The 56,041-nt window shown below is 71.4% G+C and carries 54 protein-coding genes; 24 read left to right on the top strand and 30 right to left on the bottom strand.

Going from position 1 to position 56,041, the window contains the following annotated elements:
- Positions 1-60: 60 nt before the first annotated feature.
- The 4 genes from ABD346_RS16455 to ABD346_RS16440 all read right to left on the bottom strand — a co-directional run bounded on the left by ABD346_RS16455 (position 61) and on the right by ABD346_RS16440 (position 4,342).
- Positions 61-1,221, bottom strand: a complete 1,161-nt coding sequence (locus ABD346_RS16455; protein ID WP_344375507.1) for a GGDEF domain-containing protein — start codon at positions 1,219-1,221, stop codon at positions 61-63.
- Between the two features lie 86 nt (positions 1,222-1,307).
- The gene (locus ABD346_RS16450) at positions 1,308-2,096 is read right to left on the bottom strand and encodes an enoyl-CoA hydratase/isomerase family protein (RefSeq protein WP_344375506.1); all 789 of its coding nucleotides are present in this window, start codon (positions 2,094-2,096) and stop codon (positions 1,308-1,310) included.
- 40 nt (positions 2,097-2,136) lie between these two features.
- Positions 2,137-3,327 carry an adenylate/guanylate cyclase domain-containing protein gene (locus ABD346_RS16445; protein WP_344375504.1) on the bottom strand — a complete coding sequence of 397 codons (1,191 nt, stop codon included), beginning with the start codon at positions 3,325-3,327 and terminating at the stop codon, positions 2,137-2,139.
- A 115-nt stretch (positions 3,328-3,442) separates the two neighbouring features.
- Entirely contained in the window at positions 3,443-4,342 is a 900-nt protein-coding gene (locus ABD346_RS16440; protein WP_344375503.1) for a biotin--[acetyl-CoA-carboxylase] ligase, read from the bottom strand.
- A gap of 151 nt (positions 4,343-4,493) precedes the next feature.
- Here ABD346_RS16440 and ABD346_RS16435 point away from each other — a divergent pair, with 151 nt between their 5' ends.
- Complete coding sequence (locus tag ABD346_RS16435) at positions 4,494-6,095, top strand: acyl-CoA carboxylase subunit beta (protein ID WP_189962910.1); 1,602 nt, start codon at positions 4,494-4,496, stop codon at positions 6,093-6,095.
- Between the two features lie 19 nt (positions 6,096-6,114).
- Positions 6,115-6,321: an acyl-CoA carboxylase epsilon subunit gene (locus tag ABD346_RS16430; protein WP_344375501.1), complete on the top strand. Its 207-nt coding sequence runs from the start codon at positions 6,115-6,117 to the stop codon at positions 6,319-6,321.
- Positions 6,322-6,593: 272 nt separating this feature from the next.
- Here the strand turns inward: ABD346_RS16430 and ABD346_RS16425 are convergent, their stop codons facing one another.
- On the bottom strand, positions 6,594-7,898 hold the full coding sequence (locus ABD346_RS16425) for an SGNH/GDSL hydrolase family protein (protein ID WP_344375499.1): 1,305 nt from the start codon (positions 7,896-7,898) through the stop codon (positions 6,594-6,596).
- A gap of 252 nt (positions 7,899-8,150) precedes the next feature.
- Between ABD346_RS16425 and mmpB the strand changes: the two genes are divergently transcribed.
- Both mmpB and ABD346_RS16415 read left to right on the top strand, forming a co-directional pair.
- On the top strand, positions 8,151-8,279 hold the full coding sequence (mmpB, locus tag ABD346_RS16420) for a morphogenic membrane protein MmpB (RefSeq protein ID WP_344375498.1): 129 nt from the start codon (positions 8,151-8,153) through the stop codon (positions 8,277-8,279).
- 29 nt (positions 8,280-8,308) lie between these two features.
- Entirely contained in the window at positions 8,309-8,920 is a 612-nt protein-coding gene (locus tag ABD346_RS16415; RefSeq protein WP_344375497.1) for a Maf family protein, read from the top strand.
- A 9-nt stretch (positions 8,921-8,929) separates the two neighbouring features.
- Here ABD346_RS16415 and ABD346_RS16410 read toward each other — a convergent pair whose 3' ends face one another.
- Positions 8,930-9,379, bottom strand: a complete 450-nt coding sequence (locus tag ABD346_RS16410) for a hypothetical protein (protein WP_344375495.1) — start codon at positions 9,377-9,379, stop codon at positions 8,930-8,932.
- A 389-nt stretch (positions 9,380-9,768) separates the two neighbouring features.
- On the opposite strand from ABD346_RS16410, the gene ABD346_RS16405 reads away from it, so the two are divergent.
- Both ABD346_RS16405 and ABD346_RS16400 read left to right on the top strand, forming a co-directional pair.
- The gene (locus tag ABD346_RS16405) at positions 9,769-11,523 is read left to right on the top strand and encodes an acetyl/propionyl/methylcrotonyl-CoA carboxylase subunit alpha (protein WP_344375494.1); all 1,755 of its coding nucleotides are present in this window, start codon (positions 9,769-9,771) and stop codon (positions 11,521-11,523) included.
- 484 nt (positions 11,524-12,007) lie between these two features.
- Positions 12,008-12,586 carry a TetR/AcrR family transcriptional regulator gene (locus ABD346_RS16400; protein ID WP_344375492.1) on the top strand — a complete coding sequence of 193 codons (579 nt, stop codon included), beginning with the start codon at positions 12,008-12,010 and terminating at the stop codon, positions 12,584-12,586.
- Between the two features lie 17 nt (positions 12,587-12,603).
- Here the strand turns inward: ABD346_RS16400 and ABD346_RS16395 are convergent, their stop codons facing one another.
- Entirely contained in the window at positions 12,604-13,560 is a 957-nt protein-coding gene (locus ABD346_RS16395; RefSeq protein WP_344375491.1) for a DeoR/GlpR family DNA-binding transcription regulator, read from the bottom strand.
- A gap of 154 nt (positions 13,561-13,714) precedes the next feature.
- Positions 13,715-15,154 (bottom strand): NAD(P)H-quinone dehydrogenase, encoded by a 1,440-nt coding sequence (locus ABD346_RS16390; protein WP_344375489.1) that lies wholly within the window; start codon positions 15,152-15,154, stop codon positions 13,715-13,717.
- 224 nt (positions 15,155-15,378) lie between these two features.
- Here ABD346_RS16390 and ABD346_RS16385 point away from each other — a divergent pair, with 224 nt between their 5' ends.
- The 4 genes from ABD346_RS16385 to ABD346_RS16370 all read left to right on the top strand — a co-directional run bounded on the left by ABD346_RS16385 (position 15,379) and on the right by ABD346_RS16370 (position 19,943).
- Positions 15,379-15,816: a gamma-glutamylcyclotransferase family protein gene (locus ABD346_RS16385; RefSeq protein WP_100575073.1), complete on the top strand. Its 438-nt coding sequence runs from the start codon at positions 15,379-15,381 to the stop codon at positions 15,814-15,816.
- A gap of 257 nt (positions 15,817-16,073) precedes the next feature.
- Positions 16,074-16,895 carry a purine-nucleoside phosphorylase gene (locus ABD346_RS16380; RefSeq protein ID WP_344375487.1) on the top strand — a complete coding sequence of 274 codons (822 nt, stop codon included), beginning with the start codon at positions 16,074-16,076 and terminating at the stop codon, positions 16,893-16,895.
- A gap of 26 nt (positions 16,896-16,921) precedes the next feature.
- Positions 16,922-18,556 carry a phospho-sugar mutase gene (locus ABD346_RS16375; RefSeq protein WP_344375486.1) on the top strand — a complete coding sequence of 545 codons (1,635 nt, stop codon included), beginning with the start codon at positions 16,922-16,924 and terminating at the stop codon, positions 18,554-18,556.
- A 166-nt stretch (positions 18,557-18,722) separates the two neighbouring features.
- The gene (locus ABD346_RS16370) at positions 18,723-19,943 is read left to right on the top strand and encodes a hypothetical protein (protein ID WP_344375484.1); all 1,221 of its coding nucleotides are present in this window, start codon (positions 18,723-18,725) and stop codon (positions 19,941-19,943) included.
- A gap of 6 nt (positions 19,944-19,949) precedes the next feature.
- On the opposite strand, the gene ABD346_RS16365 is transcribed toward ABD346_RS16370, so the two are convergent.
- The 3 genes from ABD346_RS16365 to ABD346_RS16355 all read right to left on the bottom strand — a co-directional run bounded on the left by ABD346_RS16365 (position 19,950) and on the right by ABD346_RS16355 (position 22,484).
- Positions 19,950-20,585, bottom strand: a complete 636-nt coding sequence (locus ABD346_RS16365) for a PH domain-containing protein (RefSeq protein WP_344375482.1) — start codon at positions 20,583-20,585, stop codon at positions 19,950-19,952.
- A 37-nt stretch (positions 20,586-20,622) separates the two neighbouring features.
- Positions 20,623-21,051, bottom strand: a complete 429-nt coding sequence (locus tag ABD346_RS16360; protein WP_344375481.1) for a class F sortase — start codon at positions 21,049-21,051, stop codon at positions 20,623-20,625.
- A gap of 224 nt (positions 21,052-21,275) precedes the next feature.
- Complete coding sequence (locus ABD346_RS16355; protein ID WP_344375479.1) at positions 21,276-22,484, bottom strand: RNA-guided endonuclease InsQ/TnpB family protein; 1,209 nt, start codon at positions 22,482-22,484, stop codon at positions 21,276-21,278.
- A gap of 265 nt (positions 22,485-22,749) precedes the next feature.
- Between ABD346_RS16355 and deoC the strand changes: the two genes are divergently transcribed.
- From deoC to ABD346_RS16340, 3 genes are read left to right on the top strand one after another with little or no spacing between them, the layout of a single operon-like run.
- On the top strand, positions 22,750-23,706 hold the full coding sequence (gene deoC, locus ABD346_RS16350) for a deoxyribose-phosphate aldolase (RefSeq protein ID WP_344375620.1): 957 nt from the start codon (positions 22,750-22,752) through the stop codon (positions 23,704-23,706).
- A gap of 5 nt (positions 23,707-23,711) precedes the next feature.
- The gene (locus ABD346_RS16345; protein WP_344375478.1) at positions 23,712-25,148 is read left to right on the top strand and encodes an aldehyde dehydrogenase family protein; all 1,437 of its coding nucleotides are present in this window, start codon (positions 23,712-23,714) and stop codon (positions 25,146-25,148) included.
- Positions 25,141-26,034, top strand: a complete 894-nt coding sequence (locus ABD346_RS16340; RefSeq protein ID WP_344375477.1) for an aldehyde dehydrogenase family protein — start codon at positions 25,141-25,143, stop codon at positions 26,032-26,034. Before ABD346_RS16345 ends, ABD346_RS16340 begins: the two co-directional genes overlap by 8 nt.
- A gap of 81 nt (positions 26,035-26,115) precedes the next feature.
- Here ABD346_RS16340 and ABD346_RS16335 read toward each other — a convergent pair whose 3' ends face one another.
- Positions 26,116-26,529 (bottom strand): hypothetical protein, encoded by a 414-nt coding sequence (locus ABD346_RS16335; RefSeq protein ID WP_344375476.1) that lies wholly within the window; start codon positions 26,527-26,529, stop codon positions 26,116-26,118.
- A gap of 66 nt (positions 26,530-26,595) precedes the next feature.
- Here ABD346_RS16335 and ABD346_RS16330 point away from each other — a divergent pair, with 66 nt between their 5' ends.
- Positions 26,596-27,291 (top strand): uridine kinase, encoded by a 696-nt coding sequence (locus tag ABD346_RS16330; protein WP_344375475.1) that lies wholly within the window; start codon positions 26,596-26,598, stop codon positions 27,289-27,291.
- A gap of 121 nt (positions 27,292-27,412) precedes the next feature.
- Here ABD346_RS16330 and ABD346_RS16325 read toward each other — a convergent pair whose 3' ends face one another.
- On the bottom strand, positions 27,413-28,171 hold the full coding sequence (locus ABD346_RS16325) for a SigE family RNA polymerase sigma factor (protein ID WP_344375474.1): 759 nt from the start codon (positions 28,169-28,171) through the stop codon (positions 27,413-27,415).
- Positions 28,172-28,361: 190 nt separating this feature from the next.
- On the opposite strand from ABD346_RS16325, the gene afsQ1 reads away from it, so the two are divergent.
- From afsQ1 to ABD346_RS16300, 5 genes are all read left to right on the top strand, one after another.
- Positions 28,362-29,039, top strand: coding sequence for a two-component system response regulator AfsQ1 (gene afsQ1 / locus ABD346_RS16320; protein WP_174248559.1), 678 nt, complete (start codon positions 28,362-28,364; stop codon positions 29,037-29,039).
- 40 nt (positions 29,040-29,079) lie between these two features.
- Complete coding sequence (locus ABD346_RS16315) at positions 29,080-30,585, top strand: sensor histidine kinase (protein WP_344375472.1); 1,506 nt, start codon at positions 29,080-29,082, stop codon at positions 30,583-30,585.
- Positions 30,582-31,205 carry a hypothetical protein gene (locus ABD346_RS16310; protein ID WP_344375471.1) on the top strand — a complete coding sequence of 208 codons (624 nt, stop codon included), beginning with the start codon at positions 30,582-30,584 and terminating at the stop codon, positions 31,203-31,205. Before ABD346_RS16315 ends, ABD346_RS16310 begins: the two co-directional genes overlap by 4 nt.
- Positions 31,206-31,296: 91 nt before the next feature.
- Positions 31,297-31,848: a VanZ family protein gene (locus tag ABD346_RS16305; RefSeq protein ID WP_344375469.1), complete on the top strand. Its 552-nt coding sequence runs from the start codon at positions 31,297-31,299 to the stop codon at positions 31,846-31,848.
- A gap of 97 nt (positions 31,849-31,945) precedes the next feature.
- The gene (locus tag ABD346_RS16300) at positions 31,946-32,149 is read left to right on the top strand and encodes a PspC domain-containing protein (RefSeq protein WP_189962932.1); all 204 of its coding nucleotides are present in this window, start codon (positions 31,946-31,948) and stop codon (positions 32,147-32,149) included.
- A 21-nt stretch (positions 32,150-32,170) separates the two neighbouring features.
- On the opposite strand, the gene ABD346_RS16295 is transcribed toward ABD346_RS16300, so the two are convergent.
- From ABD346_RS16295 to ABD346_RS16285, 3 genes are all read right to left on the bottom strand, one after another.
- Positions 32,171-32,863, bottom strand: coding sequence for a hypothetical protein (locus ABD346_RS16295; RefSeq protein WP_344375467.1), 693 nt, complete (start codon positions 32,861-32,863; stop codon positions 32,171-32,173).
- Between the two features lie 78 nt (positions 32,864-32,941).
- Entirely contained in the window at positions 32,942-33,250 is a 309-nt protein-coding gene (locus tag ABD346_RS16290) for an ATP-binding protein (RefSeq protein ID WP_344375466.1), read from the bottom strand.
- A 125-nt stretch (positions 33,251-33,375) separates the two neighbouring features.
- Positions 33,376-34,530, bottom strand: a complete 1,155-nt coding sequence (locus ABD346_RS16285; protein ID WP_344375465.1) for an adenosine deaminase — start codon at positions 34,528-34,530, stop codon at positions 33,376-33,378.
- A 114-nt stretch (positions 34,531-34,644) separates the two neighbouring features.
- Between ABD346_RS16285 and ABD346_RS16280 the strand changes: the two genes are divergently transcribed.
- Positions 34,645-35,421, top strand: coding sequence for an alpha/beta hydrolase (locus tag ABD346_RS16280; protein WP_344375463.1), 777 nt, complete (start codon positions 34,645-34,647; stop codon positions 35,419-35,421).
- Between the two features lie 24 nt (positions 35,422-35,445).
- Here ABD346_RS16280 and ABD346_RS16275 read toward each other — a convergent pair whose 3' ends face one another.
- Positions 35,446-36,351, bottom strand: a complete 906-nt coding sequence (locus ABD346_RS16275; RefSeq protein ID WP_344375617.1) for a LysR family transcriptional regulator — start codon at positions 36,349-36,351, stop codon at positions 35,446-35,448.
- Positions 36,352-36,471: 120 nt separating this feature from the next.
- On the opposite strand from ABD346_RS16275, the gene ABD346_RS16270 reads away from it, so the two are divergent.
- Positions 36,472-37,755 (top strand): MFS transporter, encoded by a 1,284-nt coding sequence (locus ABD346_RS16270; protein ID WP_344375462.1) that lies wholly within the window; start codon positions 36,472-36,474, stop codon positions 37,753-37,755.
- A gap of 92 nt (positions 37,756-37,847) precedes the next feature.
- On the top strand, positions 37,848-38,849 hold the full coding sequence (locus ABD346_RS16265; protein WP_344375461.1) for a sigma-70 family RNA polymerase sigma factor: 1,002 nt from the start codon (positions 37,848-37,850) through the stop codon (positions 38,847-38,849).
- Between the two features lie 324 nt (positions 38,850-39,173).
- Here ABD346_RS16265 and ABD346_RS16260 read toward each other — a convergent pair whose 3' ends face one another.
- The 13 genes from ABD346_RS16260 to ABD346_RS16200 form a co-directional block, all read right to left on the bottom strand.
- Positions 39,174-39,461: an STAS domain-containing protein gene (locus tag ABD346_RS16260; protein ID WP_344375460.1), complete on the bottom strand. Its 288-nt coding sequence runs from the start codon at positions 39,459-39,461 to the stop codon at positions 39,174-39,176.
- Between the two features lie 53 nt (positions 39,462-39,514).
- On the bottom strand, positions 39,515-40,105 hold the full coding sequence (locus ABD346_RS16255; RefSeq protein ID WP_344375459.1) for a Uma2 family endonuclease: 591 nt from the start codon (positions 40,103-40,105) through the stop codon (positions 39,515-39,517).
- 97 nt (positions 40,106-40,202) lie between these two features.
- Positions 40,203-41,480: a thymidine phosphorylase gene (locus ABD346_RS16250; protein WP_344375458.1), complete on the bottom strand. Its 1,278-nt coding sequence runs from the start codon at positions 41,478-41,480 to the stop codon at positions 40,203-40,205.
- A gap of 101 nt (positions 41,481-41,581) precedes the next feature.
- Positions 41,582-41,974, bottom strand: a complete 393-nt coding sequence (locus ABD346_RS16245) for a cytidine deaminase (RefSeq protein ID WP_344375457.1) — start codon at positions 41,972-41,974, stop codon at positions 41,582-41,584.
- Positions 41,971-43,260, bottom strand: a complete 1,290-nt coding sequence (locus ABD346_RS16240) for an ABC transporter permease (RefSeq protein ID WP_344375456.1) — start codon at positions 43,258-43,260, stop codon at positions 41,971-41,973. Before ABD346_RS16240 ends, ABD346_RS16245 begins: the two co-directional genes overlap by 4 nt.
- Entirely contained in the window at positions 43,257-44,381 is a 1,125-nt protein-coding gene (locus tag ABD346_RS16235; RefSeq protein WP_344375455.1) for an ABC transporter permease, read from the bottom strand. The genes ABD346_RS16240 and ABD346_RS16235 overlap by 4 nt, the downstream gene beginning before the upstream one ends.
- The gene (locus ABD346_RS16230) at positions 44,378-45,913 is read right to left on the bottom strand and encodes an ABC transporter ATP-binding protein (RefSeq protein ID WP_344375616.1); all 1,536 of its coding nucleotides are present in this window, start codon (positions 45,911-45,913) and stop codon (positions 44,378-44,380) included. Before ABD346_RS16230 ends, ABD346_RS16235 begins: the two co-directional genes overlap by 4 nt.
- A gap of 258 nt (positions 45,914-46,171) precedes the next feature.
- Entirely contained in the window at positions 46,172-47,233 is a 1,062-nt protein-coding gene (locus ABD346_RS16225; RefSeq protein ID WP_344375454.1) for a BMP family lipoprotein, read from the bottom strand.
- Positions 47,234-47,373: 140 nt separating this feature from the next.
- Positions 47,374-48,600, bottom strand: coding sequence for an amidohydrolase (locus ABD346_RS16220; RefSeq protein WP_344375614.1), 1,227 nt, complete (start codon positions 48,598-48,600; stop codon positions 47,374-47,376).
- Between the two features lie 255 nt (positions 48,601-48,855).
- Entirely contained in the window at positions 48,856-49,947 is a 1,092-nt protein-coding gene (locus tag ABD346_RS16215; protein ID WP_344375453.1) for a hypothetical protein, read from the bottom strand.
- Between the two features lie 15 nt (positions 49,948-49,962).
- Entirely contained in the window at positions 49,963-50,910 is a 948-nt protein-coding gene (locus tag ABD346_RS16210) for an N-acetylneuraminate synthase family protein (RefSeq protein WP_344375452.1), read from the bottom strand.
- 15 nt (positions 50,911-50,925) lie between these two features.
- Positions 50,926-52,182, bottom strand: a complete 1,257-nt coding sequence (locus ABD346_RS16205) for a cytidylyltransferase domain-containing protein (RefSeq protein ID WP_344375451.1) — start codon at positions 52,180-52,182, stop codon at positions 50,926-50,928.
- Positions 52,182-53,543 carry a DUF6716 putative glycosyltransferase gene (locus ABD346_RS16200; RefSeq protein WP_344375450.1) on the bottom strand — a complete coding sequence of 454 codons (1,362 nt, stop codon included), beginning with the start codon at positions 53,541-53,543 and terminating at the stop codon, positions 52,182-52,184. The genes ABD346_RS16205 and ABD346_RS16200 overlap by 1 nt, the downstream gene beginning before the upstream one ends.
- A gap of 187 nt (positions 53,544-53,730) precedes the next feature.
- Here ABD346_RS16200 and ABD346_RS16195 point away from each other — a divergent pair, with 187 nt between their 5' ends.
- Both ABD346_RS16195 and ABD346_RS16190 read left to right on the top strand, forming a co-directional pair.
- Positions 53,731-54,714 carry a glycosyltransferase family 2 protein gene (locus ABD346_RS16195; RefSeq protein ID WP_344375448.1) on the top strand — a complete coding sequence of 328 codons (984 nt, stop codon included), beginning with the start codon at positions 53,731-53,733 and terminating at the stop codon, positions 54,712-54,714.
- Positions 54,714-56,036, top strand: coding sequence for an alpha-2,8-polysialyltransferase family protein (locus tag ABD346_RS16190; protein ID WP_344375447.1), 1,323 nt, complete (start codon positions 54,714-54,716; stop codon positions 56,034-56,036). Before ABD346_RS16195 ends, ABD346_RS16190 begins: the two co-directional genes overlap by 1 nt.
- Positions 56,037-56,041 lie beyond the last annotated feature (5 nt).

Raw genomic sequence — 56,041 nt, 5'->3', positions numbered from 1 at the left:
GCCGTGTGGGCGCGACCAGACACAGGCCACCCGCACCCGACCGACCGCACGCGGAAGCGCTCAGCCCCGCCCCCGGAACCGACGCCGGTCGTGCGGGGCGGACGGCGGGGCGTCCGCCAGGCGCAGGACCGCTCCGTCACGCCCCGCCACCACCGGCTTTGCCGAGCGCGCGGCCTTCGCGCGGTACTGGGCCGCGTCCGCGAGGCGGAACAGGCGGCGGGCCGAGCGCATCGGGCCGATGGGGTCACCCGTCGAGGCCACCCCGCATGCGACTCCCTCGCCCAGCTCCAACTCCCCTGCTCTCAGGCAGAGTTCATCGCTCACGGCCACGACCTCGTCGGCGGAGGGGCCCACCGCCAGCAGGCAGAACTCGTCGCCTCCCAGCCGCGCGGCCAGCGCACCGGGCAACATCGCCCCGCACAGCGACAGCACCGACCCGAAGCGTTCCAGGAGCCGGTCGCCCACCGCGTGGCCCAGCGTGTCGTTGACCCGCTTCAGCCCGTTCAGGTCGCAGACCACGAGGCTGACGACCGCGCCGTCGGCCCGGTGCCGCTCGACCGCCTCGTCGAGGCGCATGTCGACCGCGCGGCGGTTGGCGAGCCCGGTGAGCGGGTCGGTGAAGGCAAGGCGGCGTACCTCTTCGAGGCGCTCGGTCTGGACGAGTCCGGCCGCCACGACGGAGGCGAGCACCGTGGCGAAGTCCGCGTCGGCCGCGTCGAAGACGGGCGCCCCGACGGGCCGCGCCACATACAGCTCGCCCCACGCCCGCCCGTGCATCACGATCGGGGCGACCACGCAGCAGCCCCGGCCGCGCCGGCGCAGCGCCGCGACCCTCCCCCGGCTGCCGCCGGGAGGTGCCCCCGCACGATCGGACCCCGCCCCGCCCCCGGGAGGCTCGGCGGCCGTCTCGACCCAGGCGTTGGGCTCGCCTCCGCCCGCCCAGCGCTCGTGCAGGAACTCGGTGATCTCGGGGAACTGGTGCACCGGATACGTCTCGTCCTCGGGGAACTCCTCCTCCCCGTAGGCCCGTTCGCCCTCGTTCACCAGCACACGAAGGAGCCCCAGCTCGCGCTCCCACACCGAGAGCGCGGCGAAGTTCCCGCCGAGCGCGTCCCGCGCGCCGAGCGCCGCTGCGCGCCAGGACTCCCGCGGCGTGTGCGCCGCGGCCATGGCCTGCGCCAGCGAAACCACGGCCCGCAGCCGGGCATCCTGTCCACCCATTCCTCCAGCTTAGGGAGGTTTGGTATGTTTTGACCCTTGGAATGGTGTCGCGCATACGCCGTCGCACACACGCCGCCACCGGGGGATCACTCCCCGGGCCACACCGGCTTCCGCTTCTCGTTGAACGCGGCCACGCCCTCCGCGCGGTCCCCCGAGAACGCCACCGACCGCCACGCCGCGTCCTCGACCTCCAGGCCGGCCCGCAGGTCGAGGCCCTGGCCGAGCCGCATGGCCCGCTTCGCCGCGCGCAGCCCGACGGGCGAGTTGGCCGCCATCCGCCCGGCGAGCGCGAGCGCCTCCGTACGGGCGTCGTCGGCCAGGACGTCGACGAGCCCCAACTCCCTTGCCTCCGCGGCCTCGACGCGGCGCGCGGTGAAGACCAGCTCGGCGGCGCGGGCGGCGCCGACCCGGCGCGGCAGGAGCTGCGTACCGCCGCCGCCTGGGATGACGCCGACCGACACCTCGGGCAGCCCGACCACGGCGGTCGCGTCGGCCACGATCACGTCGCAGGCGAGCGCCAGCTCGAAGCCGCCGCCGAGCGCGAAGCCGTGCACCGCGGCGACGGTCGGCATGGGCAGTTCGAGCACGCCGGTGTAGGCGGCGCGGGCGGTGGGCCGCTGGCGTACGAGCTCGGCGTCGCTGAAGGAGTTGCGCTCCTTCAGGTCGGCGCCGACGCAGAACGCCCGCTCGTTCGTGGAGGTCACCACGGTGACCCGGGCGTCCGGGTCGGCGCCGAGCGCGTCGCAGGCGGCGGCGATGGAGCGGGCCATCTCCGTCGACACGGCGTTCATGGCCTTGGGCCGGTCGAGCACCAGCTCGGCGACGTACCCCTCGCGCCGTACGACGACGAACTCCCCGAACCGCTGCTCAGCCATGGAAACCCCTCCGTTAACGAACGTTACGTCGGGGGCGATCCTAGGCTTCGCGGCGGTGCAGGAGCCAGGGCTCCACGACTCCGAGGCCGCGCACTGGGCGCTGCCACATCGGCTGGAGCTGGAAGCGGTACTTCGCGGCGGGGCCCGGCTCCTCGCCCTCCTTCTCGGCGGCCAGCGCGTCCTGGGCGGCCTGCGCCTCGGAGACGGGCGCGTCCCCGGCGCGAGCCAGCTCCTCGGCGAACGCCCCGTCGACCAGGACGGCGTCCTTGGGGGCTATCGAGGTGAGCCGGCTCGCGAGGTTCACCGTCGTACCGAACACATCGCCCATGCGGGTCGTGACGGTGCCGAACGCGATGCCCACGCGCAGGGCGGGCATCGTCTCGTCGCCGGCCATGGTCTCGATGAGCCGCAGCGATATCTCGGCGGCCGTGCCCGCGTCGTCGGCGGCGAACAGGACCTCGTCGCCCAGCGTCTTGATGAGCCGCCCGCCGTGCGCAGCGACCAGGTCGGCGGCGGTCGTCTCGAAGGCCTCGACGAGCTCGCCGAGCTCCTCCTCCTCCAGACGCCGGGTGAGCCGGGTGAAGCCGACGAGGTCGGCGAAGCCCACCGCGAGGCGGCGGTCCACCATCTCCTCGTCGTCGGCGGCCTGCACGACACGCCCGGTCGCGGCGGCGAGCTGGCGCCGCCACACATACACGAGGAACTCTTCGAGCTCGGGCAGCAGCAGCTCGACCAGCGGGTACGTGACTTCCGTACGGGTCATGCCGGGCTCGGGGGGCTCGGTGAGACCCTCCAGAAAAGAATCGATCTGCCATTCGGCCAGCCGGGCGGTGGTCTGCCCCGTGGAGCGCGCGACCTGCACCGCCATGGGCTCGCTGAGCAGCCCCGCCTCGACGAGTCCGGCGAGCCGGCGCAGGGCCAGCACATCGGCCTCGGTGAGCGCCTTGGCCTGCCCGATGTCGGCGAACCCCATGGCCCGCCAGAACCGGGACGCCAGCTCCATGGAGACGCCCGCGGTACGGGCCGCCTGGAAGGGCGTGTAGCGCCGGTCGGCACCGAGGATGAGCTGTTCGAGCCGGATGGCGAGCGGGTCGTCGGTGGGCTCGGCGGTGTGGTCGACGGCGTGGTGCGGCGTCGGATACGCGGAGGACGGGGGGTCCGAAGCGGTGCCGGAGGCGCCGCCGGTACCGGTGCCGGCGCCCGCGCCGGACCGTGTCTCGTCGACGGTCACCGGCCGCCTCCTGCCCGTTGCCTGCGCACTGCCCTGCCGATCTGTCGCTGGATCGGGCTCAACGATACGGCAGGTGTGCCGTAGCTCACGTCCCGGGAGCGGCCACTCCACCCGCCTAGGGTGCGGCCGGCCGCAGGTGGACGATGTCTCCCGCCGCCACCGGGCGCTGCACGCCCTCCGCCGTGGCAAGCACCAGCCGTCCGTCGCCGTCCACCGCCACCGCCTCGCCCTGGACCGACTGTCCTCCGGGCAGCTCCGCCCGCACCGTGCGGCCCAGCGTTGCGCAGGCCTTCGCGTACGCCTCCTGGAGGCCGGACGCCGCCGGGTCGCCCGATGCCTCGCGCCAGGAGCCGTACCACTGCTCAAGCGAGCGGAGGACCGCGCGCAGCAGGGTGTCGCGGTCCGTGGAGACGGCTCCGGCGAGCGCGAGGGAGCCCGCGCCGGGGACGGGGAGTTCGTCGGCGCGCAGGGTCACGTTGAGGCCGATGCCGACGACGACGCCGTCCGCCCCGGCCCGCTCGGCCAGGATCCCGCCCGCCTTGCGCTCGTCGCCGATCGGGGCCTCCCCTGGACGGAGCTTGTCGGAGTCCTTGGGGATAGTGACGAGGAGGTCGTTGGGCCACTTCAGCGCGGTGTCGACGCCCGCCGCCCGCGCGAGCCCCGTCGACACGGCGACCCCGGTGAGCAGCGGCAGCCACCCCCACCGCTCGACCGGCACCGACGCGCCCGGCTTCAGGAGCACGGAGAAGAAGAGGCCGGAGCGGGCCGGCGCCGACCAGCGCCGGTCCAGGCGGCCGCGCCCCGCGGTCTGCTCCTCGGCGACCAGAACCGCGCCCTCGCCGAGCTCGTCCGCCTTCGCCGCGAGGTCGGAGTTGGTGGAGCCGGTCGCGGTGACCACGTCCAGGGAGGTCCACAGCGCGTCCGGCCGCAGCAGGGCGCGGCGCAGCGCGGTGGCGTTCAGGGGCGGCCGGTCGAGGTCGGACCAGCGGCTGTCGGAAGCGTCCGGGGGTGTCATGCAGCCAGGTTAGGCCGCAATTGCAAGGCGCCCCGGGTGTGGCAAACGCCGCACTGCCGAACCGTATCGGCGCCACTACCCTACGAGTCAGTAGCCAGCCTACGAGTCAGCAGCCAGCCACCCCCGTGACCAGGCAGGGAGCCGCATCCCGATGTCCGAGCCGGAAAACGCCCAGAGCGACGCCACCGTCGACATCCACACCACCGCCGGAAAGCTGGCGGATCTGCAGCGCCGCATCGACGAGGCGACCCACGCCGGCTCCGCGCGCGCGATCGAAAAGCAGCACGCCAAGGGCAAGTTGACGGCCCGTGAGCGGGTCGACCTGCTCATGGACGAGGGCTCGTTCGTCGAGCTGGACGAGTTCGCACGGCACCGCTCGACCAACTTCGGGATCGAGAAGAACCGCCCGTACGGGGACGGCGTGGTCACCGGGTACGGGACCGTCGACGGCCGCCCGGTGTGCGTCTACTCGCAGGACTTCACCATCTTCGGCGGTTCGCTGGGCGAGGTCTACGGCGAGAAGATCGTCAAGGTCATGGACTTCGCGCTCAAGACCGGCTGCCCGGTCATCGGCATCAACGACGGCGGCGGCGCGCGCATCCAGGAGGGCGTCGTCGCTCTCGGCCTCTTCGCCGAGATCTTCCGCCGAAACGTCCACGCCTCGGGCGTCGTTCCGCAGATCTCCCTTATCGTCGGCCCGTGCGCGGGCGGCGCGGTGTACTCCCCCGCGATCACCGACTTCACGGTGATGGTCGACCAGACCTCGCACATGTTCATCACCGGGCCCGACGTCATCAAGACCGTCACCGGCGAGGACGTCGGCTTCGAGGAGCTCGGCGGCGCGCGCACGCACAACACGACCTCGGGCGTGGCGCACCACATGGCGGGCGACGAGAAGGACGCGATCGAGTACGTCAAGTCCCTCCTGTCCTACCTGCCGTCCAACAACCTGAGCGAGCCCCCGGCCTTCCCCGAGGAGGCCGACCTGGAGACCACGGACGAGGACCGGGAGCTCGACACCCTCATCCCGGACTCCGCGAACCAGCCGTACGACATGCACACGGCCATCGAGCACGTCCTGGACGACGGCGAATTCCTGGAGACGCAGGCCCTGTTCGCGCCGAACATCGTCACCGGCTTCGGCCGTGTCGAGGGCTTCCCGGTCGGCATCGTCGCCAACCAGCCGATGCAGTTCGCGGGCTGCCTCGACATCAACGCGTCCGAGAAGGCCGCGCGCTTCGTGCGCACCTGCGACGCGTTCAACGTCCCGGTCCTGACCTTCGTCGACGTCCCCGGCTTCCTTCCCGGGGTCGACCAGGAGTACGGCGGCATCATCCGGCGCGGCGCCAAGCTGATCTACGCGTACGCCGAGGCCACGGTCCCGCTGATCACGGTCATCACCCGCAAGGCGTTCGGCGGCGCGTACGACGTCATGGGCTCCAAGCACCTGGGGGCCGACCTCAACCTGGCCTGGCCGACCGCACAGATCGCGGTCATGGGCGCGCAGGGAGCGGTGAACATCCTGCACCGCCGCACGATCGCGGCCGCCTCGGACCAGGAGTCGACCCGGGCCGAACTGATCGCGGACTACGAGGACACGCTCCTCAACCCGTACATCGCGGCCGAGCGGGGCTACGTCGACGCGGTGATCATGCCGTCGGAGACCCGCGCCCACATCGTGAAGGGCCTGCGTCAGCTGCGTACGAAGCGGGAATCCCTCCCTCCGAAGAAGCACGGCAACATCCCCCTCTAGGCCCTGGTAAGGAGCCGCTGTGATCAAGGTCGTACGGGGCAACCCGACCCCGGAGGAGCTGGCCGCCGCACTCGCGGTGGTCCAGGCGCGCGCCGCGGCGACGGCTTCGTCCGCGTCCACCGCGGCGCGGGCACCGGAGGGGTGGTCCGACCCCGCGCGGATCGCCCGGCGCGCCCTGCCCCGGCCGGGGGCCCGTACGTGGGCCAGGACGTACTGGCCGGCGTAACCCGCTCCGCGGGGGGGGTGCGGGGTTTGTGACAGCGGGCCGTCCATGACCGTTCGCGCAGTTCCCCGCGCCCCTAACAGGACTGGTGTCGGCCAGTACTGGCATCTTCAGCCCGTCCGGCATGTGAGGACGAGCGCCCTTCAGGTGCGAACGGGGTCTGGGGCGGAGCCCCGGGGCGACGACGGGCCGCAGCCGATCGACATCCCCCGGAGGGTCTCGGGAAGGGGTGGGGTGGGGCATCCCGGGGTCTGGGGCGGAGCCCCAGGGGTTGGTCAGAGGGCCTCGGCGAGTACGCCCGCCATGACCCGGTACCCCGCGTCGTTGGGGTGCAGCGCGTCCCCCGAGTCGTAGGCCGGGGCGAGCCGGTCCGGGTCGGCCTTCGAGGCCAGCGCCTTGTCGAAGTCCGCCACCGCGTCGAACGCACCGGACGTACGGATCCACTCGTTCACCTCGTCGCTGACCCGCGCCGAGTGCTCACCCCAGTGGTCGGACCCCTTCAGCGGCAGCAGCGTCGCGCCGACCGCCTTCAGCCCCCTGCTGTGCGCCTGGCGTATCAACTCCCGGTACCCGTCGATGAGCCGGGCGCTGGAGACGACCGGCGCCGGCTTGTACGTGGGCTGCGGCTTCGACCCCTTCTGGGCCTCGCTGAACCCGATGTCATTGACGCCTTCGAGGACGACGACCGTAGAGACGCCGGGCTGGTCGAGCGCGTCCCGCCCGAAGCGCGCGGCGGACCGCTCGCCGTACCAGGCCGAGTCGTTGAGTACGAGGTTGCCGCCGATGCCCGCGTTGACGACGGGCCGGCCGGCGCGTTCGGCCAGCGCGTCCGAGTAGCGGCGGTTGGCGCCCGGCGTCGAGCCGAAGCCGTCCGTGATGGAGTCCCCGAACAGGGCGACGCCGTCACGCCTCGCCCCGCCGCCGACCTCGACACCGGAGAGGTAGTACCAGGACTGGCTGGTCGCCGTGAAGGCGCGGCCCGACGGGTCCGCCCGGTGGTCGCCGTCGGCCCGGTAGGTGTCGGCGAAGCCCTGGGCGTGGAAGGTGGCCGGCCCGGTCGTCCCGGCGAAGTAGAGCGTGACGGTCACCGAATCGAGCCGCTCCAGGCCGAGTCGAGCCGCGTCGCTGCGCAGCTCGCCGTGCGCCGGGATGCTCACGGACTTCCCGCCGCCGAAGGTCAACTCCCTCACGGAGCCCGGCTGTACGTCCGCTCCCGTCCCGGCCTTGGCGACGGTGGCGCCGGTGAGGGTGAGCGGCGAGGTGCCGTACGCGTTGGACAGCCGGATGCGGAGCCGGTCGCCGCCCTCGGTGACCCGCACGATCTGGCGGACGCTCTGGTGCGAGAAGCCCTCCTGCGACCAGTTGGGGGTGAACCCGGTCGAGGGGAGCTGGGGCGACGCGGCCCACGCCGCACCCCACGCGACGGGCCGGGCGGAGGACGGCTGCGCCCCGGCGAGCAGTGCGAGCGCGGCAGCGCCGGCGGCCAGTGGAACACCACCCCGGCGAAGGGCCCCACCGATCCCGGCCCTGTTGATCCTGGTCCTGTTGATCCTGGTCCTGTTGATCCTGGTCCTGTTCATGGCGATCTCCCCTGTTCGCGACGGACCGACCGCAGACCCTTAATGGTTCACGGGTTCCGTTAACTCGGGACACTAACAGCCTTCGCTCACTAATGGAACCTGTGGACCGTTTACGGGGCAGGGGCAGTCGGCCGGTGCGTGCCGCACATGAACGGGGGGTGAAGTACTGGTCCGCAATTGGTCAATTGACACGGGGCATCTTGAGTACCCGTACTCAGGCGCGCCAACAGCCCTGGTCCCACTATCGATTGCATGCTGTGGTCAGACCCGGAGAACGAGCCGCCCAAGGAACTGCGCGACGCCCAGGCGATGATGCGCCGGGCGGGCCTGATCCTCGCCCTGACCATGGTGATCGCGATGCTCGCGGCCGGACTGCACTGAGGGGCCGGGGCCGGGCGGGGGCGCCTACGATGGCGCCCATGACTGCTCAGCGCCGCCTCGTCCTCGCCTCCCAATCGCCCGCCCGGCTCGGGCTGCTCCGCCAGGCCGGGCTCGCGCCCGAGGTGATCGTCAGCGGCGTCGACGAGGACGCCCTGACCGCACCCAGCCCCGCCGAACTCGCCCTCGTACTCGCCGAGGCGAAGGCGGACGCGGTGGCCGGCCGCCCCGAGGCCGCCGACGCCCTGGTCATCGGCTGCGACTCGGTGCTCGAACTCGACGGCCAGGCGCTCGGCAAGCCCGCCGACGCCGAGGACGCGACGGCCCGCTGGAAGTCGATGCGCGGCCGCTCCGGCGTGCTGCAGACCGGGCACTGCGTGATCGACACGGCAACCGGCGAGCGCGCCTCGGCGACCGCGTCGACGGTCGTACGGTTCGGCGAGCCCACCGACGCGGAGATCGCGGCGTACGTGGCGAGCGGCGAACCCCTTTACGTGGCAGGGGCGTTCACGCTGGACGGCCGCTCGGCGCCCTTCGTCGACTCGATCGAGGGCGACCACGGAAACGTCATCGGGCTCTCGCTGCCGCTGCTGCGCAAGCTGCTCGCCGAGCTCGGCGTCCCGATCACCGACCTCTGGGTGTAGCGCCGGGGATCAGGCGGCGGCCGGGGCTCCGTCGGGGGCCCCGCCGTCCTTGGGCTCGGGCTCGGGGCGCTCCTTCACGTACGCCAGGAGTACGAAGACGAGCAGCGCGAGCACGACCATCAGGTACCCGAAGGCGGGCCAGCCGACCAGGCCGACCGTGAGCGCGCCCAGCACGCCGTGCACCACCGCGCAGGCGATCACCGCGATACGGGCGAAGCGGCCGGGGGCGCGGTCGCGTACGCCGATGACCAGCAGGACGATGCCGCAGGCCGCGAGGAAGATCCCGAACAGCGCGCCCGCGACCCACGCTCCGGTGGATATCGCGCCCGGATCGAGCCCGGCCATGGACATGTGCTGGTTGTCGGCGACCTTGCCGAGCACCCAGTTCACGAGCACGACGGCGCAGGCCTCGGCGAAGAGAATGAGCGCGGCCACGATGGCGATCGGTCGGCGCAGCACGCGCGACACCCCCTGTTACCCCTAGTACGGCGATGATCCGCACGCTACTAACCGGTAAGGGGTCGTACAAGAGTCTGGACAACAACGGTGGCCGGTCCGGGGTGAAGTGCCTCGCCCCGCGAGGGCCGGGTCGCAAAGAATCATTCGGCCATTCGTAGGGACTCCACAAAGAAACCCGGCGACCTGAGGGCCTCGGAGACAGAGACCTTGACCACACCGCACCGCTACTGTGCGGTACGGGAGCCCGGCGTACCGTGGTGCGACAAGGGATTTCGCGACTTGAGCGTGCCTCGAATCACACTCCGTGTGGGCAAGCTCACCATTGGGGATGGGTCGTAAGCCAGTGTGCGGCTTCCCTAAACTCAGCTTGTTTCAAGGAGGGAGCCATCGTGCGCAAGGTGCTCATCGCCAACCGTGGCGAAATCGCTGTCCGTGTTGCCCGGGCCTGCCGGGATGCCGGGATCGCGAGCGTAGCCGTCTACGCCGATCCGGACCGGGATGCACTGCATGTCCGGGCGGCGGACGAGGCGTTCGCCCTGGGCGGTGACACTCCGGCGGCCAGTTATCTGGACATCGCCAAGGTGCTCGCGGCCGCGGCCGACTCGGGAGCGGACGCGGTCCACCCGGGCTACGGATTCCTCTCCGAGAACGCCGAGTTCGCCCAGGCCGTCCTGGATGCGGGCCTGACCTGGATCGGCCCGCCCCCGCAGGCCATCCGCGACCTCGGCGACAAGGTGGCGGCCCGTCACATCGCCCAGCGCGCCGGTGCCCCGCTCGTCGCGGGCACCCCGGACCCGGTCTCGGGCGCCGACGAGGTCGTCGCGTTCGCCGAGCAGCACGGGCTGCCCATCGCGATCAAGGCCGCCTTCGGCGGCGGCGGCCGCGGCCTGAAGGTCGCCCGCACCCTCGAAGAGGTCCCCGAGCTGTACGACTCCGCGGTGCGCGAGGCCGTCGCGGCGTTCGGCCGCGGCGAGTGCTTCGTCGAGCGCTACCTCGACAAGCCCCGCCACGTCGAGACCCAGTGCCTGGCCGACACCCACGGCAACGTGGTCGTCGTCTCCACCCGGGACTGCTCGCTCCAGCGCCGCCACCAGAAGCTCGTCGAGGAAGCCCCGGCGCCGTTCCTCACCGAGGCGCAGAACGCGGAGCTGTACGCCGCGTCCAAGGCCATCCTCAAGGAAGCCGGCTACGTCGGCGCGGGCACCGTCGAGTTCCTCGTCGGCGCCGACGGCACGATCTCCTTCCTGGAGGTCAACACCCGCCTCCAGGTCGAACACCCGGTCACCGAAGAGGTCACCGGCATCGACCTGGTCCGCGAGATGTTCCGCATCGCCGACGGCGAAGCACTCGGCTACGACGACCCGGCCATGCGCGGGCACTCCTTCGAGTTCCGCATCAACGGCGAGGACCCGGGCCGCGGCTTCCTGCCCGCCCCCGGCACCGTCACCCTCTTCGCACCCCCGACCGGCCCCGGTGTCCGCCTGGACGCCGGCGTCGAGTCCGGCAGCGTGATCGGCCCGGCCTGGGACTCGCTCCTGGCCAAGCTGATCGTGACCGGCGCGACCCGTGAGCAGGCGCTGCAGCGCGCCGCGCGTGCGCTGGCGGAGTTCAACGTCGAGGGCATGGCCACCGCGATCCCCTTCCACCGCGCGGTGGTCGAGGACCCGGCGTTCACGGCCGACCCGTTCCGTATCCACACCCGGTGGATCGAGACCGAGTTCGTCAACGAGATCCCGGCGTTCACGGCTCCGGCCGACGCCGAGACCGACGAGGAGCCGGGCCGCGAGACGGTCGTCGTCGAGGTCGGCGGCAAGCGCCTCGAAGTCTCCCTGCCCTCGTCCCTGGGCATGACGCTGGCCCGCACCGCCGCGGCCGGGGGCGCCAAGCCCAAGCGCCGCGCGGCCAAGAAGGCAGGCTCGGCCGCCTCCGGCGACACCCTCGCCTCCCCCATGCAGGGCACCATCGTCAAGGTCGCCGTCGAGGAGGGCCAGGAAGTCAACGAGGGCGACCTCGTGGTCGTCCTGGAGGCCATGAAGATGGAACAGCCGCTGAACGCGCACCGCTCCGGCACGATCAAGGGGCTCTCGGCGGAGGTCGGCGCGTCCGTGTCCTCCGGCGCGATGATCTGCGAGATCAAGGACTGACGCGCTGACGCGCAGTGGAGCCCCGGCCGCGATCACGGCCGGGGCTCCTGCTTTTCCCCCACCCCGCCCCTTCCCGAGACCCTCCGGGGGTGTGGGTGGGCTGAGCGTCCGTCGGTCCGGGGCCCCTGCCCCCGGACCCCCGCTCCTCAGACGCCGGAGAGGCTGGACGGACGGGTGGTTCGCTGCGGGCCGTGGCTGGCTGATCGCGCAGTTCCCCGCGCCCCCAGCAGGTTCGATCCTGGCAGGGCCGAGCATCCTCAGCCTGTCATGGGGGTCCCCCTGGCCCTTGAGGCCTTGGGGGAGTTTGAGGACGAGCGCCCTTGAGGCGCGAACGGGGTCTGGGGCGGAGCCCCAGGAAACCTCGCTTCACCCTTCCCAACCCCCGGAGGCCACGCGGCGGAGCCGCAGAGTGTCACAGCGGGAAGGGGCGGGGTGGGGGCCGACCCCGGCGACCCCGGATGGGAGCGGGTGGCATGCTGGGGGCATGGATGGGAAAACGGGGGTTGGGGTCCGGCCCCTCCGGGCCGATGCGCGGCGCAACCACGACCGCCTGCTCGCCGTAGCCCGCACCGCCTTCGCGGAACGCGGCACGGACACCTCCCTGGAGGACGTGGCCCGCAGGGCCGGCGTGGGCATCGGCACCCTGTACCGGCACTTCCCCACCCGTCACGCCCTGCTGAGCGCGGTGTTCCAGAGCGAGGTGGACGTACTCCTCGACCGTTCAAGGGAGTTGCTGGACGCCGAGCAGCCCTGCACCGCGCTCATCGAGTGGCTGCGCGCCATCATCACGCACGCGGGGGTGTACCGGGGCCTGGCCCGCGCCCTCATGTCGGCCTCGGTCGACGCGAGTTCGGCCCTGGCCAGGTGCAGCGAGCCGATGCGGGAGGCGGGCGACGCCCTGCTCGTACGGGCCAGGGAAGCCGGTTCCGTACGAGCCGACGTCACCATCGCCGACCTCATGCAGCTGACCAACGCGATCGCCCTGGCGGCCGAACAGTCCCCGGACGACCCGGAGTTGGCGGACCGCCTGCTCGCCCTGACCTACCGGGGCCTGAAGGGCTAGAAGGCGCCGCCCCCGCCTCAGCGCCGCCGCAGATCCGCGACCCGCGCCCGCTCCCCCGGCCCCTGCGGCTCGCCCATGGACGCCGCGCTGCGCAACTGCGGTCCCGTACCGGGGCCGTGGCTGCGGCGCTGGCCGGGAAGCGGCATGTCGCGGCGCGGGGGGCGGCCGGGAGTGGCCTCGCCGCCCGGGACCGCGGGGCCGGCCACGGCGATCTGCACGCCCTGGTCGGCAAGGGCCTGCAACTCGGTGCCGGCGCGGTCGTCGTGCCCCGGCGGCTCGTCGGTGACCAGGCGGGTGATCACGTCGGTCGGCACCGTCTGGAACATGGTGTCGGTGCCGAGTTTGGTGTGGTCGGCCAGGACCACGACCTCCGCGGCGGCCTGGACGAGGGCCCGGTCGACGGACGCCGAGAGCATGTTGGAGGTGGACAGGCCGCGTTCGGCCGTGAGTCCGCTCCCCGACAGGAAGGCGCGGGAGACGCGAAGGCCCTGGAGGGACTGCTCGGCGCCACTGCCCACCAGGGCGTAGTTGGAGCCGCGCAGGGTGCCTCCGGTCATGACCACTTCGACCCGGTTGGCGTGCGCCAACGCCTGTGCCACCAGAAGGGAGTTGGTGACGACGGTCAGGCCGGGGACCCGTGCGAGCCGGCGGGCCAGCTCCTGCGTGGTCGTCCCCGCGCCGACCACAATGGCCTCGCCCTCTTCGACGAGGCTGGCGGCGAGGTCGGCGATGGCCGTCTTCTCGGCGGTCGCTAGATGGGATTTCTGCGGGAAGCCGGACTCGCGGGTGAACCCGCCCGGCAGCACCGCACCGCCGTGCCGGCGGTCGAGGAGTCCTTCTGCCTCCAGCGCCCGCACGTCCCGCCGTACGGTCACTTCGGAGGTCTGGACGACGCGGGCGAGCTCACGGAGCGATACCGCCCCGTTGGCGCGCACCATTTCGAGGATCAATTGGCGACGTTCTGCAGCGAACACGAAACTGACAGTAACCTGGGCGGCCGAATATTCTCAGCAGTTTGCGCCGAATAACAGAAGGTGCACTCAAAGGGGGTCATCGAGTGGTATACGTCCGGACCGGTACTCCCAGGCCTCGCGCCTCCCTCGACAACCCCCTGTCCCACCAGGGAAGTTACGCCTCTCCGGCCTTCTTCCGGGTGTGCAGCTGACGGGCCACCTCGGCGATCGAGCCCGACAGCGACGGGTACACAGTGAACGCATTCGCGATCTGCTCGACCGTCAGATTGTTGTCGACCGCGATCGAGATCGGATGGATCAGTTCACTCGCGCGCGGAGCGACGACACAACCGCCCACGATGATGCCGGTGCCGGGGCGGCAGAAGATCTTGACGAAGCCGTCCCGGATGCCCTGCATCTTGGCGCGCGGGTTGCGAAGCAGCGGCAGCTTGACGACGCGGGCCTCGATCTTGCCCGCGTCGACGTCGGCCTGCGTGTAGCCGACGGTGGCGATCTCCGGGTCGGTGAAGACGTTGGAGGAGACCGTCTTCAGGTTGAGCGGGGCCACCGCGTCGCCCAGGAAGTGGTACATCGCGATGCGGCCCTGCATCGCGGCGACCGAGGCGAGCGCGAAGATGCCGGTCACATCGCCGGCCGCGTACACGCCGGGGGCGGAGGTGCGCGAGACCTTGTCGGTCCAGATGTGGCCGGACTCCTTGAGGCGTACGCCCGACTCCTCAAGACCCATGTTCGCGGTGTTGGGGATCGCGCCGACGGCCATCAGGCAGTGGGTGCCGCCGATGACGCGGCCGTCGGAGAGGGTGACCTCGACGCGGTCGCCGACGCGCTTGGCGGACTCGGCGCGCGAGCGGGCCATGACGTTCATGCCGCGGCGGCGGAACACGTCCTCCAGGACGGCTGCCGCGTCCGGGTCCTCGCCCGGCAGCACCCGGTCGCGGGACGAGACGAGGGTGACCTTGGAGCCGAGCGCCTGGTAGGCGCCCGCGAACTCGGCGCCGGTGACGCCGGAGCCGACCACGATGAGCTCCTCGGGAAGCTCGTCCAGGTCGTACACCTGCGTCCAGTTGAGGATCCGCTCGCCGTCGGGCTGGGCGTCGGGCAGCTCGCGCGGGCTGCCGCCGGTGGCGATGAGGACGGCCTCGGCGGTGAGCATCTCCTCGGTGCCGTCGGCGGCCGTGACGATCACGTCGCGGGTGCCGTCGATGCCCTGAGGGCCCGCGAGCCGGCCGCGGCCGCGCATGACGCGGGCGCCGGCCCGGGTCACCGAGGCGGTGATGTCGTGGGACTGGGCGAGCGCGAGGCGCTTGACGCGCCGGTTGACCTTGCCGAGGTCCACGCCGACGACCCGGGCGGACTGCTCCTCGGGGGGCGTGTCGTCGGCGACGAGGATGCCCAACTCCTCGTACGAAGAGTCGAAGGTGGTCATCACCTCGGCCGTCGCGATCAGGGTCTTCGACGGCACGCAGTCGGTGAGCACCGACGCCCCGCCCAGACCGTCGCAGTCCACGACGGTCACCTCCGCACCGAGCTGGGCGCCCACCAGGGCCGCCTCGTATCCGCCCGGTCCGCCACCGATGATCACGATCCGCGTCACGAAAAAGTCCGCCTCGTAGTGTCGATCCCGGCCTGCCTGCCCGCCCGGCCGGGGGTCCGGGGCGGGGCCCCGGGGGAACGCAGTACGTACCTCATTGTCCCGCACGCTTCAAGTGTCCTCGCCCCGGGGGCGCCATTCGGCCGCCGTGGCGGGATCCGCCGTGGCCCGGATGCGGGCGGGCCGCACGAAGTACCCCCACGGGCCACTGTCGTACCCTCGACACCATGTCGCTCTACGCCGCGTACGCCGGCAACCTGGATCCGCGGCTGATGACCCGCCGCGCCCCGCACTCCCCGCTGCGCGGCACCGGCTGGCTCAACGGCTGGCGCCTGACGTTCGGCGGGGAGCAGATGGGCTGGGAGGGCGCCCTCGCGACGATCGTCGAGGCACCCCGCTCGCAGGTCTTCGTCGCCCTGTACGACATCGCGCCGCTCGACGAGGAGTCCATGGACCGGTGGGAGGGGGTCGGGCTCGACATCTACCGCCGAATGCGGGTGCGGGTGCACACGCTGGACGGCGAGGAAGCGGCCTGGCTGTACGTCCTGAACGGGTACGAGGGCGGTCTGCCCTCGGCGCGGTACCTGGGCGAGCTGGCCGACGCGGCCGAGTCCGCGGGCGCGCCGCACGACTATGTGATGGAACTCCGCAAGCGGCCCTGCTGAGGCCGGACCGGAGCCCGGCCCCCCTTGAAGACCAAGGTCAGGGCCGGGCTTCGCGCCTTTGCGGCGCGATGGCCCGCCGCCGCTTTCGTGCGAAGCCACAAAGGGATCGGACAGGTCCGTTATCCTGCACATCTACGCGCGTAGGACTTCAGCGGTTACGCTCGTGCGCGTAATTCTTCTTTACCGGGGGAAATCCCCCGGACCCGGCCGGACAGTCACCGGGCGGGACGACGTTCCTTCGCGAGGCGAGAGACTCAGTGAACGCATCTGCCACCCCGGACCTGCTCCAGGACCCCCACGCCGCCGCCGACGCCGCCGCCGCGCGTCTGCGCGAGCTCACCGGCGCCGAGACCCACGACGTCGCCCTGGTGATGGGCTCCGGCTGGGCGCCGGCCGTCGACGCCCTCGGCGCCCCCGAGGCCGAGTTCCCCGTGACCGAGCTGCCGGGCTTCCCGCCGCCGGCCGTCGAGGGACACGGCGGCAAGATCCGCTCGTACAAGATCGGTGACAAGCGCGCACTGGTCTTCCTCGGCCGTACGCACTTCTACGAGGGCCGCGGTGTCGCCGCCGTCTCGCACGGTGTGCGCACCGCCGTCGCCGCCGGCTGCAAGACCGTCGTGCTGACCAACGGCTGCGGCGGTCTGCGCGAGGGCATGCGTCCGGGCCAGCCGGTCCTGATCAGCGACCACCTCAACCTGACGGCCACCTCGCCGATCATCGGCGCCAACTTCGTGGACCTCACCGACCTGTACTCGCCGCGCCTGCGCGCGCTGTGCAAGGAGGTCGACGAGACGCTGGAAGAGGGCGTGTACGTCCAGTTCCCCGGCCCGCACTACGAGACCCCGGCCGAGATCAACATGGTCCGCGTGATGGGCGGCGACCTGGTCGGCATGTCGACCGTGCTCGAAGCCATCGCCGCCCGCGAGGCCGGCGCGGAGGTCCTCGGGATCTCGCTCGTCACCAACCTCGCCGCCGGTCTCACCGGTGAGCCGCTCAACCACGAAGAGGTGCTCCAGGCGGGCCGCGACTCCGCGGCGCGCATGGGCGAGCTGCTCACCCGGGTACTCGACCGCATCTGATCCCCTTTTCGCGAAAGGCTGACAACGTGACGCAGGACCTGATCGCGCGGGCCCAGGCCTGGCTGGCCGAGGACCCCGACAGCGAGACGCGCGAGGAGCTCGCGAAGCTCATCGAGAGCGCGGACGCCGAGGAATTGGCCGCGCGGTTCAGCGGCACGCTGCAGTTCGGCACCGCCGGGCTGCGCGGCGAGCTGGGCGCCGGGCCGATGCGGATGAACCGCTCGGTCGTCATCCGGGCCGCCGCCGGGCTCGCCGCGTACCTGAAGGCGAAGGGCCAGGGCGACGGGCTCGTCGTCATCGGCTACGACGCCCGCTACAAGTCCGCGGACTTCGCGCGGGACACGGCGGCCGTCATGGTGGGCGCCGGTCTGAAGGCGACCGTCCTGCCCCGGCCGCTGCCGACGCCCGTACTCGCCTACGCCATAAGGCACTTGGGCGCCGTGGCCGGCGTCGAGGTGACGGCCAGTCACAACCCGCCGCGCGACAACGGCTACAAGGTCTACCTCGGCGACGGCTCGCAGATCGTGCCGCCGGCCGACGCGGAGATCGCCGCCGAGATCGACGCGGTCGTCTCGCTGAACGACGTACCGCGCCCCGAGAGCGGCTGGGAGGTGCTCGGGGACGAGGTCCTGGACGCCTACCTGGCGCGTACGGACGCGGTGTTGACCCCCGGGTCGCCGCGCACCGCGAACGTCGTCTACACGGCGATGCACGGCGTCGGCAAGGACGTGCTGCTCGCCGCGTTCGCGCGGGCCGGGTTCCCCGAACCGGTGCTCGTGGCCGAACAGGCCGAGCCCGACCCGGCGTTCCCGACGGTCGCCTTCCCCAACCCGGAGGAGCCGGGCGCGATGGACCTGGCGTTCGCCACGGCCCGCCGCGCCGACCCCGACATCGTGATCGCCAACGACCCGGACGCCGACCGCTGCGCCGCCGCGGTCAAGGACCGGGACGGCGAGTGGCGGATGCTGCGCGGCGACGAGGTCGGCGCGCTGCTCGCCGCCCACCTGGTCACCAAGGGCGTCTCGGGTGTGTTCGCCGAGTCGATCGTGTCGTCCTCGCTGCTCGGCCGCATCGCCGAGGCAGCCGGGCTCGGCTACGAGGAGACGCTCACCGGGTTCAAGTGGATCGCCCGCGTGGACGGTCTGCGCTACGGCTACGAGGAGGCGCTCGGCTACTGCGTCGACCCCGAGGGCGTGCGCGACAAGGACGGCATCACGGCCGCGCTCCTGGTCGCCGAGCTCGCGTCCGTCCTGAAGGAGCAGGGCCGCACGGTGCTGGACCTCCTGGACGAGCTGGCCCTCGCGCACGGCCTGCACGCCACCGACCAGCTGTCGGTGCGCGTCGAGGACCTCACCGTGATCTCGGACGCGATGGCGCGCCTGCGCGAGCAGCCGCCGACCTCGCTGGCGGGCCTCGCCGTCACCAGGGCCGAGGACCTCACCGAGGGGACCGAGGCCCTGCCGCCCACCGACGGCCTGCGCTACTACCTGGAGGGCGCCCGGGTGATCGTCCGCCCGAGCGGCACCGAGCCGAAGCTCAAGTGCTACCTGGAGGTCGTGGTCCCGGTGGGCTCGTCCGACGATCTTGACGCGGCCCGCGCCAAGGGCGCCGAGCTGCTCGCCGGCATCAAGAAGGACCTCGCGGCGGCCGCCGGCATCTGACGGACGGCACGCGACGGAGTGGGGCGGTGGTCAATCGACCACCGCCCCACTCCCGCTTTCGGGTGATTTCGTACGGCAGTTGACGCAGCGGTGCGGCATCCGGCGGGGACTGGCGAGAAAAGGTGACCCGTACCTCTCGCCGTGCCCGAGCCAAGGAGCCGTCGCCGTGTCCCCGACCGCACCGCCACCGGCGACGACCACGGTCCGTCGCCGTCCCGTCCCCGCCGCCCGCCGGCCGGCCCCGCGCGCCACGGGCGGCCGGCCGCCGGCCGAGGAGCGGGCACGCACCGCCCTCAGGTACGCCGGGCCCGCGCTGCTCGGCTATCTCGCGGTCCGCCTCTTCGGGATGCTCGTCCTCGCGAAGTGGGCCCACGTGCGCCACCACGGGATCTGGCCGACGCTCGCCACGTCCTGGGACTCCAACTGGTACCTCGGCATCGCCGACCACGGCTACGTCCACGCGCTGCACGCCGGGCAGCTGAACAACCTGGCCTTCTTCCCTCTGTACCCGGGCCTGGTCAAGGCGGTCGCGGCCGTCACGCCGGGCTCGCGGGCCAGCGTCGGACTGCTGCTCGCGATCGGGTTCTCGCTGGTCGCCGCGTGCGGGGTGTTCGCGGTCGGCGACCGCCTGCACGGCCGCCGTACAGGCGCCCTGCTCACGGTCCTGTGGGCGGCGCTGCCGGTCGGCGTGGTCCAGTGGATGGGCTACACCGAGTCCCTGTTCACCGCCCTTACGGCATGGGCCCTGTACTGCGTGCTGACCCGGCGCTGGGTCTGGGCGGGCTCGCTGGCGGCGCTGGCGGGCCTGACCCGCCCCACCGGCATCGCGATCGCGGCCGCCGTCTCGCTCGCCGCCCTCGTGGCTCTCGTACGCGCCCGCGGGCTCGACCGGCGCCTGGTGCTCGGCGGGCTGCTCGCACCGGCCGGCTGGTGCGGCTATGTGGCCTGGGTGGGGCTGCGGCTCGGCCGCTGGGACGGCTACTTCGCGGTGCAGAAGGTCTGGGACAACGAGTGGGACGGCGGCATCGGCACCCTGCGCGACATCCGCTCCATCCTCGTGTACGCGAACCGGCCGCCGCTGTTCCTGGTCCTGGTCACGCTGGTCCTGATCGGGTCCGGCGCGCTGTATCTGCTCTCGCTCGCCGACCGCCAGCCGCCGGCCCTGCTGATCTTCACGGGCGCGCTCCTCGTGGTCGTCCTCGGCAGCGGCGGCGTCTACTTCCCGCGGGCCCGGTTCCTGGTCCCCGGCTTCCCGCTGCTGCTGCCGGTCGCGCTGGCGCTGGCGCGGGCCCGCCGCACGGTCACCGTCCTGGTGCTCGGCGCGGCCACCCTGTCGTCGGCGTGGCTGGGCGCGTACATGCTCCTGGTATGGCCGGGCCCGCCGTGACCGGGGTCAGCCGATGGCGAGCAGGACGACGAACAGCACCGCCCCGGCGACCGCCGGCGCGATCACCTCGTACGCCCAGCGGACAGCGACCTCGCCCTGTGCGCTGTCGCGCAGGGCGCCCTGTTCGGCGAGGTCGCGCAGGTCCCTGATGGACTGGTCGGCTGGCGCCATGCGCGCCTTGGCATCGCTGACGTCGGCCGTGACCGGGACGCCGATCTGCCCGTCGACCGTCGCGTCCCGCACCTGACGGCGGGCCACCCGCTTGCGCTGGCGCAGCGAGACGGGGATCGCCCACAGCTGGTACTTGCCGCCGGACTGGTCGAAGACCTCGCTGGAGTACCCGGCCCGCACGTCCGCCACGGACGCCCAGGGCAGCGTGATCGTACGGAACGGGTTGCGCACCAGGAGCCGGTCGGCGCCCGCGAACACCGCGGGGCGGAAGCTGAAGGCGACGATCAGCGGCACCGCGCAGAGCAGTACGGCGAGCGCCAGCCAGGGGGCGTTGCCGTGGCCCTGGATCACGGCGTCGACGCCGAGCCAGATACCGATCGCAAGCAGCAGCGCGCCGCCGGCGATACCGGCGGGTGAGCGGTAGGTCCGGTCGGCGTAGGCCGGCTCGGCGGGCGGCGTGGGGCTCGTCATGGCCCGATTCTGCCTCAGAGCCCGGGCCCCGGTTCGCTCAGGCCACCAGATCCGCGTACAGGATGATGTTGTCGGGGCGGTGCCCGCCGGTCAGCTCGCCGCCGCAGGTGATGACGCGCAGCTCGGGGCGGTCGGTGTTGCCGTACACCTTCTGGGTCGGGAAGGCCGACTTGTCGACCTGTTCCAGCGCGCGGACCTTGAACTCGGCGGTCTTCCCGTCGGCGCGGGCGACCGAGATGAGGTCGCCGACCTTGACCTTGGAGACGTTCTTCAGGACCGCCGGGCCCTTGACGGTGTCGAAGTGCCCGATGAGCACGGCGGGCCCGGTCTGGCCCGGGGCGACCCCCTTGTCGTACCAGCCGATCTTGTCGGCGTCTGCGACGGAGGGCACCTCGACGGTGCCGTCGGCGGCCGGACCGAGGTCGAGGACGGGGCTCGCGTCGACCCCGGCGGCCGGGATCCTCACCCGTACCGGCTTGGAGGCGGGCAGCGAGGCGGCGGCCCTGGGGGCGGCGGGGGCGCTGGAGGCGGCGGTGATGTTCGGGGGCGGGGTGGGCGGCCGGGCTGTCCGGTCCGGGGCCCGGGGCGCCCGGCGCCCCTCGGCCCCCCTTGCTTGGCTTGGCTGCTTGGCTGCAGAAGAAATCTGTGACTCCACCCACGACTGGCGTCGGGGGCTTCCTGCGTCGGTAGCTAGGTCACCGTGCAGAGGGCCAGCCCGGCCCTGTTGAGGACGTTGAGTGCGCCTACGTGGTCGGCGTTCCCGAGGAACCCGCAGGCGGTGCACTCGAACCTTGCTTGGGTGGTGCGGTTCTCCTTCGCGGTGTGCCCGCATGCGGGACATGTGCGGGAGGTGTTGCGGGCGTCCACCGGGATCACTTGGCGACCAGCACTCTCAGCCTTGTTCGCCAGGATTGTGAGGAACTGCCCCCAACCCGCATCCAGGATGCTGCGGTTCAGTCCGGCCTTGGCAGCGGCACCGTTCGACAGGAACGAGCCGGGCCGGTCGGGGTCAGGCCTGGGTTTCGGAGCGCGAGTCATGCCCGCGGTGTTGAGTCGCTCGTATCCGATCACGTCGTGCTCGCGGACCAGAGCGAGGGCGGTCTTATGGTGATAGTCCAGCCGCTGACGCCGGATCCTGGCGTGCAGCCTGGCGGCCTTGCGGGCTGCGGCCCGGTGCCTCTTCGATCGGCGCCGGGTCCGCCGGGGAAATTTCGATAACTGCTGCTGCGCTTCTGCCAGGGCTTCGGCGGACGCTGCGAGGAAGCGCGGGTTTTCGACATGCACGCCGTCCGAGGTGGTCAGGAAGTGCGTCACACCCAGGTCGATACCGACGGTCTTACCCATCTCGGGGAGCGGTTCAGCCGAGACGTTGTCGCAGGCCAGGATCACGTACCAATGCGCGCCTTCCCGCTTGACGGAGATCGTCTTGACCCGGCCTTTGACCGGCCGATGCTGGTGCACGCGAACGTGCCCGACCCCTTGGAGGCGGACACGAGTCTGGCGGTCGTGTGGGGTGGAGTCCCAACGGCAGCCGTCCCCGTCCTTCGGGAAGATCACCGTATCGAAATGGCCAACGCCCTTGAACCGCGGATACCCGGGGGTCTGACCAGTCTTGACGCGGCGGAAGAACGCAGCGAACCCCCTGTCCAGCCGCCGCAGCGTCGCCTGCTGCGAGGAAAACGACCAACGCCCCTGTCGCTCCGGGTCGAATATCCGGATCCCCTTGAGCTGCGCGGACTGCTCCCCATATTTAATGCTCGTCTTCGAGACGTGACCGTAGGCGTCACGACGCTCCTGCAACGCGCCGTTGTAGAGCGAACAGTGGTCCTGCAACATCTCGCCGAGAGCCAGCGACTGACGGACCGTCGGGCGAAGCCGGAACTTGTAGGCGCGCATCACGGCCGATCACCTCCCTTCACCTGCCCAGGCTATGCACCACCACTGACAACGGGGCAGATCCATACCGACAGCCGAGGTCAGAGCATGAATGAAGCCGTTCCCCACCCCGCTGAACGGGACGGCCCCTTGGTTAGGTCCAGGTGGATCACCCGTACGAGAAGCGTCCGCTCCACGTCACGGGCGCGTGACAGAGCTCACCCCCGCTCACCTGAGCCCCGGGGGCTGTACAGGCAGCTACGCGCGTAGATATGCTCATCTGGTGACCATGCCCACCAATGCACCTGCAGCTGCCTTCGCCGACGCGACCGCGTCCGACGGTGCGCTGCGCCGCTTCCTCCATGGGCTCCCCGGCATCGACCCGGTGGGCCTGGAAGCGCGCGCCGCGTCCCTCGGCACCCGTTCGATCAAGACCTCGGCCAAGGCGTACGCCATCGACCTGGCCATTTCGATGATCGACCTGACGACGCTGGAAGGCGCGGACACCCCGGGCAAGGTCCGGGCGCTCGCCGCCAAGGCCGTCCACCCCGATCCGACCGACCGCACCACCCCGCACACCGCCGCCGTCTGCGTCTATCCGGACATGGTGGCCACCGCCAAGGAGGTGCTGAAGGGCTCGGACGTCAAGGTCGCGTCCGTCGCCACCGCCTTCCCGGCCGGCCGCGCGGCGCTGCCGGTCAAGCTCGCGGACGTCCGGGACGCGGTCGCGGCCGGCGCCGACGAGATCGACATGGTGATCGACCGGGGCGCGTTCCTGGCCGGTCACTACCTCAAGGTGTACGAGGAGATCGCGGCCGTCCGCGCCGAGTGCGGCGACAAGGCCCGCCTCAAGGTCATCTTCGAGACCGGTGAGCTGTCGACGTACGACAACATCCGCCGCGCCAGCTGGCTCGGCATGATGGGCGGCGCCGACTTCATCAAGACGTCGACGGGCAAGGTGGCCGTGAACGCCACGCCGCCCAACACCCTGGTGCTGCTCGAAGCCGTACGCGACTTCCGCGCCCAGACCGGGATCCAGGTCGGCGTGAAGCCGGCCGGCGGCATCCGCTCCACCAAGGACGCGGTGAAGTTCCTGGTCCTGGTCAACGAGACCGTGGGCGAGGACTGGCTGGACAACCACTGGTTCCGCTTCGGCGCCTCCTCGCTGCTCAACGACCTGCTGATGCAGCGTCAGAAGCTGGCGACCGGCCGCTACTCCGGCCCCGACTACGTGACGGTGGACTGATCACCATGGCATCTGTTTTTGACTACGCACCGGCGCCCGAGTCGCGCTCGGTCGTCGACATCGCCCCCTCCTACGGCCTGTTCATCGACGGCGAGTTCACCGAGGCCGCCGACGGCAAGGTCTTCAAGACCGTCTCGCCGTCCACCGAGGAGGTCCTGTCCGAGGTCGCCCAGGCGGGCGCCGAGGACGTGGACCGGGCCGTGAAGGCCGCCCGCAAGGCGTTCGAGAAGTGGTCGGCGCTGCCCGGCTCCGAGCGCGCCAAGTACCTGTTCCGCATCGCGCGGATCATCCAGGAGCGCAGCCGCGAGCTGGCCGTCCTGGAGACCCTGGACAACGGAAAGCCGATCAAGGAGACCCGCGACGCGGACCTCCCGCTGGTCGCCGCGCACTTCTTCTACTACGCGGGCTGGGCCGACAAGCTCGACCACGCCGGGTTCGGTGCGAACCCGCGCCCGCTGGGCGTCGCGGGCCAGGTCATCCCGTGGAACTTCCCGCTCCTGATGCTGGCGTGGAAGATCGCCCCGGCGCTGGCGACGGGCAACACGGTCGTCCTGAAGCCGGCCGAGACCACTCCCCTTTCGGCCCTGTTCTTCGCGGACATCTGCCGCCAGGCGGGCCTGCCCAAGGGCGTCGTCAACATCCTCACCGGGTACGGCGACGCGGGCGCGGCCCTGGTCGAGCACCCGGACGTGAACAAGGTCGCCTTCACCGGCTCGACCGCCGTCGGCAAGGCGATCGCCCGCTCGGTGGCCGGCACGTCCAAGAAGGTCACCCTGGAGCTGGGCGGCAAGGGCGCCAACATCGTCTTCGACGACGCCCCCATCGACCAGGCCGTCGAGGGCATCGTCTCCGGCATCTTCTTCAACCAGGGCCAGGTGTGCTGCGCGGGCTCGCGCCTCCTGGTCCAGGAGTCGATCCAGGACGAGCTGCTCGACTCGCTCAAGCGCCGTCTGTCCACGCTGCGCCTCGGCGACCCGCTGGACAAGAACACCGACATCGGCGCGATCAACTCGGCCGAGCAGCTGGCCCGCATCACCGCGCTCACCGAGACGGGCGAGGCGGAGGGCGCCGAGCGCTGGACCGCGCCGTGCGACCTGCCCTCGGCGGGTTACTGGTTCGCCCCGACGCTGTTCACGAACGTCACCCAGGCGCACACCATCGCCCGCGACGAGATCTTCGGCCCGGTCCTGTCGGTGCTGAGCTTCCGCACCCCGGACGAGGCCGTCGCCAAGGCCAACAACAGCCAGTACGGCCTCTCCGCCGGCATCTGGACGGAGAAGGGCTCGCGCATCCTCGCGGTCGCGAACAAGCTCCGCGCCGGTGTCGTCTGGGCCAACACGTTCAACAAGTTCGACCCGACCTCGCCGTTCGGCGGCTACAAGGAGTCGGGCTTCGGCCGCGAGGGCGGCCGGCACGGCCTGGAGGGCTACCTCGATGTCTGAGACTCCGACGCGGCTGAGCGTCTTCAAGACCTACAAGCTGTACGTGGGCGGGAAGTTCCCGCGTTCCGAGAGCGGCCGGGTGTACGAAGTGGTCGACAGCAAGGGCAAGTGGCTGGCCAACGCGCCCCTCTCCTCGCGCAAGGACGCGCGGGACGCGGTCGTCGCGGCCCGCAAGGCGTTCGGCGGCTGGGCCGGCGCGACCGCGTACAACCGGGGCCAGATCCTCTACCGCGTCGCCGAGATGCTGGAGGGCCGCAAGGACCAGTTCGTACGGGAGGTCGCCGAGGCCGAGGGCCTGTCGAAGTCGAAGGCCGCCGCCGTCGTGGACGCGGCCATCGACCGCTGGGTCTGGTACGCGGGCTGGACGGACAAGATCGGCCAGGTCGTGGGCGGGGCCAACCCGGTCGCGGGCCCCTTCTTCAACCTCTCCACCCCCGAGCCGACCGGCGTCGTCACGGTCCTCGCGCCCCAGGAGTCGTCGTTCCTGGGCCTGGTCTCGGTCATCGCGCCCGTGATCGCGACCGGCAACACCGTCGTCGTGATCGCCTCCGAGAAGGCTCCGCTCCCGGCGCTCTCGCTCGGCGAGGTCCTCGCCACCTCGGACCTGCCGGGCGGCGTGGTCAACGTCCTGTCCGGCAGGACGGCCGAGATCGCGGCGCCGCTGGCCGCGCACCAGGACGTCAACGCGATCGACCTGACGGGCGCGGGTGCCGACCTGGCCCGCGACCTGGAGATCGCGGCGGCGGACAACCTCAAGCGCGTCGTGCGCCCCAAGGCCGTGGACTTCACCGCGGACCCGGGCACCGACCGGCTCACCGCGTTCCTGGAGACCAAGACGGTCTGGCACCCGACCGGTTCGCTGGGCGCGTCCGGCTCCGCGTACTGAGCCCCGACTCACCTGAGGCCCCCGCCCGTTGGACCGGCGGGGGCCTCGGGCGTTTCTCGTGCCGGACACGGACGCGCGGGCTCAGCCGGGCAGCAGCCCCGCGGCCTGACCGGTGACGGGGAGGTCCTTGAGGGCGCCGCCGCTCGCCACCGGACTCGTCGCCATCGTCGTCGAGACGGGCCGGAAGTCCGCGACCTTGGCGCCCACGCCGTTGTCCAGCGGGTCGACCCCGGTGTTGGCCAGCGGGTCGAGCCGCAGCGACTTGGCGGGAGCGACCGCATAGCCGACCGCCCCGGCCGCGCCCTGCGCGCCCGCCGCGAGGTCGTTGGCCATCGCGTTGTGCCCCACCACGGGAGCGTCGGCCACCGGCGCGGCCTGCGCTGCCGAACCGGCGCCGGCCAGGGCCGCGCCGGCCGCGGTGACGGTGAGCCCCGCCCGCAGCAGGGCCCGGTGGCGCAGGGTCCTGGCGGCCTTGGGGGCCTCGTGATGTCCCATGGGATCCCACTCACTCTCGTACGGAAGGTGCGTAATCACGCGGGCACGTAGCGTAGTTGAGATGTGATGCTCGATACCAACGGCCTCCCCGAGGGGTACCACTCCCGGGTGCATGGCCCACACTGGTGTCCCGTGAGTTCATCTGCCATTCCGACGCGCGTCGTCCTGCTGTCGGGGCCCTCCGGCTCCGGCAAGTCGTCCCTCGCCGCCCGCACGGACCTGCCCGTGCTGCGCCTCGACGACTTCTACAAAGAAGGTGACGACCCGACCCTGCCGCTGGTGGCGGGCAGTGCGGACATCGACTGGGACTCCCCGCTGTCCTGGGACGCGGACGCCGCGGTCCGCGCCATCACCGAGCTGTGCCGTACGGGGCGTACCGCCGTGCCGGTCTACTCGATCGCGACGAGTTCCATCACCGGCACCACCGCGCTCGGCATCGACCGCACCCCGCTGTTCATCGCGGAGGGCATCTTCGCCGCCGACATCGTGACCCGCTGTCAGGAGCTCGGGGTGCTCGCGGACGCGATCTGCCTGCGCGGGCGGCCCTCCACGACCTTCCGCCGCAGGCTGCTCCGCGACCTGAAGGAGGGCCGCAAGTCTGTGGCGTTCCTGCTGCGCCGCGGCTGGCGCCTGATGCGCGCCGAGCGCGCGATCGTCGCCCGCCAGACGGCGCTCGGCGCCCACCCCTGCGGCAAGGAGGAGGCCCTCGGCCGCATCGCGGGCGCGGCGGCCGGCCGCTGCCGCACGGCGGCGGCCGCCTAGCCTCGGCGTACGAAATGAAGCGGCGGGGCCGATTGGCCCCGCCGCTTCCCCCGTTACCCCGTTACCCCCGTGAGTGGCCCCCGTGTCCCCCGCGGACCACCCGCGTCCCTCCCCCAGACCTTCAGGCCACCAGCTCGCCGAAGGACTCCTCCTCGTCACGGCCGAAGCTGAGGACCTCGTCCTCGCGCAGCCGGCGCAGCGAGCGCCAGATGCTGGACTTCACCGTGCCGACACTGATGTCGAGGATGTCCGCGATCTCCGGATCGGTACGACCCTCGTAGTAGCGCAGGACCAGCATCGTGCGCTGCAGTTCGGGCAGGCGGGCCAGCGCCTGCCAGAGCACCGCGCGCAGTTCGGTGCCGCGCATCGCGTCCGTGTCGCCGGCCGTCTCCGGCAGCTCCTCGGTCGGGTACTCGTTGAGCTTGCGCCGCCGCCAGGCGCTGATGTGCAGATTGGTCATCGTGCGGCGCAGATAGCCGCCGACCGCCGCCTTGTCGCTGATGCGGTCCCAGGCCCGGTAGGTGGAGAACAGCGCGCTCTGCAGCAGGTCCTCCGCCTCGTAGCGGTCGCCGGTCAGGTGGTAGGCGGTTGCGTACAGGGAGGCGCGGCGTTCCTGTACGTAGGCGGTGAACTCCGCCTCCGACAGGCTCTTCCGCTCCCCCGTGACCTCCCGGTACGCCGCCTCCCCGCTTCCCTGTGGCTTGTTCCCCGCGGCCGCAACCGCGGGGCTGTCAATCACCGTCATGTACGACGAGTGCTGACGCCCGGCGCTCCGAGCGCACCCCCGCCCGCCCAGAGCGCCGGACTTCTCGGTGCTCCGTACGACGTCGTGGAGACGCGTCACAACTGCGCTGGAGTTGGTGCTGTGCAGTGCGTTCATCTCGCGCCCCCCGTCGGTGGAGTCTGTTTCTTCGGCGTGCTTGGTTACGAGGAAGAGCTTGCCCGGGCCACTTCATCGAGCTGTCTGCCGAGTGTCACAGGCCTGTCACAGCGGCCTGTGAACGCGTTGTCGCGGGCCGGGGGCCGGACGGGGGTCGTGCTCCTCTCCACCATGGGCCAGAATGACCTCTGTGCCTTTCCTGTTGCTGATCGAGGACGACGACGCCATCCGCACGGCCCTCGAACTCTCCCTGTCACGCCAGGGCCACCGTGTGGCCACCGCGGCGACGGGAGAGGACGGCCTGAAACTGCTGCGCGAGCAGCGGCCGGACCTGATCGTGCTGGACGTGATGCTGCCCGGGATCGACGGCTTCGAGGTGTGCCGCCGGATCCGGCGCACCGACCAGCTGCCGATCATCCTGCTGACCGCGCGCAACGACGACATCGACGTGGTGGTGGGCCTGGAGTCCGGCGCCGACGACTATGTGGTCAAGCCGGTCCAGGGGCGGGTTCTCGACGCCCGGATCCGGGCCGTCCTGCGGCGCGGCGAGCGGGAGGCCACCGACTCGGCGGCGTTCGGCAACGTGGTGATCGACCGGGCCGCGATGACGGTCACCAAGAACGGCGAGGACCTTCAACTCACGCCCACCGAGCTGCGGTTGCTCCTCGAACTGAGCCGTCGGCCGGGCCAGGCGCTCTCCCGCCAGCAGTTGCTCCGGCTCGTGTGGGAGCACGACTACCTGGGCGACTCCCGGCTCGTCGACGCCTGTGTGCAGCGGCTGCGCGCCAAGGTCGAGGACGTGCCGTCCTCGCCGACGCTGATCCGTACCGTCCGTGGCGTGGGCTACCGCCTGGACACCCCCTCGTGAACCCGTCGCACCACCCCCGTACCCCCGATAAGCAGGGCAAGTGAAGCGAGCGATACTCGCCGGTCTGCGCTGGACCAGTCTGCGGCTGCGCCTCGTCGTGGTGTTCGCGCTCGTCGCGCTGACCGCGGCCGTCTCCGCGTCCGGCATCGCGTACTGGCTCAACCGCGAGGCCGTTCTGGTCCGTACGCAGGACTCGGCGCTCAACGACTTCCGTCAGGGCATGCAGAACCGGGCGGCCTCGCTGCCGCTGCAGCCGGTCGAGCACGATCTGCAGGTGGCCGCCAAGCAGATGGCGGACAGCAGCAACTCCCGTTACAACGTGCTGCTCGTGGCCGAGCGCGCCCCCGGCAAGCCGATCGTCGGGGCCTCGAACGTGGACGGCTTCACGCTCGACGACGTACCCAAGTCACTGCAGGAAGCGGTCGACAAGAAGCAGAAGGTGACGGGGACCAACGCCTACCCGTACCACCTGTTCTGGCAGCGGATCACGCTGCACGGGCACCCGTACCTGGTCGGCGGCACGAAGATCATCGGTGCCGGGCCGACCGGCTACATGCTGGCCCCGCTCGACCAGGAGCGGCGCGACCTCAACTCCCTCGCCTGGTCCCTCGGCATCGCCACCTTCCTCGCGCTGCTCGCCTCGGCGCTGCTCGCGCAGGCGGCCGCCACCACCGTGCTGCGGCCGGTGCAGCGGCTCGGGGACGCGGCGCGCCGGCTCGGCGAGGGCAAGCTCGACACCCGCCTCAGGGTCTCCGGCACGGACGAACTCGCCGATCTGTCCAGGACGTTCAACCGGACGGCCGAGGCCCTGGAGAAGAAGGTCACGGACATGAGCGCGCGGGAGGAGGCCAGCCGCCGCTTCGTCGCCGACATGTCGCACGAGCTGCGTACGCCGCTGACCGCGCTCACCGCCGTCGCCGAGGTCCTCGACGAGGAGGAGGACAGCCTCGACCCGATGATCGCGCCCGCGGTGCGGCTCGTGGTCTCCGAGACCCGGCGCCTGAACGTCCTGGTCGAGAACCTGATGGAGGTCACCCGCTTCGACGCGGGCACCGCCCGCCTGGTCCTGGACGACGTGGACATCGCCGACCAGATCACCGCGTGCATCGACACCCGGGCCTGGCTGGACGCCGTCGAGCTCGACGCCGAGCGCGGCATCATGGCCCGCGTCGACCCGCGCCGCCTCGACGTCGTGCTGGCCAACCTGATCGGCAACGCCCTCAAGCACGGCGGGTCGCCGGTGCGGGTCTCGGTGCGCGTCGAGGGCGACGAGCTGGTGATCGCGGTACGCGACCACGGGCCCGGCATCCCCGAGGAGGTGCTGCCGCACGTCTTCGACCGGTTCTACAAGGCCAGCGCCTCGCGGCCGCGCTCGGAGGGCAGCGGGCTCGGCCTGTCCATCGCGATGGAGAACGCGCACATCCACGGCGGCGACATCAGTGCCGCCAACTCCCCCGAAGGCGGCGCCGTGTTCGTGCTGCGGCTTCCGCTGGACGCCACCCCGCCCGCCACCGCCGAGACCCCGGAAGGGGGCGCTGAGCAGTGAGAGGAAGACGTCGCCGGGCAGCCGCCGCGCTGGCCGGGCTGCTCGCGCTGGGCACCGCGGCCACCGGCTGCGGCATCCGGCCCACCTCGGTCCCCGTCGACGCGGGCCCGGCGCCGTCCCGGGTGCCGTGCGAGGTGCCGGACGGCGCGGTCGCCCCGCAGTTCGAGGGCGTCACCGTGCAGGTCTATCTGGTGTGCGGGGCTCAGCTGGTCACCGCCCAGCGCTCGGTGCGGATGCCGGAGAACAAGGGTGCCGAGGACCGGCTCCGCTTCGCACAGGCGCTGCTCGACGAGCTCATCGCGCAGCCGTCGGGCGACGAGAAGGACGCCGGGTTCACCACGGAGGTCAAGGGCCCGCTCACCGTCACGGCGGCCCACAAGAACGACCCGCCGGGCGCGCTGCGCCTCAGCCGCAACCCGCAGGACCTCTCCTCGCTCGCGCTGTCGCAGGTGGTCTGCACGTACGCGGAGAACACCCCGACGGCGCCCGGCTCCCAGCAGGTGGTGCTCGGCGGCCCCGGCGAGGACCCGGCGCGCGGCTACACCTGCACCTCGGAGATGAAGTCCCGGCCGGACAGCGCGGCCACCCTCGGCGACATCCCCCGCCCCACCCGCACCTAGCGGGTGCCCGGTGGGCGGGGCCGCGGGCGGGCAACCGGAATCACCCGTCCGCGGCGGAACCGTTCCCGCCGCGGCCCGCGTCTTGGGGGGCGTGCAGCAGCGTCATGGTCAAGGCGGCAGCGCCGTCATCCGGTTCCGCGTGGTGGGGTTCGTCCTCCTCCTCGCGCATCTGCTGCTCGTGGCGTGGACCTCGCTGCGGCCCCGGGACGTGATGTGGGTGACGGCCACCAATCTGACGCCGTTCGCCGGCATCAAGGCCGACCTCGCGCTCGGCCCCCTCGAAGCGGCCCACCAGATCGGCGAGGGCCTGCTCCTCCTCGCCCCGCTGGGGGTGCTGCTCCCGATGGTCGGCGGTCGCCTCCAGGTCTCCCCGCTGGCCTCCCTGGTACGCACCGTGCTGTCCGGGGCGCTGATCTCGCTCGGCATCGCCCTGCTGCAGACGGCGGTGCCCGGCCAGGTCCCCGATGTGGACTCACTGCTCCTGAACACCACCGGCGTCGCCCTCGCCCACCTCGCGGTGGTGCCGGCGTGGCGCCGGGGCCTGCGCCGCAGGAACCAGCGCGAGCACCGCGCCCCCGTCCTTCGGGAGGAGTCCCCTCAGGGGCGTACCCCGACGATTCCCAGGGTCGGGATCGCCCCTTAGCCCGATGGTTTGCCCGCATTCCGGGCGGGAGCATGGAGACATCGCAAGGGAGCCCCCCAAGAAGCGGCTCCCCACTCCAGCTCCGAAGGAGCCCGCCATGAGCGCCCCTCTTGTCCGCCCGACCGAAGGCCGCCGGATCGGCGGAGTGTGCGCAGCGCTGGCCCGGCGCTTCGGCACCTCCGCGACCACGATGCGCGTGATCTTCCTTGTATCGTGCCTGCTCCCCGGACCGCAGTTCCTGATCTACCTGGCGATGTGGGCCCTGATCCCCTCCGAGAAGTCCCCGCGCGCCGCCTGGTAGCCACGGTCCGCGTCCGGACCCTCAGCCTTCGACGGTCCGGGCCAGCTTGTCGAGCTGCCGGTCGGCGACCTCGTGCGGCACGGTCACCGTCGCGGGCGCCCGCCCGGACAGGTTGATCGCCATGAATCGCACGACGGTGGCGCCCTGGCGCACCACGACGATGTGCACCGGAGCCGGCGCCCCCTGGACGAGCGCGGACGCCGTCCAGCCGACCGACTCGTCGCCCTTCACCGCGTACGGCACGGCACGAACATCCCGGTACGCGGCCCTGCGGCCGTCGAGGACCGTGCTGAATTCGTTGCCACAGCGGGCCAGGGCCGTCCTCAGCTCCCTGATCAGGTGCTTCGCGTCGGGTGCGGAGTACGCGGACAGCGAGGCCGATACCGCGAGGCCCGGGGTCTTCCGCGAGCCGAGGCCGCGGCTCACCGTCGCGCGGGCCCGGTCGTCGGGCGCCTCGCCCATCACCCCGGCGAGCGGCGCGCACGCGGCGCGGTCGGCGATCGGGGCGTCCCGGGCGACGTCGGGCGAGCGATCGCCGGAGACCGCGTATCCGGGCACGTCGCCCGGCTCAAGTGCCGCTCGCTGCAAGGGAGTCGACGTCCGGTTCCGGCCGCTCACGGATTCGACCGGGCCGTCCGGAGGGCCGGTGCAGGCGGCGCCGAGCAGCACGGTCAGGGTGAGCACCGCCGCGCGGGCGCATGCCTTCGGACGCATGATCACGACCCTACTCACACACCACCGGGGCGCACACCCGGCTCACGGGTGTGCGCCCCGGCAGGGTGCGAGGCCGGCTCAGCCGGTGAGGCCGCCGGGCAGGGTGGCGGCACCGGAGAGGTTGCTCGCCACGGGGCCGGCCGGCACGCCGCCGAGCAGGGTGCCCACCGGGTCGCTGCTCTCCTGCTGCTGAACGGCCGGCGCCGCCTTCTTGGAGCCGGCCGCGGGCATCGCCTTGCCGACGGTGCCGACCGGGGTCCCCGTGGTGACGGTCGACAGCGGTCCCAGGTTCGGAAGCGAGGGGACGGCGGAGGCCGTCCCGGCGGCAACGGCGGCGAAGGCGGCACCGAGGGCAACGACACCGAGCGTCTTGGCAGACTGCTTCATCAGAAATATGTCCTTGGGGTGGGAAAGGTGAGCGACTCGTCAAGCTAGCCAGCCGAACACCTGGGCCGCAAACACAGGAAAACGGCCGTGAGTTCACACTCACGGCCGTTTTCCTATACCTAAGATCAGCCGCCCGCGACCGCAGAACCACTGGTCGTAGCGGTCTGCTGGAACAGCCATTCGGACTTCAGCTCGGCATATCCGGGCTTGATCACGTCATTGATCATGGCCAGTCGTTCATCGAAAGGAATGAATGCTGATTTCATCGCATTGACCGTGAACCACTGCATGTCCTCCAGCGTGTAACCGAAGGAATTCGTCAGGTGCTCGAATTCCTGGCTCATGCTGGTGCCCGACATCAGCCGGTTGTCCGTGTTCACGGTGGTCCGGAAGTGCAGCTTGCGGAGCAGCCCGATGGGGTGGTCCGCGTAGGAGGCCGCGGCGCCGGTCTGGAGGTTCGAGGTCGGGCACATCTCCAGCGGGATCCGCTTGTCCCGCACATACGAGGCGAGGCGGCCGAGCTTCACGCTGCCGTCCTCGGCGACCTCGATGTCGTCGATGATGCGCACCCCGTGGCCGAGCCGGTCGGCGCCGCACCACTGGAGCGCCTGCCAGATCGACGGCAGGCCGAAGGCCTCGCCCGCGTGGATGGTGAAGTGGTTGTTCTCGCGCTTGAGGTACTCGAAGGCGTCGAGGTGGCGGGTGGGCGGGAAGCCGGCCTCGGCGCCCGCGATGTCGAAGCCGACGACGCCCGAGTCCCGGTAGGAGTTGGCGAGTTCGGCGATCTCCAGGGCGCGGGCCGCGTGCCGCATCGCGGTGAGCAGCGCGCCCACCCGGATGCGGTGGCCGTTCGCGCGGGCCCGCCGCTCGCCCTCGCGGAAGCCCGCGTTGACGGCCTCGACGACCTCTTCGAGGGTGAGGCCCTGCTCCAGGTGCTGCTCGGGCGCGTAGCGCACCTCGGCGTAGACGACGCCGTCCTCGGCGAGGTCCTCGGCGCACTCGGCGGCGACACGGAACAGCGCGTCGCGGGTCTGCATGACGGCGCAGGTGTGCGCGAAGGTCTCCAAGTACCGTTCCAGGGAGCCCGAGTCGGCGGCCTCGCGGAACCAGATGCCGAGCTTGTCGGCCTCGGTCTCGGGCAGTCCCGTGTATCCGGTCGCTTCGGCGATGTCGATGATGGTCCCGGGTCGAAGACCCCCGTCGAGGTGGTCGTGGAGCAGCACCTTCGGGGCACGGCTGATCTGATCCGGGGTGGGTACGGATGCGGTCTGGCTCGTCATCTGCGCACTGTAGCCCCTACGCGCGTAGATCACCGGGCGTCCGAACGCCGTCGATACGTAACAGTGACCGTGCAGACGGGTGGAGTACACCCGGGCTTCTGAGACTGTTCTGCCATGGCACAGCAAGCGATTCCCCTGCCTGCTGCCCGGCTGGGACGGGCCGTCGGTGCGACCGGCCGCGGCGCGACGGTCAGCGGTGTGGTCCTCGTGCTCCCGGACGGCGACCCCGTCTCGGCACGCCGTCCCTCCCCCGTCGCGTACGCGGCAGCCCTGCCGCTGGCCCGCAGGCTGGCCCGGGACGGGCGCGAGGAGGGCCTGGTGGCGCACGCCGTGCACTACCGCGGCCAGGGCTGGAACGGCGGCGACGCCCGGCTCGCCACGGACGCCGACTGGGCCGCGGACGAGGTCGTACGGCGTTACGGAGACGTGCCGGTGTGTCTGGCCGGGCACGGCATGGGCGGCCGGGCCGCGCTGCGGGCGGCGGGCCATCCGGCGGTCAACTCGGTTCTGGCGCTCGCCCCTTGGATCCCCGAGGACGACGTGGCGGCCGAGCTGGAGCCGGTGAAGCAGCTGGTGGGCCGGCGCGTGATGATCGTGCACGGCACCAATGACGCGCGCAGCGACCCGGAGCTGTCCTATCGCCTGGCCGAGCGCGTCAAGAAGGCCAACCGCGACACCTGCCGCTTCGAGGTCCACTCCGACGGCCACGCGCTGCGCCAGCACCGCCCCGAAGTCCACGCACTGGCCGTCGACTTCGTCTTCGGCGCGCTGTTCTCGCGCCCGTACGCCCGCCCGGTCACCGACGCGTTCGCGGCGCCGCCGCCGCTGGGCCTGCGCATGCCGCTGGCCGCGGGCTTCGGCAAGTCACTCACCAAGTCACGCAGAAAATAAGGGAGTCGCCGGGATCCGTGCGAGCTACTCGGGGATCAGCTTTCCCCGGCGGGACAGCAGGAAGGACTTGAAGGCGGCCACCGGCGGGGTGTCCGGGTGGCCGTCCAGCCAGGCGACCCCGATCTCGCGCACCGCACGCGGGGCGGTGACGGTCAGCTCGACGACGCCCGGCCGGGCGACCGCGGGCGGCGGGAGCAGCGCCACACCGAGCCCGGCCGCGACCAGGCCGCGCAGCGTCTCGGCCTCCTCGCCCTCGAAGGCGATGCGCGGCGCGAACCCCGCCTGTGCGCACAGGTTGTCGGTGATACGGCGCAGGCCGTAGCCCGGCTCCAGAGTCACGAAGGTCTCGTCGGCGGCCTCCGCGAGCCGCACCCGCTTGCGGCCCGCGAGCCGGTGGTCGTCCGGCACCACCAGACGCAGCCGCTGCTCGTCCAGGCGCCGGGCCGCGAGGTCGGGCGCGTCCGGAACGGGCGAGGTCAGGCACAGGTCGAGCTCCCCGGCCCGCAGCCGCTCGATCATCGCCTCGCCGTAGTTCTGCACGAGGGTGAAGCGGATGCGGGGGTGGTCGACCCGGAAGGCGCGGATGAGGCCCGGCACGGTTTCGGAGCCCATGGTGTGCAGGAAGCCGAAGGCGACCTTGCCGGCCGCCGGGTCGGCGTCCGCTCGCACCGACTCGGCGGCCCGGCCGACCTCGGCGAGCGCCCGCTCGGCGGAGCCGAGGAAGGTGCGGCCCGCGGCGGTCAGCGAGACGGTGCGGCCCTTGCGCGCGAACAGGGCGACGCCCAGGTCCTCTTCGAGGCGGACCATGGCGCGCGAGAGGGTCGACTGGGGCACGCCGAGCTCGTGCGCGGCGCGGGTGACGTGCTCGTGGCGGGCCACCCCGGCGAAGTAGGCGAGCCGCGGCGCGAGTGCCATCGCGGCGTCCTCCATGGATTCTTCGTAACTGTTCAATGACACGCGCGCCCCTGACCTCGCTTGATGCATGAGTGGATCGATTGTCGCCCATCTGTGCATTGGACGCATAAATGCAGGCAGGCCTACGGTCTACGCATGCCTCCTGCCAGTACCGGGGCGTCCACCACCGTGGGCGCCTCCACCTCGCCTTCCCCGCTCCAGCTCACCCCGGGCGCCGCCGGTTACCGCCGGATGAGCTTCGCCCTCTTCGCCGCCGGTGTCGCCACCTTCGCCCTCCTCTACTCCACCCAGGCCCTGCTGCCGCTGATCTCCGCGGACCTCGGGGCCACGGCGAGCGCGGCCAGCTGGACGGTGTCGGCGGCGACCGGCGCCCTCGCCCTGTTCGTACTGCCGCTGAGCGCGCTGTCCGAGCGGTTCGGGCGGACCCGGATGATGACGGTGTCCCTGGCGATCGCGGTCGCGGTGGGCCTGCTCGTCCCGTTCGCGCCCGGCGTGGGCTGGCTGGTGGCGCTGCGCGCGGTGCAGGGCGCGGCGATCGCGGGGCTTCCCGCCTCGGCGATGGCGTACCTGGCGGAGGAAGTGAAGCCGAAGGCGCTGGTCGCCGCGATCGGCCTGTTCGTCGCGGGCAACTCGATCGGCGGCATGAGCGGGCGCATCCTGACCGGCTGGGTGGCGCAGGCCTGGGGCTGGCGTGCGGCGCTGCTCTCGGTGGGCGCGCTGGCCGCGGTGTGCGCGGTGGTGTTCCGCCTGCTGCTCCCCAAGGCCCGCAATTTCACGCCGGGTTCGCTGAACCCGCGCGCCCTGGCCCGCACGGTGCGCGGCCACCTCGCCGACCCGCTCCTGGTACGCCTGTACGCGATCGGCGCGCTGTTCATGACGGTGTTCGGCGCGGTGTACACGGTGATCGGCTACCGGCTCACCGCGGCGCCCTTCAACCTGCCGCAGGGCCTGATCGGCTCGATCTTCCTGGTCTACCTGGTCGGTACGGTCTCCTCGGCCGCGGCCGGCAAGCTGGTGGCCCGGGTGGGCCGCCGGGGCGCCCTGTACCTGGCGGTCTCCACGACGGCGGCGGGCCTGCTGCTCTCGCTCGCCTCGTCGCTGCCCGCGATCCTGGCGGGCCTGGTCCTGATCACGGCGGGCTTCTTCGCGGGCCACGCGGTCGCCTCGTCCTCGGTGAGCCACACCGCCAAGCACGGCCGCGCGCAGGCGTCCGCGCTCTACCAGTCCGCCTACTACCTGGGCTCCAGCGCGGGCGGCACGCTCGGCGCGGTCGCCTTCCACGCGGCGGGCTGGCAGGCCACGGTGCTGCTCGGCATCCTGGCGGTCCTCGGCGTCGTCTCGGTCACCCTGTACGGCTCGCACGCGGCCCGCGCCGAGCGTCGCACCCACCGTCTGCATCTGGTCCACGCACGTCACTGACCTCTGCTTTCGCCGGTTCACGCGCGATTGTCAGTGGCGTCGGGTAGCTTCCGAAGTGCTGGTATTCGCGCGGCACGACACGGGGTGGACCGATGAGTGATCTGGCAGCGGCGGCGGATCTGGACGTACGCCTCGAAGGACACCGCAGGGAGCTGACGGGGTACTGCTACCGGATGCTCGGCTCGGCCTTCGAGGCGGAGGACGCGGTGCAGGACACGCTGGTGCGGGCGTGGCGCAGCATCGACAAGTTCGAGGGCCGCTCCTCACTGCGCTCGTGGCTGTACCGCATCGCGACGAACGTGTGCCTGGACATGCTGACCGCGGGCAACAAGCGGGCCCGCCCCATGGACCTGACGGCGGCGACGCCGGTCGCCGACGCCCAGCTCAACTCCCGCCCGGAGGTGACCTGGTTGGAGCCGGTGCCGGACGGGCGGGTGCTGCCGACGATCGAGGACCCGGCGGAGGCGGCGCTTGCCCGTGAGTCGGTGCGGCTCGCGTTCGTCGCCGCGCTCCAGCATCTGCCTCCCAAGCAGCGCGCAGTGCTGATCCTGCGCGAGGTGCTCGCGTGGAAGGCGAGCGAGGTGGCCGAGCTGCTCGACACGACCGTGGCCTCAGTCAACTCGGCACTGCAGCGGGCCCGTTCGACTCTGGCGGAGTCGGAGCCGAGGGAGTCGGACCCGGCCGACCCACTGGACGAGGAGCAGCAAAAACTCCTGGACCGGTACGTGGCGGCCTTCGAGGGCTACGACATGACGGCCCTGACCGCCCTGCTCCACGAGGACGCCACGCTGTCCATGCCGCCGTACGACCTGTGGCTGCGGGGTCACGACGACATCGTGGGCTGGATGCTGGGTGTCGGCGAGGTCTGCCGGGGCTCCCGCCTCCTCCCGACGGTGGCCAACGGGACGCCGGCGTTCGCCCACTACCACCCGGATCCTGCGGGCGGGTTCACTCCTTGGGCGCTGATGGTGCTCGAAACGAGCGGGGGCAAGGTGTCGGGGATCTGCTCGTTCCTGGACACGGCCCGCTGGTTCCCCCTGTTCAACCTGCCGGCCCGCCTGGACGAGGAGGGCCACCCGGTCCTGGCCCCGTGAACACCCTGGGGCTCCGCCCCAGACCCCGGAGGCCCCCACCCCGCCCCTTCCCTAAACCCGCCGGGGGCAGGAAGAGGGTGCAGCCGGGTCTCCTGGGGCTCCGCCCCAGCCCCCGTAACGCGGCTGAAGGGCGCTCGACCTCAAACGCCGGACAGGCTGAAACGCTTGGTTCGGGCCGACATCGACCCTGCTAGGGGCGCGGGGAACTGCGCGACCGGCCACGTGCGGCCCGCGGCCGAAGCAGAGTTTCAGGGGAGCGGGGCTGCGGCATTGGGCGGCTTCGTCGCGTGGGCGTGGCCAGCCGCGTACAGCCTCGGCCCTCGCCTAGTCGATCCCCAGCCCCGCCAGCTCAAGCAGAGCCACAAGCCCCGCCCCGGCATTCCGCATCCGGACGCGGCCCCCGGCCCGCCGGGCCGTGAGCCGTAGTCGGGCGACCATCTCGACCGCCACCAGGTCCGCCCGGGTCAGCGCGGCGAGGTCACACACGACCTCCCGCGCCCCACCGCCGTACAGCCCGCACAGCCGCTCGCACAGGAGCGGGACGTCGGCGAGGACGAGGGGATCGGGGACGACGAGGACAGGGTGCGGCTCCGCGAGGTCGGTGGCTTCCACACCGATGAGACCCTGAGGCGTCCCGGAACTCATCGGCGCGGTCGCGGACCGGGCTAGCGAACCGGGAAGCTTCCGGTGTCGATCTCCAGGTCGAAGGGGGCGGGCAGCGTCAGCTTCCCGCCGTATTCGACCATGTCTAGGACTCGGTAGGTGCCGTGCTCGGGTTCTCCGTAGAGCGTTGCGGTCGGTCGGCCCGAGTGCCAGGGGTCGAGGAGCAAGTACAGCGGCACGCCTGACTTGGCATAGCCGTGAGCCTTGGTCACCCGATCGTGGTTGGCGTTGCTCTTGGAGGTGATCTCCACTACGAGCTCGGCGTCTTCCGCGGCCGTACGGCCGTCCGGCCCCTGACTCAGCCGTGATCGCGGCATCATCACAAGGTCGGGCATGTACAGCCCGCCGCTCTGCTGGAGGGCGAGGCCCAGCGTCTGGTAGATCGCCCAGCCGTCCGGCAGCACTGTGAGGAGTTGCTGCTGCACGAGCCAAGCGGTGTCGTTGTGTTCGTCGGACGGCGGTGGTGACACGGTGACGATCCCCTCGATGATCTCCACCTTGCAGCCCTCGGGTGCGTCCGTCTCCTCCCAGATCCGGACGACGTCGTCCCACTCGTGGCCGGTGCCTGAGCGGTCGACGGTGAGTGCGCTCATGGCGGTCTCCCTACGTCGGTGCGTCACAAGCCCAGCATGCCGAATGGGACCGGCGGAGGTCCACCGATCCCATTCACCCATACGAGGAAGTAGCAGGTCAGGCGATACGTTCCCGCACGATCGGGGTCGCCGTGAACGCCGTACCGGCGGGCGCCACGTCGTACGAGCCCGCCACCGATTCCAGCGCGTACTCGAACTTCTCCGGCGTGTCCGTGTGCAGGGTCAGCAGGGGCTGGCCCGCGGTCACGGTGTCGCCGGGCTTCGCGTGGAGCTCCACGCCCGCGCCCGCCTGGACCGGGTCCTCCTTGCGGGCGCGGCCCGCGCCGAGGCGCCAGGCGGCGACGCCGATGTCGTACGCGTCCAGGCGGGTCAGGACGCCCGAGGACGGGGCGGTGATCACGTGCTGCTCGCGGGCGACCGGCAGGGTCGCGTCCGGGTCGCCGCCCTGGGCCGCGATCATCCGGCGCCACACGTCCATCGCGGAGCCGTCCGCCAGCGCCTTCGCCGGGTCGGCGTCCTTGATGCCCGCCGCGTCCAGCATTTCGCGGGCAAGGGCGATGGTGAGCTCGACGACGTCGGCGGGGCCGCCGCCCGCAAGGACCTCGACGGATTCCCGGACTTCGAGGGCGTTGCCCGCGGTCAGTCCGAGCGGGGTGGACATGTCGGTGAGCAGCGCGACCGTCTTGACGCCGCTGTCCGTGCCCAACGCGACCATCGTGGAGGCCAGTTCACGGGCGTCCTCGATGTTCTTCATGAACGCGCCGGTGCCGACCTTCACGTCCAGGACCAGCGAGCCGGTGCCTTCCGCGATCTTCTTCGACATGATGGACGAGGCGATCAGGGGGATCGCTTCCACCGTGCCCGTCACGTCGCGCAGGGCGTACAGCTTCTTGTCCGCCGGGGCCAGGCCGTCGCCCGCCGCGCAGATGACCGCGCCCGTGGTGTCCAGGACGTTCAGCATCTCCTCGTTGGACAGCAGCGCCCGCCAGCCGGGGATCGACTCCAGCTTGTCCAGGGTGCCGCCGGTGTGGCCGAGGCCCCGGCCCGAGAGCTGCGGCACGGCCGCGCCGCACGCGGCGACCAGCGGGGCGAGCGGCAGGGTGATCTTGTCGCCGACACCGCCTGTGGAGTGCTTGTCGGCGGTGGGGCGCGAGAGCGAGTCGAAGTTCATGCGCTCGCCGGAGGCGATCATGGCCGCGGTCCACCGGGCGATCTCCGTGCGGTTCATGCCGTTGAGGAGGATCGCCATGGCAAGGGCGGACATCTGCTCGTCGGCGACCACGCCGCGCGTGTAGGCGTCGATGACCCAGTCGATCTGCTCGGGAGACAGCTCGCCCCGGTCTCGCTTGGTGCGGATGACGGAGATGACGTCCATGGCATTCCTTCCGGCTTGGTGCACGTTGGTACGTACGCGACTCTACGCGCATAGAGGGGAGTTGAAAGTGCGGCCCCGCACCAGGGTGCGGGGCCGCGGGGTTACTTCAGGTGGTCCGGGCCGAAGGCCTGGGGCAGCATGTCCGCCATCGTGAGGACACCCTGCGGGGTCTCCAGCAGGAGCTCCGGGCCGCCGAATTCGAAGAGCAGCTGGCGGCAGCGGCCGCACGGCACCAGCACGTCGCCGTGGCCGTCGACGCAGGTGAAGTGCGTCAGGCGGCCGCCGCCCGAGAGCTGGAGCGCCGAGACGAGCCCGCACTCGGCGCACAGGCCGATGCCGTACGAGGCGTTCTCGACGTTGCAGCCGGTCACGGTGCGCCCGTCGTCGACGAGGGCCGCCGCGCCGACCGGGTAGCCCGAGTACGGCGCGTACGCGCGGGACATGGCCTCGCGCGCGGCCGTGCGCAGCGCCTCCCAGTCGGGCGTCGGCGTCACTTGCCCTGGCCCTTCCGGTAGCGCATGCCGTCCGCCTTGGGCATCCGCAGACGCTGGGCGGAGAGCGACAGGACGAGCAGCGTCACGACGTACGGGGTCGCGCCGACGAAGTCGCCGGGCACGTCGTCGGTCAGCAGGTACCAGACCAGGATGGCCACGGCGACCACCGCGCTGATCGCGGCCTGGAGCATCGCCTTCTTGTACGCCTTCCAGCCCGCCAGCGCCGCGAGGAGGACGACGAGCAGGAGCAGCAGGGCGTGCACGGTGGTGCCGCCGTTGCGCAGCTGGAGCGCGTCGGAGAAGCCGAACAGGCCCGCACCCATGGCGAGACCGCCCGGACGCCAGTTACCGAAGATCATCGCGGCGAGACCGATGTAGCCGCGGCCGCCGGTCTGGCCCTCCAGGTAGATGTGCGAGGTGACCAGGGCGAGGAACGCGCCGCCGAGACCGGCGAGGCCGCCGGAGACGGCGACCGCCGCGTACTTGTAGGAGTACACGTTGACGCCGAGGGACTCGGCCGCGATCGGGTTCTCGCCGCAGGAGCGCAGACGCAGGCCGAAGGCCGTCTTCCACAGGATCCACCAGGTGCCGACGAACAGCAGCACGGCGATGACGGTGACCCAGGAGACCTCGGTGACCAGGCCGCCGAGGATGCCGGCGATGTCGGAGATGAGGAACCAGTGGTGGTTCTGGATCGACTCCAGGCCGGAGGAGAGCCCCGGGATGCTGAAGCTGGGCAGCGCGTCGGCGGGCGGCGACTGCTTGGGGTTGCCGCCCTTGACCTGGGCCTCGCCGTTGTTGAAGAACAGCTTGGCCAGGTACTGCGTCACGCCGAGCGCGAGCAGGTTGATGGCGACACCGGAGACGATGTGGTCGACGCCGAAGGTGATGGTGGCGATCGCGTGGAGGAGGCCGCCGAGGACGCCGAAGCCGACGCCCGCGATCAGTCCGAGCCAGGGGCTGGACTGCCAGCCGACCCAGCCGGCCCCGAAGGTGCCGAGGATCATCATGCCTTCGAGGCCGATGTTGACCACGCCGGCCCGCTCGGACCACAGACCGGCCAGGCCGGCGAGCCCGATCGGCACGGCGAGGCCGAGCGCGGCGCTGATCTGGCCCTCGCTGGTGAGCTGGTCGGCGCCGGTGATGATGCGTACGGCGGAGACGAGGATCAGCGCACCCGCGATGATCATCAGGACCTGCGCGAGGGAGAACTTGCGCTTGGCGTTGCCCCGCTTGACCCCGGCCGGAGGCGGTGGGGTGGTGGTCGTGTCGGTCGTGACGCTCATGCCGTCACCTCCGTCTCGGTCTTGGCGGCCTGGGCCGCGAGCTCGGCGCCGACGCGCTGCTGCTGGCGCTTGAGGCCGTAACGGCGCACGAGTTCGTAGGCGATCACGACGCACAGGACGATGACGCCCTGGATGACGCCGAGGATCTCCTTGTCGTAACCGATGAATTCCAGATGGTTGGTGGTGCGCTCCAGGAAGCCCCACAGCAGGGCGGCGAGGCCGATGCCGATCGGGTTGTTGCGGCCGAGGAGCGCGATCGCGATGCCCGTGAAGCCGAGCCCGGTGGGGAAGCTGTTGTCGAACTGGTGGGTGTCGTTGAGCAGGGTGGGCATGCCCACCAGACCGGCCACCAGACCGGAGATGATCATGCTGGTAATGATCATCTTCTTGACGTTGGCACCGCTCGCGGCGGCAGCCGACTCGGACTGGCCGACGGCGCGCAGGTCGAAGCCGAAGCGGGTGCGGCCGAGCGTGAACCAGTACGCGATGCCGGCGAGCACGGCGACGACGATGAAGCCCCACAGCTGTCCGGCCGGACCCATGTCGATGGTGAAGAACCACGCGGAGTCGGGCAGCGGCTTGGTCGAGACAAGGGTGCCCGCCGAGTCGAGCTGGCCGAGCCGGCCGGGCTGGATGAGGTAGGCGATGATCGCGGTCGCGATGGCGTTCAGCATGATGGTCGAGATGACCTCGCTGACGCCCCGGGTCACCTTCAGGATGCCCGCGACCGCCGACCACATCGCGCCGACGAGCATCGCGACGACGATGATGACCGGGATCTGCACGATGCCGGGCAGGCTCATCGCGCCGCCGACCACCGCGGCGAGGAAGGCGGCCAGGCGGTACTGGCCGTCGACGCCGATGTTGAACAGGTTCATCCGGAAGCCGACGGCCACGGCGATGCCCGCCAGGTAGTACGTCGTCGCCTTGTTGAGGATGTAGACCTGGCTGTCGCTCGCCGAGCCGTACGACAGCATGTCGTTGAAGGCCGGGAACGGGTTCTTGCCGGTGGCGAGGATGACCAGGGCGGTGACGACAAGGGCCGCGACGAGCGCGAGCACGGGGGCCGCGGCCGCGAGGAGCAGCTTCTCCTTGTCGATGCGGGAGGTGAGCTTCTTCATCGGTCCTCTCCCCCAGTGTTCTCGTGGTGCTCCAGGTGGCCGGTGGCGGCACCGGTCATGGCGGAACCCAGTTCTTCGGGGGTGATCGTGGCGGGGTCGGCGTCGGCGACCAGACGGCCCCGGTACATCACCCGCAGGGTGTCGGACAGGCCGATCAGCTCGTCCAGGTCGGCGGAGATCAGGAGCACCGCGAGGCCCTCACGGCGGGCCTCCCGGATCTGGTCCCAGATCTGCGCCTGGGCGCCGACGTCCACGCCCCGGGTGGGGTGCGCGGCGATCAGCAGCTTGGGGTTGTGGCTCATCTCGCGGCCGACGATCAGCTTCTGCTGGTTGCCGCCGGACAGAGACGCCGCGGTGACCTCGATGCCGGGGGTGCGCACGTCGTACTCGCGCACGATCCGCTCGGTGTCGCTGCGCGCGGCCTTGTTGTCGAGGAGGGGGCCCTTGGAGTTGGGCTTCTCGGTGACGTGGCCGAGGATGCGGTTCTCCCAGAGCGGGGCTTCCAGGAGCAGGCCGTGGCGGTGGCGGTCCTCGGGGATGTACCCGATGCCGTCCTCGCGGCGCTTGCGCGTCGGGGCCGTCGAGATGTCGGTGGTGTCGAGGGTGATGACACCGCCGTCGGGGATGCGCATGCCCATGATGGCCTCGACGAGCTCGGCCTGGCCGTTGCCCTCGACGCCCGCGATGCCGAGGACCTCGCCCTTGTGGATCGTGAAGGAGACCGAGGAGAGCACCTCGCGGACCACGCCGTCGGGGTCGGTGGCCGCCAGGCGCAGGTCGGCGACCTGGAGCATGGGGACCGTGGTGACCGTCGACTCGCGGGTCTCGGGCGAGGGCAGCTCGCTGCCCACCATCAGCTCGGCGAGCTGCTTGGTGGTGGTCGTACGGGGGTCGGCGGTGCCCACCGTGGTGCCGCGCCGGATCACCGTGATCTCGTCGGCGACCGAGAGCACCTCGCCGAGCTTGTGCGAGATGAAGATGACGGTCAGGCCCTCGGCCTTGAGCTCGCGCAGGTTGTCGAAGAGCGCCTCGACCTCCTGCGGGACCAGGACCGCGGTCGGCTCGTCGAGGATCAGGGTGCGCGCGCCGCGGTAGAGGACCTTGAGGATCTCCACGCGCTGGCGGTCGGCGACACCGAGGTCCTCGACCAGGACGTCCGGGCGGACCCCGAGGCCGTACGCCTCCGAGATCTCCTTGATCTTGTTGCGGGCCTTGGCGCCGATGCCGTACAGCTTCTCGCCGCCGAGGACGACGTTCTCCAGGACGGTCAGGTTGTCGGCCAGCATGAAGTGCTGGTGGACCATGCCGATGCCGAGCGCGATGGCGTCGGCCGGGCTGGAGAAGGAGGCCTCGGTGCCGTCGATGGTGATGGTGCCCTCGTCCGGCTTCTGCATGCCGTAGAGGATCTTCATCAGGGTCGACTTGCCGGCGCCGTTCTCACCGCACAGGGCGTGCACGGTGCCCTTGCGGACGGTGATGTCGATGTCCTTGTTGGCGACGACACCCGGGAATCGTTTGGTGATGCCGCGCAGTTCGACGGCGGGAGGGCTGGACGCGTTGATGGCGCACTCTCCTCGTGGGCAGGAGCAGGGGGGCGGGGAGCTTCCGGGGAAGCCGGGAAGCGTACTGATGTGCCACACCGGGCCTCCGGCGTAGTAGTTCAGCACACTCACGGCGCGCCAACTCCGGCCTACGCGCGTAGAGTTGACACTTCGTTACGGCCCGGCGAGCAGGGTGGTCCCTGCTCACCGGGCCGGTTCGCGACGGGGGCGGTCAGTGACCGCCACGGGTCACGGGGTCGTCTTGACCTTGATGGAGCCGTCGACGATCTTCTTCTTGGCCGCGTCGAGCTGCGGCTGGATGTCGGTGATGAAGCCACCGCTGGTGGCGAGCGAGACGCCGTTCTTGGCCAGCGGGTAGCTGTTGGTGCCGACCAGCGGCTTGCCGTCCTTGACCGACTTGATCAGGTCGTAGACGCCGATGTCGACGTTCTTGACGACCGAGGTCAGGATCGAGTTCTTGTACTTGTCGAGCGAGGCCTGCTGGTACTGGTCGGAGTCGACCCCGATCGCCCAGGCGCCCTTCTTGCCCGCGACGGCCTCGATCGCACCGGTGCCGGAGGAACCGGCCGCGGTGTAGATCACGTCGGCGCCGTTGTCGAGCATGCCCTGCGCGGCTTCCTTGCCCTTGTCGGGGCTGGCGAAGCCGGAGGTGTCCGAGCCGTGCGACAGGTACTGGTTGTCGATCTTGACGTCCGGCTTGGTGTCCTTGACGCCCTGGTTGAAGCCCGCCTCGAACTTCTTGATCAGGGGGACGTCGACGCCGCCGATGAAGCCGACGTGGCCCGTCTTGGTCTTCAGCGCCGCGGCGACACCCGCGAGGTAGGAGCCCTGCTCCTCGGTGAAGACGATGTTGTCGACGTTCTTGGGGCCCTCGACGACGGAGTCGACGATGCCGAAGGTCGTGTTCGGGAACTTCGCCGCGACCTGCTTCATCGAGTTCGCGTACGCGAAGCCGATGCCGATCACGGGGTTGTAGCCGCCCGACGCCAGGTCGCTCAGCTTCTGGACGCGGTCGGCCTCGGTGTCGGTCGTCTTGGCGGTCAGCTCCTTGACGGAGCCGCCGAACTCGGCCTTGGCCTTGTCGATGCCGCGCGCGGCGGAGTCGTTGAACGAGTGGTCACCGCGGCCACCGACGTCGTACGCGACACCGATCTTGACGCCCTTGCCGCCGGCGGACGACGAGGAGGTGCCCGAGTCCTTCTGGGAGGACGTGGAGCCACAGGCGGTGGCGGAAAGCGCGAGCGCGGCGGTGGCGATACCGGCCGCAGCGATCTTGGATACCCGGCGCAAGAGGAGGTCCCTTCAAACCTGAACCGAGGCGCCCCTACCGGCGCTGGTTTCGCGTCGGATCGTAACGCGCGTAGATGTCGCGTAAAGCCCTGTTCGGAAGCCGTTATCGGATCGTCGCGAACAGGGGATGAAGTGTCCGGTTACGAGCGGTTGCCGTCCAGCAGCGCCGCGGCGGTGAAGAGTTCCACGCCGACCTTGATGGCGGCTTCGTCCGCGTCGAAATCACCCCGATGGAGGTCAAGCCGGGCATTCGAGCCCGGTGTGCGGACCCCTAGGCGGGCCATCGCCCCTGGTACATGCTCCAGGTACCACGAAAAGTCCTCGCCACCCAGTGACTGCTCCGTGTCCTCGATCGCATACGGTCCCCGGCGCGCCGTCATCGCGTCCCGGAGCAGCTCCGTGATGACCGGATCGTTGACGACCGGGGGCACTCCGCGGACGTAGTTGATCTCCGATTTGGCGCCGTGCAGGGTGGCCACTTCGTCGATCGCGGCGTGTACGAGGTCGGGCGCGTCGCGCCACGCCGCGAGGTCCAGGCAGCGCACCGTTCCGGCCAGCTCCGCGTGCATCGGGATGACGTTGCAGGCGTGGCCCGCCTCGATGCGGCCCCAGGTGAGGGCGAGCCCGGCGCGGGCGTCGATGCGGCGGGCGAGCAGCGCGGGCACGTCGGCGGCGACCCGCGCGACGGCGGTCACCAGGTCGGTCGTCAGGTGCGGGCGCGCGGTGTGGCCGCCCGGCCCGTTCAGGGACACCTCCAGGCGGTCGCAGGCGGAGGTGATGGCGCCATGGCGGAGCCCGATGCGCCCCGCGTCGACGCGCGGGTCGCAGTGGACGGCGATGATGCGGCCCACGCCGTCCAGGACGCCCGCCACGATCGCGTCGGCGGCGCCGCCGGGCAGGACCTCCTCGGCGGGCTGGAAGAGCAGCCGTACGGGGGCGGGGAGGCGGCCCTGGCGGTGCAGCTCGGCGAGGACGAGGCCCGCGCCGAGGACGGTCGTGGTGTGCACGTCGTGGCCGCAGGCGTGGGCGCGGTCGGGCACGGTCGAGCGGTAGGGCACACCCGCCTTGGCGTCGGGGATGGGCAGGGCGTCGATGTCCGCGCGGATGGCGAGCATCGGATGCACGCCGTCCCAGCTTCCGATGTCACAGGTGAGCCCGGTGCCGGATGGAAGTACGCGCGGTTTGAGGCCGGCCGCTTCGAGGCGGGCCCGGATCGCGGCGGTGGTCCGGAACTCCTGGTTGCCGAGCTCGGGGTGCATGTGCAAGTCCCGGCGGAAGGCGATGAGTTCGGCACACAGGGCCTCGCTCAGCTCGCCGGGCAGCGGTGCTTCGCCGGGCAGATCGGCTTCGTACGACTCACGGGACATCAACTGGTTCACCCGTTGAGGGTAGGCCTCGTCAAGGGTCAACTCGCCCGTGATCAACAAAAGTTCAGCCGCATAGGGGAAAGAAAGCTGGTCACAAGGCGCATGTCGATCGTGACAACTGGGTAAAGTAATTCGTCCTTCTGCCCGATGTCCTGGAACGGGCGTTCCCCTGAAGGAGGAGAGCCCTCTCTCCCCAGGGTAGGAGAAGGCCGGGCAGGGGACGGCGGGCCGCGGCTGTGCCGCAGTTGAGCCCGGCTAGGCCGCCACCGTCGCGAGACCGTGGGCTTTGCGCGCCGTCCCCGTCACCCCGTCCAGGAAGCCCTGGGCGCGCGGCGAGGCGTTGTCCGTGAGCCACTTCGGGTCTATGTCGCAGACCACGACGGACACCCCCGTGCCCGCGAGCGCGAGCGGCAGGGTGTGGACGACGGTGGAGGGAAAGCTCAGGATCGTCCGGCCCACCGGCCCCCGCCGCGCTATGAGTTCGAGCGGCAGGTCGGGGCGTACGACCTCCAGGCCGGTGCGGGCGTGCAGGGTGTGCAGCTTCTCGGCGGACTCCCGGCGGTGTGCGAAATAGCGCGTCACGCCGTGCGTACGGGCCAGAAGGCCGACGGCCGCGAGATAGCTCTCGGGGTCGACGACGCCGGTTTCCACGAGTGAAGTCCCCACCAGGTCGGCGCCCTTGGTCAGGCGCGGCGGCCCGAAGTTGGCCCGGGTCCAGCCGAAGGTGTTGGGGGTGACGACGACGCCCTCGGGCGCTTCTATGGGCATCGCGCTGAACACCTCGACGCCGCGGCGCCGGGCGGGGGTGAGCCGGCGGCGGGCGGCCGCGGACACCGGGGCGAACAGCAGGTCCCGCGCGCCGGACCGGCTGCCCCGCCGGTGCCAGCGCACCAGCCGTTCGCCACGGGCGAGTTGGGAGACGAACTCCATGGTGGCCGTCCCGTCGTCGACGACCACCAGGTCACCCGCGCGGGCGACGGTGAGAAGCAGCTGCACGTAGCGCGAGAACGGGTCGCCCATGACGATCCGGTCGGCCCGCCGCAGCATCGGGGTGAGCCCGCCTATCGTGTGCAGCGGGGCCGTGAGCCCGCCCCGGGCCTCCTCCCAGCGCACCTGTACGCCGGCGTCGCGGGCGAGTTCGGCCATCCGGCGCAGCTGGCCGCGCGACATGGGGTCGGTCGGCGAGAGCACCACGACGGTCAGACCCGACAGGTCCGGCGCCCCGGGACGCTGCTGCGCGGGCACGCCGTCGAGCAGCGGGCCCGGCGAATGGGCCCACTCCAGGACGTTGAGGAGCTGGACCGGGCTCTCCACGAAGGCGACGGTGGCGGAGGTGTCCCGAGGCACGGCGGGCCCGCCCCCTCAGACCGCGACCGGAGCGCGGTCCGCAGGGGTGTTCTCGCTCTCGGCGGCCTCCGCCTGGGCGACGACACCGGCGACGCGGCGCAGCTTCTTCATGGGGGCGAGCTCGGACTCGTACACCTTCTTGACGCCGTCGCCGAGCGCGGCCTCGATGGTGCGGATGTCGCGGACCAGGCGGGTGAGGCCGCCCGGCTCGACGGAGGCGGCCTGGTCGGAGCCCCACATGGCGCGGTCGAGGGTGATGTGGCGCTCGACGAAGGCGGCGCCGAGCGCGACCGCGGCGAGCGTGGTCTGGAGGCCGGTCTCGTGGCCGCTGTAGCCGATGGGCACGTTGGGGTACTCGGCCATCAGGCTGTTGATCACGCGCAGGTTGAGCTCCTCGGCCTTGGCCGGGTAGGTCGAAGTGGCGTGGCACAGCAGGATGTTGTCGCTGCCGAGCACCTCGACAGCGTGCCGGATCTGCTTCGGCGTGGACATGCCGGTCGAGAGGATGACGGTGCGGCCGGTGGCGCGCAGGGCGCGCAGCAGCTCGTCGTCGGTGAGCGAGGCGGAGGCCACCTTGTGGGCCGGCACGTCGAACTTCTCCAGGAAGGCGACGGCCTCGGTGTCCCACGGCGAGGCGAACCAGTCGATGCCGCGCTTGGTGCAGTGCGCGTCGATGGCGCGGTACTCGTCCTCGCCGAACTCCACCCGGTGGCGGTAGTCGATGTACGTCATCCGGCCCCAGGGGGTGTCCCGCTCGATGTCCCACTGGTCGCGCGGGGTGCAGATCTCCGGGGTGCGCTTCTGGAACTTGACCGCGTCGCAGCCGGCGTCGGCGGCGGCGTCGATCAGGGCGATCGCCTTGTCCAGGTCGCCGTTGTGGTTGATGCCGATCTCGCCGGTGACGTACACGGGGTGGCCCGGACCTGCGGTGCGGCTGCCGAGGGTGCGCAGACGGTTGCTCATGAGGGTGTTCCTTAGCTAAGCGGGGGTGTGGTGGGGCTGTGGGGTGTGGTCGAGCTCGGGTCCGAGGAGCCAGGCGGCGATCTCGCGGATCGCTCCTTCGCCGCCGGGGGTGCGGGTGACGGCACGCGCCGCGGCGCGCACCGAGTCGTGGGCGCTGCCGACGGCCACGGGCCAGCCGACGAGCGCGAAGCAGGGCAGGTCGTTGACGTCGTTGCCGGCGTAGAGCACGCGGGCCGGATCGATCCCGTTCTCCTCGCACCACTGCTTGAGAGCGAGGTCCTTGCGGTCGATGCCGTGAAGGACGGGGACCTGGAGCTTGCGGGCGCGGGCGGCGACGACCGGGTTCTGCTCGGTGGACAGGACGAGCAGCTTGAGACCGGCCCGGCGCAGTGCGGCGATGCCGAGGCCGTCGCCCCGGTGCACGGCGACGAGTTCACGTCCCTCGGCGTCGATGAGGACCTTGTCGTCGGTCTGGGTGCCGTCGAAGTCGAGGACGACCGCGTCGACGTCGTCGCAGGTGGGGGTGGGCAGCCGGTCGAGGACCGGGGCGAGCGCGCGGGCCCGTTCCAGGTCGTGCGGCTCGTCGATCTCCAGGACCCGGGCCGGGTCGGTGCGCACGAGCGCGGTGCGGCCGAAGAAGCGGTGCTTGTGCGTACGGAAGCCCGTGGCGTCCATCGCGTACGCGGCGCCGGTCTCCAGGAAGTCCTGCGGGCGGTCCTGGCGGCGCGGCCGGATCGACTTGTCGTGCCCCATGCCCTGGCCGCCGCCCACTCCGTTCTCGATGGACTCGCGCCACAGGAAGCCGTGGAAGGGGGCGACGGTGACGGCGGTCTCGGCGCCGTCCTCGACGACCGCGGCGGCCACGCCCTCGACGTCCTCGCGGGTGAGGAACGGGCTGGTGCACTGCACGAGCAGCACCACGTCGGTGTCGGGGTACTCGTCCAGGGTGTGCAGGACGGCGGCCTCGCTGGAGGCGGTGTCGCCCGAGATCCCGGCCGGGCGGACGACCACGTCGGCCCCGGCCGAGCGGGCGGCGGCGGCGATCGCCGGGTCGTCGGTGGAGACGACGACGTCGGTGACCAGGCGCGCCGAGCGGCAGGCGAGGACGGCCCGCACGACGAGCGGGACGCCGGCGACGGAGGCCAGGTTCTTGCCGGGCACGCCCTTGGAGCCGCCCCGGGCGGGGATGACGGCGAGGACCTTGGGGGGCGTACTCGCCAAGGAGGCCGGGGACGTCGTCGCGGGCCCCTGTGAGTTGGCCGTGTCGGGCATCAGAGTTCTCCCATCCGGCGGATCACGGGCGCGACCCGCTGCACGCCGTGGCGGTAGGCGCCGCGGGCCGCGTCGCGCACGGCGTCCCGGACCAGCCGGCGCAGGCCGGTCGGCTCGTTCGCGGGGGCCGCGCCCGGCAGCGGGGTGCCGTCGGGGGCGAGGTGGTGGCGGGCGAGGATGCCCGGGAGGTAGCCGGGCGCGGTGGCGGCGGTGTAGTACGGGGCGATCGGCGGCAGGCTTTCCTTCGAAAGCAACTCGCTCATTCGCTCCCGTACGTGATCGAAAGCGCGGTGGTACGCCTCGCCCGGGGCCACGCCCTGGGCTGCGAGCCAGCCGGCATCGGGCGTGGGGCGGTGTCCGGCGTCGAGCCGGTCCCAGGAGGCGAGGCAGCCGGAGCCGAGGAAGTGGTGGTTGCCGAGGGCCTCGCGTACGCCGAGGTCGGTGAGGACGGCCGTCGGGACCGAGCGGTGCAGGGACTCCAGGGCGGCGGTCGAGGACACGGTCACCAGGAGGTCGGTGCGGTCCAGGATCTCGCCCATGTTCCCGTACGCAAGGGAGAAGTTAGGCGGCAGGTCCATGCCCTTGGCGAGCTTCTGGAAGGGGTGTTCCTCGATGTGCGTGGTGTGCTCACCGGGCTTGGAGCGGAGCTTGAGGACGACCTCGCGACCGGGGTGGCGCCGGGCGTGGTCGACGAGGCGGCGCAAGAGGTACTGCCGGTCGGCGCGGCTCTCCGGGACGGAGGGCTGGGCGGCGAAGACGACCGTGTCGCGGCCGGGTTCCTCCTGGTACGCGGCGCCGCCGAGGAAGGGCAGGGCGGCCTCGGTGACGGCGGAGGCATCGGCACCCACACCCTCGTACACCGCGCGGAAGCGCTCGGCGTCGTGGTGGGAGTTGGCGAGCACGACGTCCGCGCCGTGCCGCAGGAGCAGGCCGTCGGCGAGCTTCTCGTAGACGACGCCGACGTAGCCGGTGACGATCACGGGCCGCCGGGTGTGCCCGGGCCGGCGGGCGGCGAGCCCGTGCAGCGCGGCCTGGGCGGCGCCGCCGACGAGCGCGAGCACGATGACGTCGTACGCGCGCCCTTCGCCCAACTCACCGGTTGTGTCGAGGAATTGAGCCATCGTCACTTCACGCAGTGCGTCCGGGGACACCCCCACCTCGGCGAGCTGGCGAGGGGTGGGGGTGGCGCGGCCGCGCAGCAGGAAGCCGTCGAGCTCGGGCGCGGCGGGACGGGATGCGGCGCAGTCGCCCTCGGGCACCCGTTCGGCGAGGCGGCGCGCGGTGAGCGCACCCCATTTCCACCGGGTGTCCGAATCCGCGAGAACCGCGATCCGCAGCCGTGAATCGGTACGTGATGGCACGCCGTAGAAACTAGAAAGCCGCGCCGATTCGCGGCCCAACTCAACTGCAACAACTGGTTAACAGCGCAACTACGAAAGGAGTGCGGGACGGGCCGACGAGCCGGTTAACAGTCCCGCCATTCTTCGTTCACCCGGCATCTCTGTGCCGGACAGGACGAATGACGGGCGGCGCCATAGCGTCACCGCCGTGGTCAAGCTCTCCGTCATCGTGCCGTTCTACAACGTGCGCGCCTACGCACCCGACACCCTGAGAAGTCTGCGCGCCAACGCCCGCGACGACTTCGAGTTCCTGCTGGTCGACGACTGCTCGTCGGACGGCACGATCGAGCTGCTCGAACGCGCCGAGCGCGAGCTGCCGGGGGCGGTGCTGCTGAGACACGAACGCAACGGCGGCCTGGCCACGGCACGCAATACGGGCCTCGACGCGGCCACCGGCGAGTACCTGACATACCTGGACGGCGACGACTGGCTGGCTCCCGGCTACTTCGCCCAACTCCTTTCCCGCATAGAGGAGTTGGGGTGCGACTTCATCCGCACCGACCATGTCCAGGTGACCGGCCAGGAGCGTACGGTGCACCGCGTTCCGCACGGCCGGCGCGGCGAGGTGATGTCCCCGCGGGACGCGATCCTGCCCGCCACCCGCTCTACATCGGTGGACTACGCGTACGCGTGGGCCGGGATGTACCACCGCAGGCTCGCCGAGCGCGGTCTGCTGCACTTCACCGACGGGCTGCGCACCGCCGAGGACCGGCCGTGGATCTGGCGGCTGCACCGCGAGGCGGAGTCGTTCGCGGTGACGGGCCAACTGGGCGTTTTCTACCGGCGGGGAGTCGCCTCCTCCCTGACCCAAATCGGTGATGTGCGACAACTCGATTTCATCCGCGCATTCGATCAAGTAATCGAGGAAACGGCGAAGGACCCGAATGCGGCCGAGCTGCTGCCGAAAGCCGTACGGACGTACTGCGCGATCATTTCCCACCATATGAGCAGCATCGAAAGGTTCGAACCTGCCGTGGCGAGAAAACTGCGGGCCATGAGCGCGGCCGCCCTGAGGCGCATGCCGCAGGACCACCTCAAGGACGCGCTGAACTCGATGGACTCCCGCCGCGCCGCCCGCCTGCGCCGCCTGCGCCACCGCCCGGCCACGTCTTCGGCAGGGGCTGCCGCCTGATGCGTACGACTCAAATCTTCGCGGCGTCCACGTTGTACGGGGTGGCCACGCTGGCCGCCGCGATCGACAGCGGGTGCTTCCCCGCGGCGGACCGGCGGCTGCTGCTGATCAGCAACAACGCGCCCGCGCCGGAGATCTCGCCCGCGCTCGACACCATGCCGGGCTTCGCGCAGCTGCGCGGCCGCTTCGACGGGGTGCTCTCCTGGAACGACACCATCGCCCCGTTCCACCCGGGCGGCTGGTCCCCGCGACCGGACGACGCCCCTTTGTGGGAACGGCAGTTGAGGGTGTTGTGGGAGCTGTCCGACGACCGGGTCGAACTCGCCCTGGAATCCATCCAGGTGAACCCGGCCCAGGCGGTGGCCCAGATCTTCCCCGACGCACCGCTGACGGTGTACGCGGACGGCCTGATGACGTACGGCCCGACCCGTAACAAGCTCGATCCGCTGATCGGCACGCGGGTGCGGCGCGTACTCCACCTGGACCTGGTCCCGGGCCTCGCCCCACTGCTGCTCGGGGAGTTCGGGGTGCCGAGCGAGACGGTGCCGACGGCGGCGTTCATGAAGACGGTGGGTGAACTCGCAGCGGCCGATGAGGAGTTGGGGTCGGACTCGGAGGGTTCCGAACCCGTGGCTCTGCTCCTCGGCCAGTACCTGTCCGCCCTTTCCATACTCACTCCCGCGCAGGAGGAGGAGCTGCATCTGCGGATGCTGCGGGGGGCGGCCGCGCGGGGGCACGGCCGGATCGTCTTCAAGCCGCACCCTTCGGCGCCGCCGGCGTGGTCGCGCGAGCTGGCCCGCGAGGCGGACTCGCTCGGCGTCCAACTCACCGTCCTTGACCAGCCGTTGCTCGCGGAGGTGCTGTACGAGCGGCTCTCCCCCGCACTGGTGGTGGGCTGCTTCTCCACAGCGCTGCTCACGGCGTCGACGTTCTACGGCATCCCGGTCGCGCGGGTCGGCACGGAGCTGCTGCTCGACCGGCTCGCCCCCTACCAGAACAGCAACCGGGTGCCGGTCACCATCGCGGACGCGCTGCTCCCGCCGCTGGAACCGGGCCCGGCGCCGGAGGTGGACCTGGCGGGGCTGCTCCCTGCCGTGGGGTACGCGATGCAGCCGGAACTCCGGCCGGATCTGCGGGATGCGGCCGAGCGGTACCTCGCGAGGTCCCTGGACGCGCACACCTGGCGGTACTTCAAGCGCCGCCGCTTGACAGCGCTCGCCCTGCCCGGGGCGATCCCGTCCCAGCTGGGCTTCATCCCGCGCAACGCGACGGTGCGGCGGGTGGCTCGGCGGGTGCGGGGGGTTGTGCGGAGGGGGGTGTAGGGGGG

Origin of the sequence: Streptomyces mauvecolor, assembly GCF_039532965.1 — a bacterium.
GTDB classification, from domain to species: domain Bacteria; phylum Actinomycetota; class Actinomycetes; order Streptomycetales; family Streptomycetaceae; genus Streptomyces; species Streptomyces violascens.
This window is presented reverse-complemented; position numbering and strand designations above follow the sequence as displayed.

What these genes read in the sequence shown, in the direction of transcription:
- mmpB (WP_344375498.1), top strand. Translation starts at nt 8,151, where the DNA reads ATGCTGTGGTCAGACCCGGAGAACGAGCCGCCCAAGGAACTGCGCGAC.
- ABD346_RS16285 (WP_344375465.1), bottom strand. Translation starts at nt 34,530, where the DNA reads ATGACGAGCCAGACCGCATCCGTACCCACCCCGGATCAGATCAGCCGT.
- ABD346_RS16240 (WP_344375456.1), bottom strand. Translation starts at nt 43,260, where the DNA reads ATGAGCGTCACGACCGACACGACCACCACCCCACCGCCTCCGGCCGGG.
- ABD346_RS16425 (WP_344375499.1), bottom strand. Translation starts at nt 7,898, where the DNA reads ATGAACAGGACCAGGATCAACAGGACCAGGATCAACAGGACCAGGATC.
- deoC (WP_344375620.1), top strand. Translation starts at nt 22,750, where the DNA reads ATGCCCACCAATGCACCTGCAGCTGCCTTCGCCGACGCGACCGCGTCC.
- ABD346_RS16220 (WP_344375614.1), bottom strand. Translation starts at nt 48,600, where the DNA reads ATGTCCCGTGAGTCGTACGAAGCCGATCTGCCCGGCGAAGCACCGCTG.
- ABD346_RS16340 (WP_344375477.1), top strand. Translation starts at nt 25,141, where the DNA reads ATGTCTGAGACTCCGACGCGGCTGAGCGTCTTCAAGACCTACAAGCTG.
- ABD346_RS16275 (WP_344375617.1), bottom strand. Translation starts at nt 36,351, where the DNA reads ATGGAGGACGCCGCGATGGCACTCGCGCCGCGGCTCGCCTACTTCGCC.
- ABD346_RS16385 (WP_100575073.1), top strand. Translation starts at nt 15,379, where the DNA reads ATGTCGCTCTACGCCGCGTACGCCGGCAACCTGGATCCGCGGCTGATG.
- ABD346_RS16365 (WP_344375482.1), bottom strand. Translation starts at nt 20,585, where the DNA reads ATGACGAGCCCCACGCCGCCCGCCGAGCCGGCCTACGCCGACCGGACC.
- ABD346_RS16290 (WP_344375466.1), bottom strand. Translation starts at nt 33,250, where the DNA reads ATGAAGCAGTCTGCCAAGACGCTCGGTGTCGTTGCCCTCGGTGCCGCC.
- ABD346_RS16265 (WP_344375461.1), top strand. Translation starts at nt 37,848, where the DNA reads ATGAGTGATCTGGCAGCGGCGGCGGATCTGGACGTACGCCTCGAAGGA.
- ABD346_RS16415 (WP_344375497.1), top strand. Translation starts at nt 8,309, where the DNA reads ATGGCGCCCATGACTGCTCAGCGCCGCCTCGTCCTCGCCTCCCAATCG.
- ABD346_RS16450 (WP_344375506.1), bottom strand. Translation starts at nt 2,096, where the DNA reads ATGGCTGAGCAGCGGTTCGGGGAGTTCGTCGTCGTACGGCGCGAGGGG.
- ABD346_RS16280 (WP_344375463.1), top strand. Translation starts at nt 34,645, where the DNA reads ATGGCACAGCAAGCGATTCCCCTGCCTGCTGCCCGGCTGGGACGGGCC.
- ABD346_RS16295 (WP_344375467.1), bottom strand. Translation starts at nt 32,863, where the DNA reads ATGCGTCCGAAGGCATGCGCCCGCGCGGCGGTGCTCACCCTGACCGTG.
- ABD346_RS16440 (WP_344375503.1), bottom strand. Translation starts at nt 4,342, where the DNA reads ATGACACCCCCGGACGCTTCCGACAGCCGCTGGTCCGACCTCGACCGG.
- ABD346_RS16235 (WP_344375455.1), bottom strand. Translation starts at nt 44,381, where the DNA reads ATGAAGAAGCTCACCTCCCGCATCGACAAGGAGAAGCTGCTCCTCGCG.
- ABD346_RS16455 (WP_344375507.1), bottom strand. Translation starts at nt 1,221, where the DNA reads ATGGGTGGACAGGATGCCCGGCTGCGGGCCGTGGTTTCGCTGGCGCAG.
- ABD346_RS16335 (WP_344375476.1), bottom strand. Translation starts at nt 26,529, where the DNA reads ATGGGACATCACGAGGCCCCCAAGGCCGCCAGGACCCTGCGCCACCGG.
- ABD346_RS16435 (WP_189962910.1), top strand. Translation starts at nt 4,494, where the DNA reads ATGTCCGAGCCGGAAAACGCCCAGAGCGACGCCACCGTCGACATCCAC.
- ABD346_RS16400 (WP_344375492.1), top strand. Translation starts at nt 12,008, where the DNA reads ATGGATGGGAAAACGGGGGTTGGGGTCCGGCCCCTCCGGGCCGATGCG.
- ABD346_RS16330 (WP_344375475.1), top strand. Translation starts at nt 26,596, where the DNA reads ATGCTCGATACCAACGGCCTCCCCGAGGGGTACCACTCCCGGGTGCAT.
- ABD346_RS16345 (WP_344375478.1), top strand. Translation starts at nt 23,712, where the DNA reads ATGGCATCTGTTTTTGACTACGCACCGGCGCCCGAGTCGCGCTCGGTC.
- ABD346_RS16270 (WP_344375462.1), top strand. Translation starts at nt 36,472, where the DNA reads ATGCCTCCTGCCAGTACCGGGGCGTCCACCACCGTGGGCGCCTCCACC.
- ABD346_RS16210 (WP_344375452.1), bottom strand. Translation starts at nt 50,910, where the DNA reads ATGAGCAACCGTCTGCGCACCCTCGGCAGCCGCACCGCAGGTCCGGGC.
- ABD346_RS16300 (WP_189962932.1), top strand. Translation starts at nt 31,946, where the DNA reads ATGAGCGCCCCTCTTGTCCGCCCGACCGAAGGCCGCCGGATCGGCGGA.
- ABD346_RS16190 (WP_344375447.1), top strand. Translation starts at nt 54,714, where the DNA reads ATGCGTACGACTCAAATCTTCGCGGCGTCCACGTTGTACGGGGTGGCC.
- ABD346_RS16250 (WP_344375458.1), bottom strand. Translation starts at nt 41,480, where the DNA reads ATGGACGTCATCTCCGTCATCCGCACCAAGCGAGACCGGGGCGAGCTG.
- ABD346_RS16205 (WP_344375451.1), bottom strand. Translation starts at nt 52,182, where the DNA reads ATGCCCGACACGGCCAACTCACAGGGGCCCGCGACGACGTCCCCGGCC.
- ABD346_RS16325 (WP_344375474.1), bottom strand. Translation starts at nt 28,171, where the DNA reads ATGAACGCACTGCACAGCACCAACTCCAGCGCAGTTGTGACGCGTCTC.
- ABD346_RS16255 (WP_344375459.1), bottom strand. Translation starts at nt 40,105, where the DNA reads ATGAGCGCACTCACCGTCGACCGCTCAGGCACCGGCCACGAGTGGGAC.